The following is a 56,475-nucleotide window of genomic DNA, read 5'->3' as shown; positions in this document are numbered from 1 at the left end:
GGACACCACACGGATTGAAATCCGTTCCCTGGAGGATCAGGAACTGGTGCTGATGGAGCAGGCGGACGCCGCGTCCCGTGACCTCGAAGCCGCGAGGAAGGCGGCCGCAACGGAGACGGCCGCCCTGGAGCGTCAACTGGCCGACCTCCTGGCCCGGTCCGGGGTGCTCGCGCGGGATCTCGAAACGGTCGGGGGTGAGCGGGGACGGCTCGCGGCCGCGGTGGAGCCCGCCGTCCTGTCCCGCTACGAGCGGCTGCTTCAAACCCGGGGCGACAGCTGCGTGGTCGGCGTCACGGGTGCCATCTGCGGTGGATGCCACATGAAGCTGCCCCAACACGCATTCCTGCTGGCCAAGGCCCAGCGGGAGCTCGCGAGCTGCCCGTTGTGCAACCGGATCCTCTACTACACGCGGGACATGGAGCCGGAGCCATGATCCGTCCGCCCCGAAGGCACCGGAACTCCTTCCCTTGGCGCCACCCGGAGCCGTACCGTCCCGCCCCGTGAAGCATCAGGGCAGGGCACTCGGCGCCGCGGCGTCCATGGTCGCGCGCATCGTTCTGGTCGCGATTTTCCTCTCGGGTTTTCTTTCGCTGGCGTGGCCACGGAGCTTCCTTGCAGGCGCTCTCGCCGCGTTCCTCGGGCTTCTGGCCGCCCTGTTCACCCTGTGGTTTTTCCGGGACCCCAATCCACGGGTTCCCGACGGCGCCGGACTCGTGGTCGCCCCGGCCCACGGTCTCGTGGACGTCGTGGACGAACTGGACGAACCGGAGGTCATGCAGGGGCGGTGCCGACGGATCTCCATCTTTCTCTCGGTGTTCGACGTGCACGTGCAGCAGGCCCCGGTCGCAGGTCAGGTGTTTCACGTCCGCCATCATCCCGGGCGGTTTCTCAACGCCCTCAAGACGGAATCCGCCGCCCACAACGAAAACGTCCTGATCGGACTGCGGACCGCCGACCCCACGGACACCCGGGTGGGCGTGCGGTTGATCGCCGGGCTGATCGCACGGCGCATCGTGCCCTGGGTCGCCGCCGGCGGGTCCGTCGCCCGGGGAGAGCGGGTTTCGCTCATCCAGTTCGGGTCCCGGGTGGACTTGTATCTGCCGCCCTCCGCGGAACTCCGGGTGCAAACCGGCCAGCGGGTCGTCGGAGGCGAAACCATCGTCGCCCGCCTTGCGTGATTGTTCCATGACCTCCGAGAACCCCACGCCGACCGGCGGCCTGAGGCCCGCAGACGGGGAGGACGGCCGCCTCAAGATCTACCTGCTGCCCAACCTGTTCACGGCTGCAAACCTGTTTTGCGGCTTCCTGGCGCTGACCCGGATCGTTGAGGCCGATTTGGCGAATCCCGGGTATGCGGCGGCCATCAAGGCGTCGCTGTTCTACATCCTGCTGGCCTGCATCTTTGATCTGCTCGACGGTCGCGTGGCGCGCATGGGTGGCTCGGAATCGCCGTTCGGTCGGGAGTTCGACTCCCTGGCGGACATCGTCAGCTTCGGGGTCGCCCCCGCATTTCTGGTGCACCGCATCGTGCTGCGGGATGTGTTCCGGCTCCATCCGGAGGTGGGCTGGTTCATCGCCTCGCTCTATGTGATCTGCGGCGCCTTCCGCCTGGCCCGGTTCAACTGCCTCGCCGCAGCGGCGGGGACCGGCGGGGGCAAATACTTCATCGGATTCCCAATCCCCGCGGCAGCCGGCGTGGTGGCTTCCCTGACCCTCCTCATGTTGTGGTGGGACGAGAAGGACTTCCGGTTTGGCATGTGGCGGTTTGCGCTGCCAATGCTCCTCGTTTTCCTGTCGGCCATGATGGTCAGCCGGGTCAAGTACCCCACCTTCAAGACCATCAACTGGCGGACCCAGCATCCGTTCACCAAGTCCCTGATCATCGCGATGTTCATCGGGATGCTGGTCATCCTCTGGAAGAAAATTCTGCCGGTCACCGCCCCCATCCTGTTCGTGGGGTACCTCCTCTACGGATTCATCCGGCCCTTCATCTCCCGCCGCCTCCAACGGGAGATCGAAGTGGACGACGATCCCGACGACGAAGAGGCTGCGGACGAGGCTGGCGGCCAGTGATCCCACCGGCGGATCGGACCCAAGTCCTCATGACGGCCTGGCAGGATTGGATCATCTCCGGTGCGGTGGGCCTGGGCGCCGGCCTGATCACCGCCGCCCTCGGCGGCCCGATCAACATCACCGTCGTCAACGAAAGCGCCCAGCGTGGCTTCCTGCGCGGCCTGCTGATCGCCCTGGGGGCGACCAGCATGGAGGTCCTGTACTGCGGCCTGGCCTTCGCCGGGTTCGCCGAACTGTTCCAACGCCCGGTCGTCCGGGCCTCCATGGAACTGGTCAGCTTCCTGCTCGTGCTCTGGCTCGGGGTGAAGTACCTGCGCGCCGGCCGCCTGGAGGTCGCGCCGGAGCTGGAACGACTGGAGCACCTGGTGGAGGAGAAATTGCACCCGCACACGGCATTCTGGACCGGGTTCGTGCGGGTCCTCGCAAATCCGGGCGTGCTGCTGCTGTGGATCGGCATCACCGGCTCCCTGGTCGCCCACGAGGTGCTTCGCCCCTCCCTGCCCTGCAAACTGCTGTTCTGCGCCGGGGTGGCGGTGGCGGGCTGCACCTGGTTCGCCGGGCTCAGCGCCGCCGTCTCCCGGGGGCACGGACGCTTCTCATCCGCAACGTTGTGCCGGATTTCCCAGGGGAGCGGACTGCTGCTGCTGATTACCGCGCTGTTGATCGCCAGCCGCCTCGTTCTGGCCCTCGCGAAGACCCGGCACTGACCCTGGGCGTCGTCAGGCCTCGAAATCTGCGGCGCAATCCCCCACCACCCCGAAGCGCCGTCACGGTTCGGACGCCATCTGGTCCGCGACCCACGCGCGCATCCTGGGCTCCAGTATTTCCAGGGGCAGGGCCCCGCGACCCAGGAGGGCGTCATGAAAAGCCCGGACATCAAACCGGTCGCCCAAAGCGCGCTCCGCATGGTCGCGAAGTTCACGGATCTTCAACTCCCCGATCTTGTAGGCGAGCGCCTGGCCCGGCCAGACGAGGTAGCGGTCCACTTCCACCACGATGTCATGCCCCGTCTTGCCGGAGTGCGACCTGAAGAACTCGATCGCCTCTTCGCGGGTCCAGCCGAGGGCATGCATGCCCGTGTCCACGACGAGCCGGATCGCGCGCCACATTTCGTAGGTGAGCTGGCCAAACCTGGAGTAGGGATCGGTGTACATCCCCAGTGCCGGTCCGAGACGCTCCGAATACAGCGCCCAGCCCTCCACAAAGGCGGTCACGCCGGCGTGCTTCTGGAACTCGGGCACGTCCTCCAATTCCTGCGCGAGGGCGATCTGCAGGTGATGTCCGGGAACCGCCTCGTGAATGGTCAGCGCCTCCATCTCCCATTTGGGACGCATGTTCAACGCGTAGGTGTTGGCATAAAACACGCCGGGCCGTCCGAAACCGGCCGCGCCCGGCTGATAGTAGGCCGTGGTCTGCGACTGCTCGGCATGACTGGGAATCGGGAGGACGCCGTACGGCAGCCGGGGCAGGCGCCCAAACAATCCGGGCAGTGCAAGGTCCACGCGCTTGGCAATGTCGCGATATCCCGCCAGCAATTCCGAACCCCGCTCGAAATAGAACTGCGGATCGGTTCTCAGGAATTCGAGGAACTCCGCGTACGATCCCCGGAAGCCCGACTGCTCGATGATCCGATCCATCTCCGCCCGGATCCGGCGCACCTCGGACACCCCCAGTTCGTGGATCTCGGCCGGCGTCATCCGCGTGGTGGTGTACTGCCGCACCCGGAAACCGTACCAGTCCACCCCATCGGGCAGCAGGGTCGCCGCCGTGGTCTCCCGGGCTCGCGGCAGATAGTCCTCCACGAGAAACCGGTGCAGCGCGCGGAATCCGGGATCCACCGCGTTCGTGAACACCGAGCGCGCCGCAGCCAGGAGGGACTCCGCCTCCAGCCCGGGAATCGCCCCGGCGCCCGCCAGCAGCGGACGCAGGAGCGGACTGCGGTCCGGATCCTCGGGGACGTTGTTCAACACCTGTTGGGGCACATCACGCAGCGTGATTCGCGGCGGCGTGATGCCCCGCTCCAGCCCGCGCCGCAGCAGCGCCTCTGTGGCGACGAGCCGGGGCGCAATCCCGTGAAGTCGCGCCAGATAGTCGTCTGCGTCACGGCGGGTCCGCAGCGGCATTACCGAGAAAATCTGAGCGATCTCCTGCTGGGGGCCCCACATCTGATTGATCGCAAGCAGTTCCTCGGGAAACCGGTCCCCCTCCATCTGCTCCCGCACCTGGCGTTCAAACAGGTCGCGGTACAGGTGCTCGTCAGGCGACAGCGTCGCGGGATCCACGGTTGCCAGGATACGCAACGGACGCGACGCCTCGCGACGACGACGGGCAAAGGCCTCCTCCGACAGGTCCGACCACCGATGATTGAGCCCCGGGTGCCCCACCGCGGTGGCCATCTCCGGGTTTTCAAACAACCGATGGCGCCAGCTGAGGTCATAGAGCGCCCGGAGACGCTCCGCGGAATTGGTCGGACCCCGGGGCGGCATCAGCGCCTCAAATGCGGCGTCGAAAGCGCCGGAGGCCGCGGGAGTCGCCGTGAACCCAAAGACTCCTGCGGCCAGTCCCGCCGCGATTGCCACCGCCCGCAACATGAAGCAACAAGAAGCGGGGTGGCAGACGAGGTCAAGTCAGGGGGCGGCAGGGGGCGGAAGAAAACGACGGGACACTTGCCGTTGAATGGGATTCGCGGTCGCTTCAGGGTGCGTCGGCGGGCGCCCATGATTTCCGACCCCTCAGTGCTCCGTGAATCCCTGCTGGATCTGGAATTTGACCAGCTGCAGGAACGCCTCGTTGCCGCCGGCCTCCGCAAGGCCCATGCGCTGCCGGTTTGGCGGAGACTTCACAGGGACCTCCCCGCCGGGGCCTCCGGGCCGACACCCCTGCACGGCCCTGTGCAGCGCTGGCTCGAATCCTGTCTGGGCGCGCCGGGGACCCTTCCCGTCCCGTCGGTGCGCCAACGCATCACCAGCACCGACGGGCGCACGCGCAAATTGCTGGTCCGCCTTTCAGACGGACAGGAAGTCGAGACGGTCCTGATGGGCTATCCAGGCCGGACCACGGCCTGTATCAGCACGCAGGCGGGCTGTGCCATGGGGTGCGTTTTCTGCGCCACCGGCCAGATGGGGTTCGTCCGCAACCTGCGCGCCGGAGAACTCGTCGCCCAGGTGCACGAGGCCCGGCGGCTGTTGCAGGGAGAGGGCACACCCGGCCTGCGAAACCTGGTGCTGATGGGCATGGGCGAACCGCTCCAGAACTACGAGGCCGTGATCCAGGCCCTGCGCATCGCATGCGACCGGCGCGGGCTCAACCTCGGACCGTCCCGGATTTCGATCAGCACCGTCGGCGTCGTCCCGGGCATCCGAAGGCTGGCGGAGGAACCCCAACCCTATCGTCTTGCCGTGAGCCTGCACGGCGCCTCGGATGAAGAACGCGCTGCGTTGGTCCCGGCCAACCGCCGCTGGCCGCTGGCCGAACTGCTGGAGGCCTGCCGCCACTACGGCGCACGGACCGGGCGCCGCATTCTCTTCTCCTGGACCCTGATCGCCGGCCGCAATGACACCCCCGAACACGCCCGGCGGATCTGCGAACTGCTCCGGGGGCTGAACGCGCACCTGAACCTCATCCCGCTGAATCCGACCGACGGTTTCGCAGGCCGGACGGCTGCAGCATCGGCGGCCGAAGCCTTTCACAGCGTCATTCGCCATGCCGGCATTCCCTGCACGCTTCGCCAGTTTCGCGGCATTGACGTCGATGCCGGCTGCGGCCAGTTGAGGGGTACTCGAAGCCGGACCGGCCACCTGGAACCGGCGACGCAGCCGGACAGATCGGTCGCTGGACAGCCCGCCGCCATCAATCCGGACTGAAGCGCACCCCTCTCACCCGCCCTCCCTGCATGGTCAGGATGCCCCAGTCCGAATTGAACCGGGGGGAATTGGAGTGCCGGAAAACCAGGGATTCCTGAAGCGCGAGCTCGCCTTGGGGGCTGACGCCAACAGCCAGACTTCCTCCGCTGTCGAGCAGCGTGAGGGTCCCGGAATCCCCGGAAGGGGAGGACCACCCAGTCCCCTCTAGGTACCGGCCCATGATCCTGCGCACTTCCGCCTCGGTCATGCCCGGGCGGATGCGCCCGAGATCCTTCAAGAATGGCTTCCGGGACGTCCACGGGACCGCATGCAACAACGCCAATATTCCCGCGAAGGCCGCCATCGGAAGCACGCGCCTTCGAGGCGCGCTCCCGTCAAACAAGGCGATTGCAAACCCGATGGCCGTTCCCAGATAGAGCCACCCGGGGAGCGGCCAGGTCAGCACAACCTCCACGTACGCAAACAGCATCACGGTCAGCGAGGCAACACCCGCAACCACAGCCTTCACGAAACTTGAATGGCAACGACCGCAGTCCCAGTCAAGCCAGCCGGGGACGGTGCCGTTTTGCCGGGGGAACCCCGCTTTTTCATGGACTCGCCAGCATTTCCAATGCCTTTTGGGGACATACGCCATGCGCATCCTGTTTGTCGCCGATCTGCACTATTCGTTGAAGCAGTTCGACTGGCTCATGTCGCAGGCGGACACCCACGACATCGTGGTGATCGGCGGCGACCTGTTGGACGTCGCCTCCGTGCTCGAGCCGCAGGTCCAAAGCATCGTGGTCGAGAAGTATCTGGCGAAGATTGCCAGCCGGAGGCCCCTGATCGTCAGCTCGGGCAATCATGATGGCGACCGGCGGTCCGTGGCGGATGAATCGGTTGCCGGCTGGCTGCAGGAGATCCGACGAGACCAACTCCATGTGGATGGCGACAGCGTGGTGCTCGGGGACACCCTGTTCACCGTGTGCGCGTGGTGGGATGGGCCAGTCTCGCGGGCTGAAGTAGAAGCCCAACTGGAGCGCGACGCCGCGCGGCGTCTGCGCCGATGGGTCTGGGTCCACCATTCCCCTCCGGACCAAAGTCCGGTGAGCTGGGCCGGACGCCGGTTCGGGGGTGACGAATTCCTGGGACCCTGGATCGAGAAGTTCCGACCGGATTTTGTGCTCTCGGGGCACATTCACAATGCCCCGTTTCTGGACCGGGGTTCCTGGCTCGACCGCGTGGGCACCGCCTGGGTGTTCAACCCGGGGCGCCAGATCGGCGCCGTTCCCACTTTCATCTCGCTGGACCTCGATGCGATGTCCGCGGAATGGACCAGTTTCCAGGGGCCGGAGACCCGGAACCTTGCGACGCCGGTTCCGGACGCCGCTGCCGACGTTACCGTGGCCCCGATCGCGGGTGGCGGTGCATGAGGGAGTCCAGCACGTCATCCACCATGCCAAGGTGGTCATGCCCCTCGTATTGGGCCTTCACATCCACCAGGTAGCGGTTGAGTGAATCCAGCCGGCGCGCCAGGAGGCGGGCGACATGCAGGGCCACCTCCGGAGCCGCCTGGAGAAAGGCCTCGGGATCCTCGACCACGGCGAACGTCGCGGGCGATAGCGTGCGCACCGTGGCCGTGCAAGGGGTCCCCAGAAGCGCGGACATCTCCCCAAAGATCGCACCCACGTCCGATGTCCGGGCGACGCACACTTCGTCGCGGAGCACCTCCACATTGCCGCGCAGCAACACCAACAAGGGCGCCCCGGTCTGCCCCTGCTCGATGACGGCGGCGCCGGGCGCCACCTCGCGCCGGGGAGTCGCTTCCAGAAGTTTGTGCAACCAGTCCACTGCGGAGGTTCCCTTACCGACGATTGCGCGGTCGGGCAAACTGCAAATCAAACTGCCGTCATGGCACTTCGCGGATCCGCAGGTTTCGAAACTCCACCGGGGATCCCTCGGATTCCAGGCAGAGATAGCCCGTCGCGGGCTCGCATCCGGTTCCGCCGGAAACTTCCTCGCCATTCACCCAAAGGCGGACCTCCCCGTTGATGGCCCGGACGTAGTAATGATTCCACTCCCCCACACCCCGGCTGAGGTTGCGGCTGGGGAAACTGCGCTGGCCGTCCGGGGCCACCGGGGGAAAGGGCCTCATTTTGGCGCTTCCGGTGGGGAACACGTCGCCATGCGAGGTGAACCAGTCGGCCTTTTTTCCCGGATCGCGCTCGTATTGCTCCGTGTATCCGTGGTCCAACACCTGCACCTCGATGCCCTCGGGCAGCCGCCCATGCCCCTGCTCCAGCTGCCGGATTGAACGTTCGGTCGCCCAGAGAAATACCCCGGAATTGCCCCCGGACCGCAAGTGTCGCCACTCGGCCACCAGCTCGAGATTGGTGATCGAGTGGATCGAGCGAATGACGCCGACCGGCTGGCCCGTGCACTCAATAAGATCGCCCGTGAAGGTCCACGTGTTGCTCGCGCAATTCACGTTCACGAAATCCGATTCACCGAGCGCGCGCCAGCCGGGTCCGATGCCGTCCACCCAGGCTCGGGGGGAGGGAGGGGGTACTTCGGCTCCAGGGGTCGCGACTGCCGTGGCAAGTGCCACGAGCACACACGCCGGGATCACCCTTATGAACGGGAGGAACTGCATCCGGGGAGTGTCAGGTGCAACTCCGGACCAGGGCCAGTCGAATCCGAACGGGCCCCCGCGGTTTCGGGGTGCGTTTGACACCCGGGCACAGGGTCCATACGGTGCGGGCGTCAACTATGAATGCCCCTCAAAACTCCGTCGTGACCCCTCCGGTTCAGGATACCGTCGTGACGCTTACCCACGCCGCGGCCCGCCATATCGCGACCATGCAGGCCGAGGCGGCGGAGAATTCGGGGAAGCCCCTGCGGGTTTATGTGGAGGCTGGTGGGTGCTCCGGCATGCAGTACGGCATGCAGTTCGACGAATTGCGCGATGGCGATCTGAGCTCCGAACAGCAGGGAGTCCGGGTGGTGGTGGATCCCTTCAGCGCCAACTACGTCCGGGGTTCCGTCATTGATTTCAGCGACGCGCTCACCGGAGGCGGCTTCAAGATCAACAATCCCAACGCCCAGAGCTCCTGCGGCTGCGGGAAATCGTTCCACAGCTGAGAGCCCCGGCTTCACTCGGAACCGGGTCGGCCGCCTGGACCGGGAGGTGGTCTACGGAGCCACGGCGAGCACGCTGACTCGAAGTTTTCCGGCCAGAACCTCGAGATCGGGCTGATCCAAAAGCAGCGTTCGATGAGCCTCCACGGCGATGACATTGACGCCGGCCCTCGAGCAAACCTCGACGGTACGCGGGCCGATGCACGGAATGTCGAATCGGAGGTCATGGCCGTCCTTGGCCACCTTCACCGCGACGGCGCCGCCGTGTTTGCCGGCCAGCCCCCCTCCACGCTCCAGGCAGGCGTCGGTTCCCTCGAAGGCCTCGACGGCCAGGGTCGTGCCCTCCTTGACCACAACGCTTTGGCCGATTTCAAGCCTGGAAATCTCCTTGGCAATGCGCAGTCCGAAAGCCACGTCCGACTGTTGGGCCTCGCGGACGGACGGTCCCGCGCAGTACCCAGGCCCCGGGAGCCAGGGCCGAAGCCAGCGCAGCGGCTCGATGAGGGTGATCCCTTCGCGCTGCAGTTCCTCCGCAACCGCACCAAACAGGCTGTGGGCGTTCCGCTCCTTGATCCGGAGCAGCAGCGACATCGCGCGGAAGTCGGGCCGCACATCGAAGAGATTCCTCGGCGCGAGCTGCCCCAGCATCACGCACTCCCGCACACCGCGCTCCTTGAACGCATCAATCATCCGGCCCAACTGCCCGACCCGCAACCAGACCACCTCGTCCACCCATTGCGCCAGCGCCGGATCGGTCTCGCCCTCCGCAGCGGTCGCCACCACACGCAGCCCTTCCTCACGGGCCTGCCTGGCAAACAACAGCGGCAACGATTTCGATCCGGCAATCAGGCCGAGGGGTGGCGGTTCCACCCGCCGAGACTAGGGCCTGGATTCGCGCGGATGAATCCAGAAGATTCTCCGACCGGAATTTGATCCCCGCCGATTTCACCCCGGTGTTCGCCTGCAGATGATTCCTCGTTTCCTGATGCGATCCGTTGTTCTGTGGGCGGTTCTGACGCCCAATGCGGCCCGGGCCATCATTACCTACGGCGCCGGCAACGGGAACACCACGCGCCCGCCAGCGCCGCTCGAGGACAGTGGCTGGATCTCCCAGACCGACCTGCCGCCTTCCGCGACGGCCGTGGGACGGCATCATTTCCTGACAGCCACCCACGTGGGAACCCAGGTGGGAGGGACCATCCATTTCGATGGCCTGACCTACACGGTGGTTCGAACCGCGGACGCTCCCGGAACCGACCTCCGCCTGCTGGAGATCGCCGGTCGCCTGGCGACCGGACGCATCGCGGTCCCGTACACAGGCACAGACGAGGTGGGCCGGGGGGTAGTGCTGCACGGTCACGGATGGGGCCGGGGGACACCGGTGTTCCGGACGGTGCCCGGTGGCGAGGAGCTTCGGGGATGGCTCTGGGGGGGCCAGACGGGACGCTTGCGTTGGGGCACCAACGTCATCACAGGCGTGACCGCGTCTCCGGGGAATGCGAGCTTGCTGGTATCCATCTTTTCTTCAGACGGCGGAGACCATGAGGCCACGGTGGCGTCCGGAGATTCGGGGGGAGGTGTGTTTTTGCTCGACGCCAGTGGACGGTGGGTGCTGGCCGGGGTGATCTACGACGTCGAGGCCAGATTCAGGCAGACCGTCGAGTCCCCGAGCTTCAGCGCCGCCCTGTTCGACCGACGGGGCTTCTTCGCGCGCACGACCGACGGCATCTGGGCTCAGATTGCGGACGACGACAGCACCCCCGGGACGATCTGGCAGGCATCGCGCGTTTCCCCAGTCACCGGATGGCTGGCCACCGAAACCCAACGCAGTCCATCAACCTCCTGGCCGGTGCTGCGCTCCTCGATGACGGCCGCGGGCCCGTATCGGGAGCATGAAGCCTATGCCGTAAATCCCTCGTTGAGGGTTGTCCGCTTCAAGAATTCCGACCTCCAGCGTTTTTTTCAACTCGATGGGGAATCGCGGATCCAGTCCATCGAGGACCGGGGGGATTTTCTGGAAATTCAATATTGAAACCCAACCGGTGCGCGCCATCGAGTCGGCTTCCAGAGGAACCCATTGGGCGCGGCCCAAGGATGGCAAACCCCACACGGGGACCCGACGGGCAAACGGATCGCACCCACCGAGCCCCTCCCACCGGACCGCCCCGGTGCGCGCCGGAACGGATCAACTCAGCTTCCACTGCCCGGGCATCGCGATTTTGTAGAAGCCGTCGGCATCCGGGAGCGACTTGGGCTCGGCATCCCAGGCCAGACGATCCGGAAACAGGTTGAGATCGGAATTGAGCGCCTGCTCCCAGCCGATCTCCACCCCGGAGTAGGTGGCAAACCGTCCCATGATCGCCGTCAGGGTGGACTTGGCACCGTTGAATCCTTCATTGTACTCGGTGTTGTTTCGAATGGCAGCGAACAGGTCGTCATGTTCCTGCTGGTAGGGGTCCACCGGCTTCGCCGACCGGAACCGCCAGTCGTCGCCGGAAACGGGCTTGATCTGGTGCCCACCTACATTGCAGGTGCCCTTGGTTCCCACTGCGTGCTCATTGACTTCGCTCCAGCAGCCGCGGATATGACGGCACTGGCTGAACACGGTGGACCCGTCGGCATAGAAGTACTCCACGGCATGGTGGTCGTAGATCTCCCCGTATTCGCGGGCGGTGCGCACCTGCCGGCCGCCCATGCCACGGGCCTTCACCGGGTAGCCATCCTTCACCCAGTTGGCGACATCGAGATTGTGGATGTGCTGCTCGACGATGTGATCACCGCACAACCAATTGAAGTAGTACCAGTTGCGCATCTGGTACTCCATCTCGGTCTGGCCGGGCTTCCGCGGATTCACCCACACGCCGGCGTCGTTCCAGTAGACCCGCATGGTGTGGATGTCCCCGATGGCGCCGTCGTGCAGGCGCCGGACGGTCTCGATGTAGCCTGGCTGGTGATGCCGCTGCAGGCCGATGCCCACCTTGAGATTCTTGCGCTTCGCCTCCTCCGCCGCGGCCAGGAACCGCCGCACCCCCGGGCCATCCGTCGCCACGGGCTTCTCGGCGAACACGTGCTTTCCCTGACGAATCGCCTCCTCGAAATGCATCGGACGGAATCCCGGAGGTGTCGCCAGGATCACCACGTCGGCGAGCGCGATCGCGTCCTTGTAACCGTCAAACCCGACGAACTGCCGCTCGGCCGGGACATCCACCTTGGAGCCCTGTGACTGCTTGAGGTTGGCCAGTGCCCCCTCCAACCGGTCTTGAAAGGCGTCCGCAACCGCCACCAGTCGGGTTCCCGGAACGTTCAACGCCTGATTGGCGGCGCCCGATCCGCGGCCACCGCAGCCGACAAGGGCGATCTTCAGGGTGTCGCTCGACTGCGCGAACACAAGGCGGCCGGCGGCGAGGGCGCCGACGGCGGCCGTTCCCGAGGACGAGATGAAGCGCCGCCGGGAAACACCCGGGAGGCTGACGTGGGAATTCATGGGAAACAGTGGATTCGTTGCGTTTTTCGACTCCGGACCGCGCCCGCAGATTCATTGGAGATTCTTGCAAGGCCGGATGGATTCGAACTGTGTGGATCGGCCGGTCCGGGGGCAAGCGCCGAATCCCTGATCATCGAGATTCAAGATTCGCTCCCCTTCGGACGTCCCGATCCCCCGCCCGCGTGCGACGGAGAGTCACTTCTGTGCCGGCCAACTGGTCCACCAACGTGCCAGTTCGGCCGGAGTCTCCGGAACCTTCAACGGGCGAACCACCCGCCAGCCGAGAAACTGGGCGTCCGTAAGGTACCATCGCGACTTCGGCAACTGGGGGTCGCGCATCTTCCAACCGGAATCGCTGGCCTGTCGCGCCGCACAACGGAGCTTCTCAAGGTCATCATCCCATGAGCCGCCACGGGCCACATGAGGGTACTCCGCAAACCCGAACAGCACCGGATTGTCCGGCGGCAGCAGCGAGTAGGCATCGGCCTTGTACCCATCGGTGACCCACTCGGCCACATTCCCCAGCATGTCATGGAGCCCGAAGGGATTGGGCTTTTTCTGCCCCACCTTCTGGTACTTGCCGTCCGCATTGTCAAAAAACCACGCGTACTCTCCCGCCTGGTCTGGGTCATCCCCCCAGAAGTAGGTCGTCGAGGTGCCCGCCCTCGCCGCGTACTCCCACTCCGCCTCGGTGGCCAACCGGTAGAAATGTCCGGTCTTCGCCGACAGCCAGCGGCAGTACATGAGCGCCGCGTAATGGGTCATGCTGATCGCCGGAAACCCGTCCTTGCCCATCCCGAAGCTCATTTCCACGTACGGGGTGGTCGGACGGCTGACCGCATCCGCCTCGCGACCCGTGTACGGATTGCCGCCGTCCGGAGGCCTCGCGAACTCCATCATCAACAGCAATTCCCGATTAACCCGCTCGGTGCTGACGTTGGCCCCCTTTTCCAGGCTGGGGAACTGAAACAGTTCATACTCGTTCCAGGTGACCTCGTTCCTGCCCATCCAGAACGGATCCACCCGGACCCGACGCCGCGGCGATTCATCCGGTTGGTGGCCGGGGGTGTCGGAATCGCTCCCCATCTCAAATTCCCCCCCGGGAATCGCCACCATCTCGAAAGTCACCGAGTCGTGGACCGTTTCCGAGTAGTCCTTGTGCACCACGGGCGAGGTCTGCTCGTTCTTCAGCAACATCGCATGCAACGCAGCGATCACCGCATCCCAGTCCCGATCCCCGGAGGCATCGGGTTCCCGCTCCTGGAGAACCAACCCCTCGGGCCAATACGCGCCCTGATCAATCCAGTCGCGCAGGAGATCCGTCCTGGACACTGGCAATGGCCCCCCTTTCTTCGCCGGAGGCATCAAGTCGTCGTGATCGGCCGGCAGGATCGTGGTGGTGTAGACCGCCGACGCCAGGGCATCCCCCGGCACCAGGTGCGGTGACGTCAACGCCGCCTCACGATCATCCAGGCGCAGTTTTCCCTTGGCATTGCCCTCCTTGTGACACGACACACACGACATCTCGAGCAGCGGCTTGACCTGCCGGACAAAATCCACTTTTTCACGCTGTTGAAGCCGGATTTCCGCGGGCCAGACGGCACCCTCGGCGATCCAGAGCCGGAGCGTCTCCTGCTGGGCGGCGGACAACTTCTCCCCCTTGGGAGGCATCACGTCGTCGTGATCCTCCGGAAGCGTCGTCAAGGTGTACAACGACGACTTGGCCGGTTCGCCCGGAACCAGGGAAGTGCCGGCGTCCCCACCCCGAATGGCTGCCTCGCGCGTCGTGAGCGACAGGTCCCCCTTGGGCTTTTCGTCCCCGTGACACTTGAGGCAGTACACCTCCAGCACCGGCCGGACCTCGCGTTTGAAATCCACCGCGGCGCCCGCGGGACCGAAGGCCGCGAGGGCACCCGCAAGAAGTCCGGGGAACAACGTCTTCAGTTGCGTCACGCGCCAAGTTATCCCGGCGGTGCCTTCCGGTGTCAAACCCGGGCCGGACTTCGGCACCACCGCTCACTGCAGGGAGGTCCTGCCGGTGAGCTCGTCGTCGTCCCAGCCGCGCCGACTGTGGAACACCCACCAGTCCACCTCGTCCTTGCGCCGCTTCTCGGGTGCGGCGTGGTTGTCGGCAAAAATCAGATTCAACCGGTCGCCATGGGCCGAGCGGTCCCAGTTCCAGTACGGGATTTCCCACAGCAGCACGGCGCGCGACGGACTGACGACATCGGCATCGCGCCGGCCGCTCACCGGTTTGCGCTCCTCATAGGTCCCGTTCTTCCGGAGGTAGATGTGATTCCAGATGTACGTGACGTGATCGTTGTCGCGCAGCAGATCCCGAAGCATTCCGATCGAGGGGTCCTTGGCCCGGATGCCCGCCGGGCAGGTGAACAGGCCGGGAAGCGGCTGTCGGACGAGGCGACCGGTGTAGTTGGTTGGCTTGTTGCCGTTCTTCGCCAGGTAGGGTTCGAGCAGCTCCGGAAGCCAGACATTGTCGGGACGCAGCGCGTGGTCGGCCCCCCAGGCGCGCCCCCAGTTTCGGACCAGGGGAAACCGGGCGCCGAAGTCGGCCGCATACAACGCAGTGGCGATGCCAATCTGCTTCTGGTTGTTGAGGCAGTACGCGTGGTGCGCGCGGGCCTTGGCCTTGGCAAGCGCCGGGAGCAGCATGCCGGCCAGGATGGCAATGATGGCGATGACCACAAGCAACTCGATCAGGGTGAAGCCCCTGCAAAAAGCCGACCGCCCCGCCGAGGATTTCATGCTCCACCTCACGCACCTCCCTCACGAGAGTCAAGCCCGTTTCCGAGAGGTGCCCCCCCGATCCCGGCGGCCTCGAAATCCGGACGTCCGGAGCCGGCAGAGGCGCAAAAGCGCCGGAAGGCCCCACCCAGCAACTCGTCGGTGTCCCGAGCGATTTCGGCATCCGACACCAGCCACCCCGACACGGCCAGATCCCGGTACCTGGCCGCGAGAGCGTTCGTCAGAATGTCCCGGAAGTGCGCCCACTTGTAGACCAACTGGTCCAGAACCCGGGCGTCGCTGTGCTGGGCGGTAAAGCTGGTGCCCAGCAACTCCAGTCGCAGGGTCGTGATCTCGTCGGCGAGGCGGGGAATATTGGTGAACCACCAGCAGCCAAACGGATGGAGATTGCGGAACTTCCGGGCCAGCACGACGAGCTCATGCTGGTTTTCCCGGCTCAGGCAGGTGACGAGAAACCGATGCTCCGGGTGGGCGGCGCACAGGTTCTCGAGCGCCAGGAGATCGCTGCGCCCAAGCCCGTCCCCGGCGAGACGAAGCGCCGGATTCACCGCCCGCCGCACCCCCATCATCAGGGCAAACGGCTGTCCGTGTTCGCGGCAATGCGGCAGCACGGCGTTCTCGATCATCCACGCGGCCGTCGAGTCCCCGGGCCAAGCGAACGACGGCGGGAGGGACACCATGCAATAGCGCGCGTCGAGACGCCGGGTCCAGAGCTCCAGGAACCGCCGGATGGCGTCCGCCGTGGCCTGGTTCCGTTCCGGAGAAACAGGAAACCCGTCGGACTGGAGCGCACCGGACGACGCAGGCCAGTCGAGGAGGAGCGGGTCAATCCGCAGGGCTGCAAAAAATCGGGGATCCCTCACCAGTCCCCGCTGCCACACTGCGCGCTCCGCGGGATCCCATGGCGAATTGGTCATGCCAACGCCCGCGACGCGGGCGGCGGTCATCACGCGGTCCGCAAACGTCGCCGGAGTCTGTTCCGCGAACCAGCGGCGCAACGCCGGGAGGTCCTGCCGCCGCGGGTCAAGACCCAGGGCTTGCAGGGTGGTCAGCACACCGCGGCACGCTTCCGAAACCGGGGAATGCTTGACGAACAGGGCATCCCATATGTAGGCCGCCTGCTGTCCGCGGGGCGCCGCCCAAAACTGGTCGAACGGCACCTCCAGCTGGCGGAAGGCCTCACTGACCAGATAGTGGTACACCAATTGTTCATCCAGCCCCCACAGCACAAGGGATCCGAAGGACGGGTCGAAGAGATGCGTGTGGATGTCGAGCACCGGGGTGGCATCCAGCGCACGCCGGACCCGGTCCCGCCAGTCGGAGTCGGAAAGCACCGCAACAGGCTATCCGATGAGGCGCCAGGAACGAAGCCGGAAGCACCGCCCGCAGTCCCTGCCGGACACCGCGGCCGTGCCGCCGGGGGCAGACCTCTCCCGTGACCCCCCGCTTCCAACTGGTCCAACTCCGCAACGGTTCCTGGAGCATTCGGGACCTTGAGGTTGCCGAGACCTACCACCCGGTGGTCGGCCCCGCAGCGGAGGCGGATGCATTGTACGTCCGCCAATTGCGCATTGCCGATCGCCTGCGTGCCGTGCGGGAGGAGCCATTTGTCGTCTGGGACGTCGGGCTAGGCGCGGCCGCCAACCCGCTCGCCGTGGCCCACTCGGTCCGCGCGGAAACCGGCCGGTTGAGAGTTCTGAGCTTCGACCACACCCTGGAGCCGCTGCGATTTGCGCTCCGCCATGCCGGGTGCCTCCAATACCTTCACGGCTTTGAGGCCGGGGTCCGAAACTTGCTGGACCAGGGGCAGTCCACGTTCCGGTCCGGGGCGGTCACGGTGGATTGGACGCTGCACCTGGGCGATTTCCCGACCGTGCTCCATGGCCCGGAGGCACCGGCCTGGCCGGCCCCAAATGCCATTCTGTTCGACGCGTTTTCCCCGGCGCGGAATCCGTCCATGTGGACGCTGCCCCTGCTGACCCGGCTTCGATTGCTGGCCCACGAAGCATCGCCCTGCGCCCTCGCGACGTACTCCCGGGCCACCCTCGTCCGGGTCTCGCTCCTCCGGGCCGGATGGATCGTGGGGGTCGGATGTTCCACCGGGGAAAAGGACGAAACGACCGTGGCGGCCAATCAGGCATCGCTTGTGGAGCGTCCGCTGGACGACACCTGGCTGCTGCGCGCCATGCGCTCGTGCAGCGCCGAGCCGATGACGACGGTGCCGTACGTGCAGGCACCGATGTCCCCGGCAACCCGCGAGGCCCTGCGGGACCACCCGCAATTTGCCGGCAGCGCCATTCGGACGGGCTGAGCGGTCCAGGGGCGTGCGACCGGACCCGCTCCGGGCAGGGCGCATGCGCCCCCCGGCCGATGGAGACGAAAACCGGAGACAAAACCATTGCCTCATCCGGCATGGATATGGCTAAGTCACTCGCCTGTTCGTGATCAGAAACATCAACATTTCAAGGACCCCACCCGGGCGGGAAGGTCATTGATGAACCGCCGCCGCATGCAGGTGCTCTACACAGGCCACGTCCAGGGCGTGGGCTTTCGATACCAGGCCAAGCAGCTTTCCACCGGATTCGAGGTCACGGGGCGCGTGCGCAACCTTCCGGACGGCCGCGTGGAACTGGTTGCCGAGGGCGAGGAATCGGAGCTTGAAGCGTTCCGGAAGGCGGTTCGCTCAAGCGGACTTCACGGGCTGATTCGCGACGAGGACATCCGGTGGTCGGGCCCAAGCGGAGAATTCCGGGACTTCGCGATCACCTCGTGACGCCGATGAAGTACGCCATCATTGCCGACATCCACGCCAATCTGGAGGCCTTCCAGGTGGTCCTTGAGGACATCAAGCTGCAGCAATGCACCCATGTGGCCTGCCTTGGCGACATTGTCGGCTACGGGGCCAACCCGAAGGAATGTCTTGAAATCGTCCGGGGGATGAATATTCCGACCGTCAAGGGAAACCACGACGAGTACATCAGCGTGGATGATGACCCCGATGGCTTCAACGACGCCGCGGCGGAAGCGGTGAACTGGTCGCGCTCCCAATTGACCCCGGAGGACCGGAAGTGGCTGCGCGAACTGAAATACCAGAGGCTGGTCGCGAACTTCACCGTCGTGCATGCGACCCTCGACGTTCCCCAACGGTGGGGGTACGTCTTCGAGAAGCTCGAGGCCGCCGCCAGCTTCACCTACCAGCACACCCAGGTGTGCTTTTTCGGCCACACCCATGTGCCCGTCGCGTTCATTCGCGACACGGGCGTCCGGGGCGGCACCTACTCGAAATTCCGCGTGGAGCCGGGCAAGAAGTATTTCGTCAACGTCGGAAGCGTCGGCCAGCCCCGGGACGGTTCCCCCAAGGCCGCCTACGTGGTGTACGACATGGCTCAACAAACCATCGAACTCCGCCGGCTGGAATACCCGGTGGCCGAGGCCCAGCGCAAAATTCGCGCGGCAGGACTCCCCGACCGCCTTGCGGACCGGCTGGCGGTTGGCCGGTAGGCGGGCGGACAGGCCGTTTCGGCGCGGGTTTCGATGAAGATTCTCATCCTGAAACCCAGCTCCCTGGGCGACGTCGTGCAGGCCCTTCCCGTGGCCCGACTGATCCGCTCCCACTTCCCCGCCGCGACCGTGGACTGGTGGATCCATACGGATCTGGTGCCCCTGCTGGCCGACGATCCCGACATCCATCGCGTCATTCCCTTCGATCGAAAGGCCTGGGGGCGTCCGTCAGGATTCATCGCGGCGGGCCGGGAAATTTCGGGGTTGCGACGGGAGCGGTACGACTGGGTGCTCGACCTCCAGGCCCTCGCGCGCAGCGCCGCCGTGGCGTGGCTGACCCGCGGCGCCCTGACCGTGGGGCTCGATGACCGACGCGAAGGAGCCCCGGCGGCCTATGACCTCGCCGTCCCCCGCCCCGGGCCGAACCGCCACGCCGTGGAGTGGTACCTCGCCGTGCTCCGGACGCTGAAGGTTCCCATCCACTGGAATTTTGAATGGATTCCCCATCACCCGCGGGCGGCAGCGGCAATCCGCAGCCTGTCGTGCGGCGACGAAACGGTCTGGATCGCCCTGCAACCCGGGGCCCGGTGGATGAACAAACGCTGGCCGGTCACCCATTACGGTGAACTCGCACGCCGGCTGACTCTCAGGGATCCCAGATGGCGCGTGGCCGTCCTCGGGGGCCCGGGGGACCGCCCCCTGGGCGAAGAAGTCACCCGGGTCGCCGGAAACCGGACCGTGGATCTGACCGGACGCCTCTCTCTGCCCGAGATGATCGAGTTGATCCGCAACTGCGCTCTGATGGTGACCAACGACACCGGGCCGATGCATGTCGCCGCCGCCCTCCGCCGTCCGGTGCTCGCGCTCTTCGGCCCCACCGATCCCGCGCGCACCGGTCCCTACGGCCAGCAGAACTCCGTCCTGCAGGTCGGTCTCGACTGCGTGCCGTGCCTGAAGTCTTCGTGCAGTCATCCGATCCCCATGGCCTGTCTCGCGGGTCTGGAGGTGGAGCGCGTGGTGCGGGAGGCCTTGGACCGGCTGGAATCCGCCCGCCCGCCTCCTTGCCCGGATGCCCCAAAACCCTAGAGTTCGCCGCATGAACCGTTCCTCGGCGCTGCCGGCCCTGATGGTGGGCGTCTGTGGCGTCTCGCTGCTGCGCGCCCAGGTGGATGTGGATCTCGCGATGGAGCGCGATGCCTTTCTGCCTGCGGAGCCGGTGGAAGTGTCTGTGCGATTTGCCAACTTCACCGGCGCACCACTGACCCTCGGCGCCGATGCCGAATGGATCCAGTTCACCGTGGAGGGCGTGGACGGACGGGTGGTCACCAAGCGGTCGGACCCGCCGGAAACGGGTGAATTCACCCTCGAACAGGCCACCCGCGGAAAGCTTCGTTGGAACCTGACACCCCTGTTCTCCCTCGAGGATCCCGGGATGTATCGCGTGTACGCGACCGTCTCGCTTCCGGACGGAGATCTCCAGACCACGACGCCAAAGGTGTTTGAAATTGTGCCGGGCGTTGCGCTCCACGAGCCCCGGGAGGTGGGCGTCCGGTTGCCCGACGGCACCACCGACCGGCGCAAGTACATCCTCCAGCAGGTCAATTTCCTCAAGAAGCTCCAACTGTACCTCCGGATCACGGATCCCACCGAGTCGCGTACCCACGCGATCATCGCCCTGGGGCCCACCGTCAATTTCGATCGGCCGCAATGGGTGGTGGACCGGGAGACCCGATTTCACGTGCTGCACCGGGCAACGGGAGATCTGTATGCGTATCACATTTTTCAGGGTGACGGTTCCCTGCAGACGCGACAGCTCTGGCAGGGAGATCCGCGTCCCGATCTGGTCTTCGTGAATGACGCTGGCGAGGTCGGCGTCCGAAGGGGCCGACGACGTCCGGATCCCTCCGATATTCCCGCGGTCCTGCCAGCAAAATCCCCGGGGCCTGCGGCTGCAGCGGAAATCCCCCCGCCGGAGGTGCCGCCCACGAATTCAACGAGTGATGCCCCGCCTCCGCCCCCCTGATCCGCCGCGAATCCATGCCGGCAGGGTCTGGATGGTCTTGGCGGTCTGGTGGATGGTGTGCCTGGGCAATGCCGCTGCCGCCGCGGAACCGGTAATCCTCCTCCTGAAGAACGGGGACCGGATTTCCGGGGAGGTCGTTTCCACAAACGCAAATCGCATCGTCATCCGCTCGCCATTCACCGGCAGGATCCCGGTGCCGCGGGAGCACATCCGGCGGATCACTTCCGAGTCCGAACTGGCGCAGGAGGCGGCGGCGGCGGTTGCTGCGGCGGAGGCGCCGGCCAAGGAGGCCGCGACACCTGTGGCCACCACGGAGGCACCGGAATCCCCCGTGCCACCGCCACCGCCACCGCCACCGCCGGCAACCCCAATTCAACCGTCGTCGCCACCCGCGGTTGCTGCCGCAAGCCCCCTGGCACCGACCAATGCGGTACCCGCCACCCCGCTGATTCCCGGCTGGTTCACCGGCATCTGGACCAACTGGCACGGTAATCTGCAGGCCGGCCTGAACATGGGGATGGGCACCACGGACCGGCTGAATATCTACCTCAACTCGTCGGCCTCGAAAAAGTGGGGACGCACGGTCAGTTCGGTGACTTACAACGTTTCCTACGGGGAGGTGAATGGCGTACCAAACGCCAACATCATGGCGGGAACCGTCAAGGTGGACGTGGAGCTCTCCCCAAACCGACGGTTGTACACCTACACGCAGGGCGCTGCCGGATACGACGTCATCCGGAAAATTGAACTCGAATATCTGGTCGGCGGTGGTTTCGGCTACCGGATCATGGACAAACCCAAACGCGTGCTCGCCGTCGAACTGGGCGCCCAATACCAGGAATTCAACTACACCGTCGGCAATGATCTCACCACCGTTGCGCTGCGCCTTGGCCAGAACTTCAACACCTCGATTGAGAAGCTGTCGGTCAACCAGAGGTTCGGGTTCACCCCGTCCTTCGATGAGTTCTCCAACTACCAGTTCAACTTCGCCCTCACGCTCAGCTACCCGCTGTTTAAGCCGCTGACCATCAATCTCAATGTCATCAACCAGTACCTGTCCCGGCCGGCCACAGGGGTTCAGAACAATGACCTGCAGGTCCAGACCACGCTTGGGGTGACTTTCTAGCCCTCCGAACGCCCCCGACCGCCGGATGCGACGTCCGGGAGGAACTTGCCCGGGTTCAGGATGCCTGCCGGGTCCAGCGCGCGCTTGATCGCGAGATGCAAGTCCCGGGACTCCCTGGAAACCGCGTCCGACCACCAACGCCGCTTTGCCAGTCCGATGCCATGTTCCCCGGTGATCACGCCCCCAAGGGCAAGCACACCGCGGAACAGGTCATCCAGGCAGGCTTCACTCCGCTCCCGCTGGGCCGGATCGTCATCGTCCCGCATCACATTGACGTGGATGTTGCCGTCCCCGGCATGACCGAAACAGGCAAGCGGCAGGCGATGCCGCCGCTGCAGCCGCGCCGTCAGGCGAAAAAGATCCTCCAGACGGCTCCGGGGAACGACGATGTCCTCATTCAGCTTGGTCAGCCCGGTATCGCGCAGCGAATTACTGAACTGCCTCCGGAGACCCCAGAACTTCTCGCAACCGGCATCTCCAAGACCTCGTTGGAGCAGGACCGGACGGCAACCGCGAAGGACCTTGGCGAGGGCGTCCAGTTCCCGGCAGACGCTGGCCCGGTGACCATCCAGCTCGACGATCACATGTGCGCCGCAACGTCCCAGCAGCCGGGACCCCGTACGGCGCTCCGCCGCCCGCAGCGTGAAGGTGTCCGCCAGCTCCAGCGCCGAAGGCAGAAAGCCCGCCTTGAAGATCCGCCGGATCGCCTTTGCAGCGGAGGCCATGTCGGCAAACCCGACCCCCAGGCAGGCCCGATAGGGCGGCTTCGGGATGAGTTTCAGGGTCGCCTCGGTGACCACCCCCAGCATGCCTTCACTGCCCACGAACAAGCGGTGGAGGTCAAAACCAGTCTTGTTCTTGTGGGTGCGGGACCCGACACGAACCACCGATCCATCCGAAAGAACCACCTGCAAACCAAGCACATAGTCCCGAGTCACTCCATACTTGAGGCAGCGCGGTCCCCCGGCATTCGTGGCAATGTTCCCGCCAAGGCTGCATTCGGCACGGCTCGCCGGATCCGGCGGGTAGTACAGGCCCCGGCGCTCGACCGCATCCTGGAGGCGGCCCGTGATCACCCCGGGTTGAACGACCGCAACAAAATCCCCCGGTGAAATCGAGAGGATGCGATTCATTCGCGCCAGTGACAGGGCGATTCCCCCATGAGAAGGGACGCATCCGCCGACGTAGCCATAGCCCGATCCACGCGCGGTCACGGGAATCCGGTGGCGGGCGGCAAACGCCAGGATCCGGCTGACCGATGCCACGGACTCCGGCAGGCCCACCGCATCTGGTGTCTGCGCCGCGTACCAGCGATCGCCGGAATGCGCCTGACGGGTCTCCAGATCCAGCCGGAATTCCCCCTCGGGCAACTGCCGCGCCAGAGCTCTCAGCCGGGCGGCGGAGTTCATGGACCGTCCAGCCCGCCGGGAATCTCCTGCGACTGAAGAAACTCACGCACCTCGGCCTCCTCGGCGGACGGCACCTGGACGCAGATGCCCCCGGTGACCATGGAATATCCTTCTGTTGCAAGGGCAGCTCCCATGTTCTTCAGCGACACCGTAAATCCGGCCGCCTCCAACCGGGAACGTGTCATGTCCGCCTCGACCGGACTGAAATGGTTCGAGACCGTCACCCAATCCATGGTCGGTGGAGTACCACCCGGAATCCGCAGGAGCAACCCAAACCAAGCTGCCCGATGAACTTGACATCCATCGCACCGGGTGAGATTCATCCGGTCGCGATTTCGAAATCCGTCCGATTGCCCCGTTGCCACAGCGCCATTGGTCCCGTCCCGGGCCGACGTGTCCTGGGGGAACCGAGGGGGCGGCCGGTACCGCAGCCGCATCATCCAAAAACACCTATGAGCATCTCCCAAAAGCGCTCTTCCAGCCTTCGCCGCTGGATGGTAGCCACCGCCACTCTGTGTGGTCTGACGGCACTCGCCGGCTCCCAGACCGTCTCCACCGGCTCCCGGGCCTCAAGCCTCCTGTTCGCCCAGGCCCGGCCAACTGTCATCATTGGCGCCCCGGGAGCTGCCGCACCCGCTGCTCCGACCGTCGCCGCTGCCGGAAGCACGGCCAATTGCTCTTCGGTGAACAGCGGACTCATCCAGGCCAGCAAATCCATGCCGGCCGAAGTGTCCATCAATGACACGTTCACCTACACAATCACCGTCACCCCGGTGGCGTGCGTCGGTAATGTGGTGGTGACCGAGACCATCCCACCGGGAGCCTCCCTGGTGAGCACCGATCCCCAAGGCAGCGCGGCGGGCGGTACGGTGACCTGGAATCTTGGAGACCTCAATGCGGGCGAGACCAAGGTGCTGAAAGTGACGGTCAAGGCGGACAAGGAAGGCACGCTGGCCTCCTGTGCGACCATCAAGGCCGATCCTCGCGTGTGCGCTCAGACCGTGGTCGGCAAGCCGCAGCTGGCCATCGAAAAGACCGGTCCCGCCGAGGCGCAGCTCGGGCAGGACGTGGCGTATTCGATCGTCGTGAAGAACATCGGCAATGCCGTGGCCAAGGGCGTCGTGGTGACCGACAAGGTTCCGGCCGGGCTGGGCGGTGTGCGTGAGGTTCCCTTCACCGTGGGCGATCTCGCCCCGGGAGCCTCAAGGACCATTCCGATCACCCTCAAGGCGGCCGAGCGCGGCAAGTTCTGCAACGTGGCCGTCGCCTCCGCGGCCAACGCCCCAAGCGTTCAGGACGACGCCTGCACCGAAATCTTCAAACACCTGCTGAAGGTGACCAAGACGGGTCCTGCCGAGGAGTTCTTTGGCAAGCAGGCCACCTACACCGTCGAGGTGCATAACCAAGGTGACCGCCCGCAGACCCAGGTGGTCGTCACGGATACCGCCCCCTCGCAGACCAAGATCGTGAATGCCCCGGGTGCCTCCATCGCCGGCAACACCGCGACCTGGACCGTCCCGACCCTCAATGCGGGCGAGAAGAAGCAGTTCACCGTGGTGCTCACCACCTCCCAGCAGGGACGCTTCTGCAACACAGTGTCGGCCCGGAGCGCACAGGGGCTCACCGATACTGCCGAGGCTTGCACGGTCTGGAAGGGCGTTCCGGGAATCCTGATCGAATACGTGGATGACCCCGATCCGATCCAGGTCGGTGAAACCTCGAACTACACGATCCGGATCACCAACCAAGGGTATGCCGACCTGACCAACGTGACCTGCGTTGTCGAACCCGACACCGAGGTTGACCCGGTCAGTGCGTCGAGCGGCGGTACGATCGTCAACCGCAAGGTGGTCTACCCGACCGCTCCGAAGCTCGCCCCGAAGCAGTCCCTCACCTACACCTATGTGGGCAAGGGTGTCGAAGTGGGTCAGGCCTACACCCGGGTGCTGGTCAACTGCGACGAGGTGAAGGCGCCGATTGAAGAGGTCGAAGTGACCAACGTCTACTAAGGCCTGAAACCTCCCGCCCCCTGAGGGCGGTCTACGGGCGCCTCCGGAAATCGGAGGCGCCCTTTTCGTTGGATCACCCGGCGGACTCCCACACCACCGGGCGTTCGGCCTACATGTATTCGACGTTCGAGGGAGGGAACCACTCCTTCAACGGGATCTCGGTTGCCCGGAAGCGGTGTCGCGTCATCCCCGCCGAGGTCCAGTTGCCGCACATCATCTCCCGCCACGATGCGCACCACCGTCGCGATCGCGGACAGGACCTGCCGTGCTCAAACCCAGACGCTTCCCCCAGGCGTGGTCCATCGCCCTCGCGATGATCCACGCCCGTTGTGCGTCACCTCCGACGAATCAGCCTGCCACGATCCTTCCCGTTGCCATGGCGAACCCGACATCCGCTGCGGGAGCATGGGAAGCGAAGTCGTGGGCCTGAATTCCAAGACTGGGGTGAAAGATCCTCGGAACGAAGCGGATCAAGATTCCCCTCAAAAAATTCCGCCTTGGAAACCGGCTGGGGCTTCACAACACGTTCTTGGGAAGTCTGCCCCCCTGATTTCCAACCCATTGCCTCGCTGCAATGTCCGAAAAGACGCAACGCCAGATTCTGTCGTCCACGTTGCGGCAGCCGCCCTCCAGTTGAAGACGCCCGTTCAGGGAGATTCCGGACGAATCCGAAACAGCCCCCCATCGCCATCGGGAATCTCAAACTGCCATTCACGCGGCTCTGACGGATACGAGGGATCGTTGCCGGGCAGATCCACAAACTCCCAGGAATCGGATCCCAGGACACCCGCCTCCTCAAGGTTTAGCGAGCGGTTTGCGGGCTGAACCGCCCTCAGGATCACCCGTCCACCGTCCAGAAGGGCCTCCAACCCGGATGCGGTCTGCGCCGGCGGATCTCCCAGCTCGTCAATCCACTGCATAATCAATTGCACTCCTGCGGGATCCGGAATCGCGCTCGCCAGCGGCGGCATCTGGCGCGGACCTCGGACGGCAATCCGTTGAAGCAGTTGCGAGTGAAACGGATCCCCGGGAAGCAAGACCAGATTGGCCGGATCACCGCCATCATCGTTCAGACGTCCAAAGAGGATCCCCGTACTGGCGGTGCGAGTGGCCAGACGGAGATCGAGGGGTCCCCCCCCTGTACCGCCGCTGCGGTGGCACGGGGCACAGTTCACTGCCAGCCACGACCGGGCCCGGTACTCCAGACTGACCGACGCATCCTCCGGGGCCGCCAAACGGCGGAGCGGACGTGTGGATGCCGGCGGATTCGAGAAATAGCCTGCCGCCGACAATGCGGCCACCTGGTTGATCGTCCCGGAAAACCCATGGATCTCGCGATTCAACTGGGCGGTCTGGAAGCTCAGAGTGTGGCCTGCCTGAGGCGTGTGGCAGGCGAGGCATTCCGCCCGTCCCGGGTACCGCCAGACGACCGGTACCATCCGACCATCCACTTCACGATCAATGACTTCATCGTCTCCCTCTTCCGGAACCAGCAGAGCCTCTGAGGGGGAGCTCCACCGGTAGGCAAATCCGTGGACACCGAGGTCGTTTCGGACCAGAAACCGGGTTTCCACCCGTCGCCGGGTCGTGGAATCACCAGGCACCGTCTGCAGCTCAAAATGCTTGACCCACACGGTGCCTTCAGGGGCTGTCCATGGAGCTTCCGGCGAGAACCCGATCCTGGAGTCCTCCGAAGGCAGGGCGAACCAACGCTGCTTGGAAGCGCCATCCGACCAGAACGACAGATTGACGTCATAGGGCACCATGCCGTCGGCCGGCGTGAGTGTCGCCAGGTCCGTGAATGCCCCCGTCCCTGACAGCAGCGGAGGCAGGGGCTCACCGGAAAACTCGGCGTCGTACTCCAGCCGCCCGATGAGGCCGGTGCTCAACTGGCAGGCCAGCACCGCACCGTCACGAGGGTCGGTTCCAAACGCCGAAACCGCCGCAAAGCCCGTGAGGCGTGTCACCACCGGACGCCCCCCTGCCGCATCACGCTTCAACGACCAGACGTTGCCGCCGACGTAGTCGCCAAAGATGTAGGCGCCATGCAATGCCGAGAGGAGGCGCCCGCGATAGACGACCCCGCCGGTCACCGAACGCCCTCGCAGGGGACCAGTGCCGTGAGGGTAGGTGTAGAGCGGGGCGACATAGTTGAATTCCGGATTGGTCAGGAATCCGGCCGGGGCCCCGGCCTTCGGGCCCGACAAAGTTCCCTCGCGAAAGGCCCACCCGTGATTCGCCCCCTTTCGACTCACGAACACCATCTCCTGGGCGCTTTGACCCACGTCTCCGATCCACAGCTCGCCGGTGCTGCGATCAAAGGAAAACCGCCAAGGATTGCGCAAACCGACCGCCCAGAATTCGGTCCGGACCCGCTCCGGATCCACCTCCCGCCCCAGGAAGCTGGTGGCACCGACGAACGGATTGTCCGGAGGGATCGCATAGTTGGTGGTGTAGGCAAACGTCTCGGCCGGATTGTTGAGATCGCGATTGGGGGGCAGCGAGCCGGGTCGCCGGTCCACATCAATCCGAAGGATCCCCGCGAATAGGTCCCGATCAATCCGCTGACTGTTTCCATAGTTATCGTTACCCCCACCCTCATCTCCGACCGACACGTAAAGATACCCATCAGGACCGAAGTGAAGATCCCCGCCATTGTGGTTGGCTGCATCATCCGGCTCGCGGAACAGGGGAATCTCGGATTCGGAATCTGCCACGTTGGGATCATGAGCCGAAACGCGGAACTCGCTGAGCACATCGTGCAGGTAGCGGACCCCGGGGGGGCCGGTCATCTGGGTGCGAAAAACAAAAAACCTGCCGTTTTGCGCGTATCGGGGGTGGAAAGCCAGTCCGAGCAACCCCTGCTCGCCCCCGTAGACCGTTCGGTTCCGGATATCCAGGAAGACAGTACGCGTCGGTGCCGCCAGATTGGTGACCACGAGGATCCGCCCCCGCTGTTCCACGATGAACAGCCGGTTGGTTTCCCCCGGGGGCGAGACGACCGCCACGGGCGCTTCCGAACGGAACCCAAGCGCATCCACGAACCGATAGCCCGGTGCCCCGGGATTCAGCGGAACCGTCAGGTGCCCGGCAACCACCCGGTCGGGGATGCCGGAACCGATCGCGATCACGCCGCTCCACAGGGAGAGCAGAACTGTAAAAACCTGTCGAATCACCCCGGCAACCTGCCTCACGAGGCGAACGAGTAAAGTCCAGGATCCGCATTCGACGCGAAAGACCCGTGGGGGACAAACCACCGGGTTCCGGTGCGGCGGAATTCCATCACCGCCTTCCCCTCAACGCAGGCCCCGCTTAAGGTCCGCGGCCTGTGAAGCCGATCCTCTTCCAATGGGGCCACCTGTCCATCCACGCCTTTGGGGTGCTCGTGGCGCTGGGCTTCCTGGCCGGACTTTGGATCGCCGGCCGCAACGCCAGGGCCGCCGGCCTCTCCGCCGCGATGGTTCACGACTTGGCCCCCTGGTTGGTATTGGGCGGTCTCGCCGGCGCGCGACTGTGGTATGTCGTGAGCTATTGGAACCGCGACTTTGCCGGCCAGCCTTGGACGGAGATGTTCGCCATCTGGAGGGGAGGGCTGGTGTTCTATGGCGGGCTCGTCGCCGCCACGCTGCTCACCTTGTGGCGGCTGCACCAGCTGAAGCTCCCCATGTGGACGGTGGCGGACTGTCTCGCCCCGGGAATTGTGGTCGGGCATGCATTCGGGCGGCTGGGTTGCCTCATGAACGGCTGCTGCTTCGGACGACCAACGGGGGTCGCCTGGGCGATCCGGTTTCCGTCCGATCACGCCACCGAAGGGACGGGGGTGCATCCGGTCCAGATTTATGAGGCCGGGTTGAATCTGATTTTTTTCGCCCTGCTCCAGCTTCTGTTCAAGCGGCGCCGGTTCCCCGGACAGGTCTTTTGTGCCTACCTCGCCGGCTATGCCGTCCTGCGAAGCACGGTCGAAGTCTTCCGCGGCGATTACCCGCGGTCCGGGCTGCTTGCGGGCCTGACTCCGGGCCAGCAGACCAGCATCTTGATTCTTGCAGCCGGTATCCTTTTGTACCTTTGGCTGCAGCGGCGCCCCCGACCCGTCACGGCGCCGCGGCCCTGAATCATGCCCGAACTCGACGTTTTCACGGTGGACACCTCGCTGCCCGGGGTGCGGCTGGACCGCTTTCTCCACGAGCGGTATGCCGACAGTTCCCGGGGCGAAATCCAGCGATTGCTGGCTCAGGGCTGCGTCCGGGTGAATGGGCGGCCCCCAAAGCCCGCACAGCACCCGCGAGCCGGGGATGTGGTGCAGGTCGAATGGCCGGATCCCACGCCGGCGACGGTGCTCCCGGAGGCCATCCCGCTGGAGGTGCTTTACGAAGACGCCGATGTGCTGGTGATCAACAAGTCATCGGACCTGGTGATGCATCCGGCCGCCGGGCACAAGGACGGCACTCTCGTGAACGCGCTGTTGCACCATTGCCACGGGCAACTCAGCGGCATCGGGGGTGTCATCCGTCCGGGAATCGTGCATCGGCTGGATCGGGACACCACCGGATGCCTTGTGGTGGCGAAACATGATGTCACCCACCGGGACCTCCAGGACCAGTTCGCCACCCGCCGGGTTGAAAAGCTGTACCAGTGCCTGGTTTGCGGTGATCTGGATCCACCCTCGGGCCTGATCTCGGGCCGGATCGCGCGGCATTCGGTGGATCGGAAGCGTATGACGCTGACCGAGGGCGACGGCCGGGATTCCCGGACCACCTACCGGTTGCTGGAACGACTCCGGAGCGCGGCGTTTGTGGAAGCCCGGATCCACACCGGACGCACCCACCAGGTACGGGTCCATTTTCAACACCTCGGATTCCCCCTGGTGGGCGACCACGTGTATGGACACCGGGCAAATGTCCGGCTCCTCGAGGCGACCGGCTACCGGGCGCCGCGCCAGATGCTCCACGCCCGCACCCTCGGATTTGTCCACCCCGCCAGTCGGAAGTGGTGCGATTTCCACGCGCCGCTGCCCGCCGACTTTAAAGAGGCCCTTGAAACGCTGAGGCAGACCTCCGGCTCCGACCCGGAACCTACAGCCCCGCGGTAGCAGGCAGCGGCCGGGTGGCCCGCTCCTGAAGCCACCGGATGTCCCGATTGTAGGGTTGCTCCAGGGCATGATCGGCATCCACCCAGCTTGTGCCGCGCCGCAGGGGCGGCATCGTGCGCCCGTCCACCCAGCGGCGGATCTCCGAATGGCCGTCGGCAAACGAAAGCCCCCCGGCCTGCCCATGATAGGCCCCCGGCAGATCCACCTGCCAGCGCACCTGTTCCGGCGCATCCGGCCACCCAGTCATATCAATGAGGAAGTTGCCGTAATTGATGGTGTCCTCACGCTGGTCCCAAAAAAGCGCCGTCATGGAGGCTCCCGGATCCACCAGATCCCCAAGCCGGCGGTACAGGCGCCACGGCGGACTGACGGCGCCGGTTGACAGCGACAACGCGCCGCCAAATCCACCGAACCACAGGCTCATGGACATGCTGCGGACACGCGGCACGATGCGCCCCTGCCACGGCCCCGAAGACGGGGTCACCCGGCTCGCGTCGGACGGACATCGAAAGATGGCGGCAGCGCCACCGCAGTAGGGCCAGATCGGGCTGACATGAATGTCGCGCGTGACATCCCAGTTTGACGGATTGTCCGGATTCAAATCCAGCCAGCCATCCACCCAGGCCGGCATGGCCAGTTCCGTTTCACGCGTGGACGCACTGGCCGCAGGGATCCGGTCCGAATGGTCCAACGCGTAATTGAGCCAGGCCAGGGTGAGCTGCCGGTGGTGGTTCATGCACTGGATGCCCTGCGCCCGCTGACGGGATCTCCCCAGCACCGGGAGCAGCAACCCGGCCAGAACCGCGACGACGGCAACGACGACCAGGAGTTCAACGAGGGAGAATCCCGTCCGACTCCCCCGAACACTTGACCTCCTGCTTGAATGGCCGACGCCCCCCGCCATGGAGAACCATGCCGGGGACGATCCGAACCGGCAAGGGGCTCCGGTTCACCCCCCCCGTAGATTCGCAGCACACGATCCGGGGGCGCCCCGAGGGCCATCGCGGATGCCAGCGCCCGGTCGGAGCCGTCAACAGCCGGGATTCGATCAAAGGGAGAAATGCTTCCGCACGTAGGCCTCCAGCTTTCTCGCGTCGGCGTTGAACCGGCGGATGCCCTCCGCAAGCTTGTCGGTGGCCATGGCGTCCTCGTTGTGCATCCAGCGGAACGTCTTTTCGTCGAGCGCCAGTTTTTCACCCGGGCTCTTCTGCGCCGCCTCCGGGGTCAACGCCGGGGTGAGCTCCCCCTCGCTGGCCGCCAGCCGGTCAATCAGGTCCGGACTGATCGTCAGCAGGTCGCAGCCCGCCAGCCGCGTGATCTGCTCAATCCGCCGGAAGCTCGCACCCATCACCTGGGTCCGGTATCCGAACTTCTTGAAATAATTGTAGATGGCAGTGACGGACGCGACACCGGGATCGGCATCGGGGGAGATCTCGGCACCGCTCTCCTTGCGGTAGTAGTCGTAGATGCGGCCGACGAACGGCGAAATCAGGGTCACGCGCGCCTCCGCACAGGCGACGGCCTGCGCGAAGCTGAACAGCAGCGTCAGATTGCAATGGATCCCCTCGGTCTCCAACGCCTCCGCGGCACGAATGCCCTCCCAGGTGCTGCCGAGCTTGATCAGCACGCGCTCCCGGGAGATGCCCGCCTCCTCATACATCGCAATCAATGACCGGGCCTTGGCGAGGCTGGCCTCTCGGTCAAAGCTGAACCGGGCATCCACCTCCGTGGAGACCCGGCCGGGCACATGCTTCAGGATCTCAATCCCGAACAGCACGAACAACCGGTCCATCATCGCCACCAGCCGGGACTCCGCGTCCCCGGACACCCCTTGCGCGAACGCGACCGCCTGGTCCACCAGATCGCGGTATTGCGGCATCTGCGCCGCACCGAGGATCAGCGAGGGATTGGTGGTCGCATCCTGCGGATGCGTCCGCGCGATGGCGTCAATGTCGCCGGTATCGGCAACCACCACCGTGTACTTCTTCAGTGAGTCGAGCAGGGACATGGAATGCAGGGAGGATCGGGGACCGCCGGACGTGGTGCAGGCCGGTGCGACCGGCAGCCTAATCCAGCTTTTTCACGCGGATGTTCTTGTAGTAGACGAAACTGCCGGGATCGTGCGCCTGGAGGGCGATGGTGCCGGCATTGAGCTTGCGTTCAAAGTCCTTGCCGATCTCGCGACCCGCTTCCTCCTGGAACTCATTGACCAGTTTGCCGTCCACGAACACCTGAATCGTGTCGCCCTGGACCCGGATGCGGTAGTCCCACCACTCGTTGTCACGCGCCGGTGTTTCGCGAACGTCCTTCACTGCGTAGACACTCCCGGTCCGGCGCCAGTCGCTTTGGGAATTGTTGACCTGAATCTCATAGCCGCCCCAGGGCCATCCGGCATCCTGGAATTTGGTGTGGACGTATACGCCCCCGTTGGCGCCCGGCGCGGTCATCACGTCGAGGCGCACCTCAAAGTCCTTGAACGGCTGCAACGGGCCCACGTAGTAGTTGTGACTGCGGTCGCCGTTGGCGAGGAAGGCTCCATTGACGATCTTCCAGGCTTTGGGGTTTTCACTCACCCGCCAGCCGTCCCAAGTGCCGTCAAAAATGAAGGTGTAGCCCTCCGCATCGGTGGTTCCGAGGCGGGTCCCGGGGGCGGTCAGGGGCGGACCCGACGCCTTGGACGTCGTTGAGGTCTCGGAGGGTTTTGCCGTGTGATGGACACAGCCGGAAACCACGACGGCGGTGCCAATCGCGAAGAGGGACAGCGAAAATTTCATGACCGGGCGCCTTGATACGCAGACCTCCCGGGGCCCGCAAAGCAAATCCCGACGGGTGGAAGCCTCGACGAAGCGTCGCGAGGTCATTGCCCGAGGCCAGTGCTTGCCCGCGCCGACAGCGGCGGCAACGATCCTCCGGGCCCGCCTTGAAGGCGCCAAGACCCGTGAACCCTCCCCCTGCACCTCCTTCCGAATTCCCGCGCTCCCCGGTGGAATCGCTCCGCAGTTCGGTCCATCGCCGGATCACAGACGCGGGCCTGGTCGCGGTGATCCGGGCGCCGGATTCCTCCGTGGTTCCCGACCTCGCAGCCGCCCTCGCCGCCGGAGGGATTTCCATCGTGGAAATCACCACCTCCACCCCGGGATTCGCCGGTGCCATCCGTCGGACCCGTGACCACCTCGGGGACCAGGTGCTCGTCGGGGCCGGCACCCTGCTGTCCAGGGAGGATTGCATGACGGCCCTGGGAGCTGGCGCCTCGTTTCTGATTTGCCCTGTCCTGCGTCCGACGCTGGTGCCGCTTGCGCATGCCGCCGGCTGCCCCATCGCGCTCGGGGCGGGAACTGCCACCGAGGCCCAATTGGGACACGAGGCAGGCGCCGACTTCGTGAAATTGTTCCCTGCGGAATCCCTCGGCCCGGGATTCATCCGCTCCCTCCTCGCTCCCTTGCCACACCTTCAACTCATGCCCACCGGCGGGATCGGCGTCGCCAACGTGGCCGCCTATCGCGCGGCCGGCTGTGTCGCTGTGGGGGTGGGGGGCTCCCTTCTGGCGGCCGACAAGATCCGCGCCCGCGATTGGAAAGGCATCTCCCGGGCTGCCGCAAGCCTCGTCGTGGCATGGCAGAGCGCCGGGAACCCCGCTTGCACCGGGGAACGGGCTCCCTAACGTCGCTGAAATGTCAGAGAGCCCGCGCCCTCCCCAATATCCCGTCCCCCCGTTGCTGGATCTGCCACGACGCCGTCCAAGGGGACGGGTCCGCTGGTGGGTCTGGGCCGCGGTGACGGGCGGCGGACTGGTCCTCCTTGGCATCCTGATGCTCAGCCTCGCCCTGGACCCAGGGGGCTCGCGGCGTGCGACTCCCGACGGACGGGCCGGTGCTTCCGCTCTCATCGAGGAGATCGTGGAGCACGGCGGAGCCGGGGAGAAGATCGCCCTCATCGAAATCCAAGGAATCATCGGCGGCCCGCTGCGCGGCAGTGCCGGAATGGTTGACCTGGTCCGGGACCAGTTCGACCGCATCGCCAGCGATCCCGCAGTGAAGGCGGTGGTGCTCCGGGTGGATTCCCCGGGGGGCGAGGTGCTCGCGAGTGACGAGATCCATGATTCCATCCGCCAGTTCCAGGACCGCCATCAACGTCCCGTGGTCGCCAGCATGGGATCCCTGGCGGCCTCCGGGGGCTACTACGTCAGCGCGCCCTGCCGCTGGATCGTGGCCCATCCCCTCACGCTCACTGGGAGCATCGGGGTCATCTTCCACGGCTACAACTACCGGGGATTGCTCGACAAGGTCGGGATCCGTCCCGAGGTCGTGAAAAGCGGCAGACTCAAGGACATGCTGCGCGGAGACCGCCTTGCGGAGGAGGAGCTTCCGGAGGAACGGGCCATCCTGCGCGACCTGATCCACCAGAACTTCGACCGCTTCAAGCAGGTCGTTCAGGAGGGCCGCGGTGGAGACGGTGCGAACGCGGGCGGACGCCGCCGCCTCGCCGGGAATTGGGAGGAATTTGCTGATGGCAGGATTCTTTCCGGGGTCCAAGCCTACGACTTGGGGCTGGTGGATGAACTCGGATCGCTCGATGCGGCGGTCGCCCGGGCCCGGACACTCGCCGGCATCGGGAAAGCCCGTCTGGTCACCTACCGATCGCCCTCACGACTTTCCGACCTGGTGCCCTTCCTGGGCATTGGGGCATCCGGGGAGGTTCGTATCCGCTGGGACGGATGGGCCCCTGCGGCCGGAATTCCGGAAGGCAGGCTTTACTTCCTGTCGCCGCTGCACGTCCACTGATCCCGGGCCTCCGGGGCAATCCGGAAGGCATTCCGGACACCACCCGCAGGATTCGCAACTGGTATTGCGGTTCCACGTTTGACCGGCGCTGGATTCCGCCTCCAAATCGCCGGGCCACATTCCACGCCTGATGAAGCCCTCCACCCTGCTTCACATTGCCGAAAGCGAGCGCGATCCCGACATGCGCTATGCCATCGGCGTGGCAGTCTCGAAACCTTCGATTTTCCTGCGCAACAACGGCTGCTCGATGGCGGTGCTGCACGATCTGGAGGTGGAACGGGCCCGGCCACACGCGCAGGTGGACCGGGTGCTGCCGCTGTCGCGCTTTCTGCGGGCCGCCCGCGGCCACGGCTGCAAAGTGCCGGGACTTGCCCAGGCCGCGGCAGCGCTCTGCCGCGAGGCAAGGGTCCGGAAGGTCACCGTGCCCTTCGCCTTCCCGGTCGGGGTGGCCCGCCAGCTGCGCAAGCTCGGATTGCGCGTCAAGGTTCGCGAGGGCTGGTTCCTTCCCGAGCGCGAGTTCAAGACGGCGGCGGAAGTGAAAATGATCCTTGCGGCACTGATGATGGCCGAGGTGGGCATGGCCGAGGGGATCCATGCCCTGAAGCGGGCCAAGATCGGCAAGGACCGCCGTCTGCTGCTTCAGGGCGTGCCGCTCACCTGCGAAAAACTCCGCGCCATCATTGAAACGGCCGTGCTCCAGGCCGGGGGGGTCGCGTCGAACACCGTTGTGGCCCAGGGCCCTCAGGCCTGTGACCCCCACGAACGCGGCCATGGACCGCTCGCCGCCCACGTTCCGATTGTGGTCAACATCGTCCCCCGGTCCGCCCGGACCGGATATCACGGGGATATTTGCCGGACCGTGGTGCGCGGCCGCGCCACCGAGGCGGTGCGGCGGCAATATGCCTCCGTCCTGCAAAGCCAGGCGGTGGCCTTCTCGCTGCTGCGCGAGGGCATGCCCGGGGCGCATGTACACACGGCGGTGGAACGGTTTTTCCGGTCCCAAGGGTACCGGTCAGGACGCCGACGCGGTCAGCCGGTGGGCTTTTTCCATGCCACCGGTCACGGCCTCGGGCTGGAGGATCACGAGCCGCCAACCGCCTGCCGCAGTTCCGAATGCATCCTGAAAGCGGGCCATGTCATGACGGTGGAACCCGGGCTCTACTACCCGGAGATCGGTGGCGTCCGCCTGGAAGATGTCGCCCTGATCACGCCCGGGGATCCGCAGAACCTGACCCAGTTCGAAAAGATTCTGGAGGTCTAGACCGCGCCCCCACTCATTTCCAATCGGCGAATGGCTTCTCATTGCCAGCAGTCCGATTCCCCACCAATATCCTCGACGGAAAGGAAACTGCCATGCCCATAGGAATGCCCATTTTCTCCCCCATCGAACTGATCCTGCTCGCCTTCGGGATCATCATCGCCCTCTGGGCGCAACTGCGGTTGCGGTCCGCCTACGGCCGATACTCGCGCATCGGCACCCAGCGCAACGTCACCGGCGCGGCCGCGGCCCGACACATCCTGGACCAAAACGGGCTCCACGAGGTGGGGATTCAAGAGGTACCGGGAGAGTTGTCCGACCATTACGACCCGACCCGGCGCGCCGTGTTCCTGTCGCACGACATTTTCCACGGGACGAGCATCGCGTCCGTTTCGGTCGCGGCCCACGAGGTTGGCCACGCCCTGCAGCATCAACAGGCGTATGGCCCGCTTGGATTGCGCATGGCCCTCGTGCCCATCACGGGATTCGCGACCAATGCGTCCATGTTTCTGATCCTGGGCGGCATCTTCCTCGGAAACATCCTCGGTCCGATGGCGTCCACACTCCTGTGGATTGGGGTCGGCTGTTACGCCCTGCTGGCCTTCTTCCAACTGATCACCTTGCCCGTCGAGTATGATGCGTCGGCCCGCGCCAAGGTGCAGCTGACCAACCTCGGGATCATCACCCCGGCGGAGAGCGGGGGCGTGGACCGGATGCTCGGCGCCGCGGCCCTGACCTACGTCGCCGCCATGATCAACGCGGTGCTGCAGTTGATCCGTCTGATCCTGATTGCCCGGTCCCGGGATTGACCCGCGGTGGCCGCCGCCCCGGCGAGCCGTCCTCCCGCGGCGCATCCCCGTCACCCCGTCGGGGGCCGCGGTCTCCGGGCGGTCCCATCCGGAATCGCTTCGAACGTTCACTGAGCACGGCGTCAAAACGCTCGCGCTGCGCCGGATCCAGCTCCTGCCGAATCCGCAAGGTCAGCGCTTCCATTTCGCTCCGGGCGCGTGGGGCCAGCGGTTCCCAAAGAGACCGCAGCGATTCCTGGCTCTCGCGAAGGAGGTCCTCGATGCGCTCGCGCTGGGCCTCGCTGAGGTCCAGGTCGCGCTGAACGCGCCGAAGGAGCTCCGACCGGGCCCACAACGGCGGCGGCAACTCCCCGCGTTGACGCTGCGCCTGGCGATCGGCCGCCTTTGACTGGAGACGTGCCCCCATGACCCCGGCGACCACACCCGCCGAGAAAAGCAGCGTGGCGGCAAGGATCAACTGGAGCGACTTCATCAATGGAGGGCTCAGCGGGTTCCCCACAGTTCGTCATCAGGCACCGCCGAGGCCAGAAGGGTCTCCTCGAAGGCCGCAGCCGACCACCCCGCCGAGCCGCCAGGACCCGGGATCAACCGGTCCGCACCCACCAGCACCAGCGCCACGGCCATGGCCGGGATGGACGCCTTCCAAAGCCCCAGCACCAGCGACGACCCGGGATCCGGTCGCACAGCCCCCCCGGGGCGCAAACAGGCCATCACCCGCTGCTCAAAGGCATACGGCACCGCGCCGGAAGGAGGATTCCTGCGGGCCGCGGAGAGGAGAGATTGCCGCAAACGCTCAACATTCATGACGGGTCAGGAGCTCGGACGCAGGGAGGCATCGCGCGGTTACACAAACTTGTCCCGGGTCATCCGCGACAGGATCCGTCGCATTTCGGCGCGAGCACGAAAGGCCCGGACCTTGACCAGGGGCACCGACCATCCGGTGAGTGCTGCGATCTCCTTCACGGGGCGATCCTCCAGCTCCAGCAGCGTGATGACCAGCCGGTTCGCCGGCGACATTTGCTCAAGGATCCGGTTCACAAGCGTCCGCGCCGCCGCACTGTCCGTCCCGGCAGCCTCCGCGGCGACCGCGTGGCGTTCCAGCCAGTCGGTTTCCTCGGGCGCCAGACTGCTGACCGTGTGCTCGCGATTGCGCTGATGGCTGCGCAATGCGTCGTAGCAGGTCCGGACCGCCAGCCGCATCAGCCAATGCTCAAACGGCGCGTTGCCACGCCATGTGGACAGTTTGGAAAAGGCCTTGAGGAAGATCTCCTGCACGAGGTCTGCCACTTCATCCTCCCGCCGGGCATGGCGCCGCGCGGTGGCAAAGAGTCGCGACTGGTACCTGCGGACGATCCCCTCAAACGCGGCGCTGTCCCCCGCGATCACCGCGGCCACCAGTTCAGCATCGGGGCGTTCGTCAGCCACGGTGGGTTGGGGCGGCTCCGCAGGGGATTTCCAGAGCATCCGTGGCGTTGCAGGTCACTGGCTCCCCCCCCGCTGGACCGCGCGCTGGTACGCCTTGACGCCGTCCACAATGGCGTCGGCGAGCCGTCCGCGGACCTGGTCGCTGAAGATCTTGGTGCCATCCGCCCGATGGTCCATGAACCCGCCCTCAATCAATACTGCGGGCATGCGGGCGCTGCGGAGCTCGACGAAGTTCGCGTGGCGAACCCCACGATCCGCCAGGCCCATCGTGCCAACGATCTTCTTGTGAATGTGGTATGCCAGCAGGAGGTTTTCCCGGTCCTGCCGGTTGCCTTCCTGGGATCCGGAACTGCGTCCGCCGTTGGTGGAACGGCCGTCGCGGGGGGTCAGCGCATAGGTTTCCGTCCCGTTGGCTGTTCCCGAGGTGGCTGCGGCCCCGTTAAAGTGCAGGGACAGGTAGAGATCGGCTTTCGCGCGGTTGGCCCGGGCCGGACGCTCCTCCAGCGGGACGTACACGTCCCGATCCCGGACCTGAACGACCTCAAAGCCGGCGGCCCGCAATCGCTGCTCGACCTCACGGGCCAGCTTGAGCGTGTACACCTTTTCCTGGCGCACTCCCTGAGTATTGCCGGGATCCTTGCCGCCATGGCCGGCGCTGATGGCGATCTTCCGGATCTTCTTCCCGGCCGGAAGACGGGTGGGCTTGAGCAGCGGTTGGACGATCGCATCGAGATCTTGGGCGGACAGAAACGGACGGTTGCCGCTGCGAATCACGGGCCGTTGCAGCCACACCATCACCCCGTCGAGCTCCAGTCGGGCGGTGTCCACCTTGAACGCCATCCGGGTGGAACGATTCGTCAGGATCAAGGACCCGGTGCCGGGATTCCAGCGGCTTTTGAAGCCCTCCCGCTCCCCCCAGGCCATCAGGTCCACCCGCAACAGGCCGTTGATTTCTTGAAACGGGACCGATGACGCCGCTCCGCGGACCGCAGCAAGGCCGCCAAGGCTGGCCCATGCCCAAACCATCCACCCCAACAGGCCCACCCAAGACCCTGCGGACGGCATCCGGCAACCCGGAGCCTTGGGCATGCGCAACAGCGCGGTCACTTGGATCCGAAACAATGCAGGTGCTGCGCCGTCCGGACCAGCACCGCGCCAGGAGTCGGGACCACCGAAGACCGGGTGGGCCCGTCGTCCAGATCCAGCCGGCTTAGAACGCGAAATTCATCCCCGGCGGACACCACGAAGACCTCGCCCTTCTCGCTGACAAGGTAGATCTTGCCGTCCGCTCCGGTGGGCGAACTCCAGATGGGCTCACTGCCTTCCAGCTTGCCGGACCAGACCGCGGCACCGGTCTTGGGATCCACGCGGGTCAGGATCCGCCGCCCCCCATCGAGGATGAACATTTTGCCATCCAGCAGCAATGGCGTGGCCCAGTCGGTGGGGGCGTCCCGAAATTCCCAGACCCGGTGGGTCGCCGTCACATCGCCCTCGCCGCCCTCCCGAAACGCCACCACGGGCTGCCCTTTGGGCCCGCAGGCGTAGATCAATCCATCGGCGGCGACCGGGGAGGTGACGATGCGATACCAGTCATCCCGCTTGTCGTAGAGCCGCGCGCGCCAGATCTCCGAGCCATCCTTGGGGCGGTGTCCGCTGACGTGATCTCCCCCGACGATCAGGATCTCCGTGCCTCGCGAGCCGTTGTAAGGAAATGGGGTGGCATAGCTCTCGAGGCTTTCCTTGGTGGAGTCCGTTTTCCGGGGTGCCTTCCACAAGGTTTTGCCGGTGGCGGGGTCGAGACCCAGCAGGAACGAATCCCGCTCCGGCCTGCCATCAAACAGCGGGTAGTCGGCCGGCATTTCATCCCGCTGGAGCACCGGGATGATGAGCTGGCCGTCGTGGAGCAACGGACTGGCCCCGTAAATCCACATGATGGCAAACCGTCCGTAATCCCGGTACAGGGGGCGCTTCCAAAGCTCACGCCCATCGAGGTCAAATGCCGCGAGGTCGCCCGTGCCAAACAACGCAATGACCCGGTGCCCGTCGGTCACCGGTGATGGCGCCGCCATGTTGTTGCGGCCCTTTTCCTTGTCTCCCTCCGCGACGGTGCGGGTCCAGAGCAGCTTCCCGGTGGCCGCATCCAGGCAGAGCAGATTCAGATTCCGCGCCTCGTCGGGGCTCGTCAGAACGATCCGGTTGCCGGAGACGACCGGAGTGGATCCGGCCGGTCCGGGCAGGGGGACCGACCAGCGGAGGGTTTCGGGCGCGATTTGCCCAGGCAGCGAAGCGGCGGGTGAGGAACCATTGAAACGCGGGCCCCGCCATTGAGACCAATCGTCAGAGGCCCCCGCCGCAAGACACAGAACCCACCAAAATCCAAGCAGCTTGAGTGGTTTCATCGGTTCCAGATTCGTAGCCCGACGTTGGACCCTTCGGCCAGCCTCGAATTCAAGTCCGCTGGGATTCCGCGGCATCAAATCACAAAATCGAGGGGCCGGTCGGGAGCCTGTCGGAGCTGACGCGCCCGCTGCACCAGGTCCGCGATGGTGGTCGTCTCCAGAATGGTGGCGATGGCGTCCCGAACCTCCTTCATGACCGAGCGCAGGGGGCAGAGCGCCTCGTCGGGGCACGTGCACTTCGCATAGAACCGCTCCGAAACACAGCTCACGGGTGCCAGGGCCCCCTCCAAATGGCGGATCACCCGGGCCAGCCGGATTTGCTCCGGGGGCATGGCCAGCCGATAACCGCCCGCAACCCCCCTGCGGCTCTCCACGAAGCCCGCCGCCTTCAGGTCGTTCAGGATCTGCTCAAGAAACCTTTTGGGAATGTTCTGCTGCTCGGAGATCGCCTGGATGCGCACCACCGCATCCCCGTAGTGCGCACCGAGAACTCCCAAGGCCCGAATCGCATACTCACCGCGAACAGAAAGCTTCACGGATTCGGATCCTAGAAATCCCGATTCTTCTGATCAAGTTTATGCGCTCCGACTGCAGAATTCCGTAGAAACACTTCAAAAATTGAAAATTATCAAGATTTCAAAACAATCCCGATTGACATGATAGAGTTTATTTGGAAACTGCTCGTGCCGTCTGCGTGGGGACCACACCGAATCCACTGGCGAGGCCCTCGATCTCGCAGACGCGACAAAGACATTTCGCCATGAAAATCAACGGCTACTCCCGCCATGGAAGCGCCACACGTCCGGGCTTTACGCTCATTGAATTCTTGGTGGTCATCGCCATCATCGCCATCCTCGCCGGCATGCTTCTGCCGGCACTTGCCCGCGCAAAGGGCACGGCCAGGCGTGTCCATTGCCTCAGCAACGTGCGACAGGTCGGATTGGGATACACCATGTACGTCGAGGATCATGCCGGACGTTTCCCCGCGCATGTCACGGAGCGGACTGCGCCGCCGGGGACTCCCGACACCTGGGAGGCCCGCTCATCGTACTCGTACCGGCAGGTGCTCCTGCCCTACATTGGCCGGGCCACCAACATTTTTCGTTGCCCCAACGGCCCAAAGTGGGAGGCCCCGCGGGCGGGTGCATGGTTCACCACCGACTACGGCAACAATCACAATGAAGCCAACCTCGACAATGCCGTCCAGCAGGCGTGGTACCGGGCAAACCCGGATTTCGGGTTCAATGAAGCCACCCCGGTGACTTCGATCGTCCGTCCCTCGCAATTCATTGTGCTGGGCGACGCCGGACGCGCCAACGGCTCCCCATCCAGAGGCGGCATGTACCCGCAACCCTGGGCGTTTGATGATGCGGCCCTGCCCAACCAGCAGGCGCGGCTGTTGGGACGCCATGCCGGCGTCGCCAACATCACCTATGCCGATGGCCACGCCGAGCAGTCGCAGACGAACCGCACGTGGCGGACCTACGACGACAATGACTGGCGCCGCGGCCAGATCGGAGCCTCCATTCAGTGAGCATTTCCCTGCCCATCGCACAACGGACCCGCCGGGCCATCGGGTGCCTGTTGCTGGCAGGCTTCGCTGCGGCGTGCGCCCACGCCAGGGAGTTTCGCCTCCTGAACGTGTCCTACGACCCCACGCGCGAACTCTACGCCGAGGTGAACGCCGCCTTCAGCAAGTCCTGGAAGGAACAGCACGGCGACACGGTGACGATTCAGCAATCCCATGGAGGCTCGGGACGGCAGGCACGCGCGGTAATGGACGGTCTCGGCGCCGACGTCGTCACGCTGGCCCTGTCGCACGACATTGACGTGATCGCTTCGCGGTCCCGTGCGATCGCCACCGACTGGCAGCGTCGCCTCCCCGACAACAGCTCCCCGTACACCTCGGTCATCGTTTTCCTCGTGCGCAAGGGGAACCCGAAGCAGATCCGGGATTGGGACGATCTGGCCCGCCCGGGAATCGCCGTCATCACGCCGAATCCCAAGACCGGCGGTGGCGCCCGGTGGAACTATCTGGCCGCCTGGGGATATGCCCTCCGCCGCCACGGCGGCGACGAGGCGAAGGCCCGGGAGTTCATGGAGGCCGTCTTCCGCAATGTGCCGGTCCTCGACACCGGGGCACGAGGGGCCACGACGACGTTCGCCCAACGGGGCATCGGGGACGTGTTGATCACGTGGGAGAACGAAGCCTTCCTGAGCCTCAAGGAATTCGGCGAGGACCAGTTCGAGATCGTAACCCCGTCCCTCAGCATTCTCGCCGAGCCCCCGGTCGCCGTCGTGGACCGCGTGACCCGTCGCAAGGGCACCGAGGCCGTGGCGAAGGCATACCTGGAGTTCCTGTACACGGAGGCAGGCCAGGAAATCATCGCCAAACACTTCTTCCGCCCCCGCATGGAGTCCGTGGCCGCAAAGTATTCGCGGCGCCATCCCCAAATCGAACTGCTGACCATTGATCGCGATTTCGCCGGATGGGCGGCAGCCCAGCAAAAGCATTTCGCCGACGGCGGCCTCTTTGACGTCATTCTCACCGCCGCACGCCCCCGTTGACGCCCTCCACGTCCCATCCCAAGCCCCCGTGAGCCCGCACATCACGCCGATCCAATCCGCACGGACCCTCCCGCAACCCGCGGAGGGAGGACGCCGCTCATTCCGTCGGGTCCTCGAGCCAATGGACCGTGTCGTGAGGCGCTGCGATCGGATCCTGTGCACGGCCCATGGGAGCTTTTCCCATGGCGGCCATGCCTATTCCATTCCGAGGTACATGTACGTCGGGAGGCCCGGGGGCGGGGACATGCTCCACATTGGCATCTTCGCCACGATTCACGGGGACGAACCGGAGGGGGTTCTCGCGCTGGCACGCTTCCTCGAACAGCTTGCCGACGACCCGGCAATTGGCGAAGGCTACGCGGTGTTCCTGTATCCGGTCTGCAATCCGAGCGGCTTCGAGGACAACACCCGCCACTCGCGGTCCGGCAGGGACCTGAACCGCGAATTTTGGACGGGCACCGACGAGCCGGAGGTTCGCATCCTGGAATCGGAGCTCGAGGAAAACGCGTTTCATGGAATCATCACGCTCCACAGCGACGACACGAGCGACGGACTGTACGGATTCGTCCGCGGGGCGGTGCTCTCCGAACACTTGTTGCGTCCGGCCCTGCTCGAGGCGGGGCGTCACTTGCCCCGCAATCACCGGGAGTCCATTGACGGATTCGAGGCACGCCACGGGATCATCCATTCCGGCTATCCCGGCATGCTGGAATCGCGTCCCGGGACACTCAATCCCCCCTTTGAGATCACCCTTGAGACCCCGCAACGGGCGCCGCTGCACCGTCAGGTGGACGCCCTGGTGTCGGCGCTCGGGACCATTCTCAAGGAGTTCCGGCTGCTCCAGGCGATCGCGCAAAATATCTGACGCCGGGGCCGGTTCCACCTGGAGGTCCGAGGATGTCCGCTAAACGGCACACTCCCCTGCCCGGCTTCGGGCTGACGCTGGGGTTCACCCTGTTTTACCTCGGGGTGATCGTGCTCATTCCGCTGGGGGCGCTGGTGCTGCGGGCGTCCGCGCTGTCGCTGGAGGAATTCTGGAGGCTGACGACCAACGATCGCGCGCTGGCGGCCTTCCGCCTGACCTTCGGCGCCTCGGCGGTGGCCGCCACCCTGAACGCGGTGTTTGGAACGCTTTTGGCGTGGGTGCTGACCCGATACGAATTCACCGGCCGCCGGTTGCTGGACGCCCTCGTGGATTTTCCGTTTGCCCTGCCCACGGCGGTCGCCGGCCTCACCCTGGCCAGCCTGTTCGCCCCCAACGGGTGGCTGGGGCGCTTCCTGGTGCCTCTCGGAATCGAGGGCGCCTATTCGCGTTTGGGCGTGGTGATCGCCCTGACCTTCACCGGCCTTCCGTTCATGGTCCGCACCCTGCAACCGGTCATCGGCAACCTGGATCCCGAGATCGAGGAGGCCGCCGCGATGCTCGGTGCCGGTCGCGGCGCCACGTTCCGCCGCGTGATTGCACCGATGCTGCTCCCATCCATGCTGACCGGCTTTGCCCTCTCCTTTGGCCGGGCGATCGGCGAATACGGCTCCGTGGTGTTCATCTCGGGCAATCTCCTCGGCCGGACTGAAATCGCGCCCTACCTGATCGTGATGCGCCTCGAGGACTACGACTACCCCGGGGCGATGGCGCTGGCGGTGGTACTGCTGGTCGTCTCTTTTTCCCTGCTGGCGGTCATCAACCTGCTGGAACGGTGGGCCAGCCGCTTCGAACGCTGATCCATGGCCGGAATCGTCCAGCGCCCTGCAGGCCGTGCCCTCCGCAAATCCGCCCGCGGGATGGAGGAATCCCCCTGGGTCCGCCGCCTGCTGATCTCGGTCGCCCTGTTGTTTTGCGGGGTCTTTCTTGTGCTGCCGCTGGTCAACGTGTTTGCGCAGGCGTTTGCCGACGGTGTCGGGGCGGTCGTGGGGGCGATCGCCGATCCCGACACGGTGTCCGCCATCCGCCTGACCCTCCTCGTCGCCGCGGTGAGTGTGCCGCTCAACCTGGTGTTCGGCATCGCCGCCGCCTGGGCCGTCGCCCGGTTTGAGTTCCCCGGCAAACCGCTCCTGCTCACACTGATTGACCTGCCGTTTTCCGTCTCGCCGGTCGTCGCCGGCTTGATCTATGTGATCCTGTTTGGCCTCCAGGGCTATCTCGGACCCTGGCTGGATGCCCGGGACATTCAGATCATCTTCGCAACGCCGGGCATCGTCCTGGCCACGATCTTCGTCACCCTGCCCTTCGTCGCCCGCGAGCTCATTCCGCTGATGCAGGCGCAGGGCTCCGAACCGGAGCAGGCCGCGCTCACCCTGGGCGCCAGCGGCTGGCAGACCTTCTGGCACGTCACCCTCCCCGGCGTGAAATGGGCGCTGCTGTATGGGGTGATCCTCTGCAATTCCCGGGCGATGGGCGAATTCGGCGCGGTCTCCGTGGTGAGCGGCAACATCACCGGACGCACCGACACCCTGCCGCTGCGGGTCGAGAAACTCTACAACGGCTTCCAGGGGGCCGCGGCGTTCTCGGTCGCCGGCCTGCTCACCCTCCTGGCGCTCCTCACCCTGCTCCTCAAGACCTGGCTCGAATGGCGCCAGGAGCGGGATCTCCACGACGCACAGGTCGCCCCCGCGGCGCCGGGCCCCGATTTCCCCGACACCCCATGAGCATCGAACTGCGCGCGGTCTCCAAACAATTCGGATCCGTCGTCGCCGTGGACGCCGTCTCGTTCACCGTCGCCGAGGGCGAGCTCATCGGGCTCCTCGGCCCCAGCGGCGGCGGCAAGACCACGGTATTGCGCATGATCGCGGGGCTCGAACTCCCGACGTCCGGCGACGTGATGATCGGCGGACGCCGCATGAACGATGTCGCCGTGCAGCGCCGGAACATCGGGTTCGTGTTCCAGGGCTATGCGCTCTTCAAGACGATGTCCGTCGCCGACAACATCGCCTTTGGGCTCAAAATCCGGAAGTGGCCCCCGGACAAGAGAGCCACGCGGGTGGACGAACTGCTGTCGCTCTTCGGGCTCGAAGGGCTCGGACGGCGCTATCCGCATCAGCTGTCCGGCGGGCAGCGACAGCGGGTTGCAATCGCACGGGCGCTGGCGCCGCAACCCGAGGTGCTGCTGCTGGACGAGCCGTTCGGGGCTGTGGATGCCAAGGTCCGCCAGGAACTCCGCGAGTGGCTCGTCAAACTGCACCACGAGTTGAACGTCACCACCGTCTTCGTGACCCACGACCAGGAGGAGGCGCTGGAGGTCAGCAACCGCATTGTGATCTTCAGCCGCGGGCGGCTGGAGCAGATCGGGACGCCGCGGGAAGTGTACGAACAGCCCGCCAACGAGTTTGTGGCGCGCTTCATCGGCGTGATGAACGTGCTGGAATTGAAGGTTCAGGACGGCGAGGCCCGCCTGAGCGAACTGCGCTTTCCGTCGCATGGCGCGGGCGAGGGACAGACCCTGCGCATCGGGTTTCGTCCCTACGCCGTGCAGTTGTCCCCACAGCCCGCCGAACTGCGCTACCGGGCGCGGGTCCGGCGGATCTACTTCCTCGGCGTCATGCTGCGCATTGAGCTCGAGACCCCCTCGGGACTGGTCATCCGCGCCCGCGTCAGCAAGGAGGAGTTTGCCCGGCACGGCCTGGTGGACGGGGACGAGGTCAGCTTCCAGATCCGCACCTACCGGGTGCTGGCGCGCAACGGGGACTCCCTTGCCCCGGAGGTGTCGACCGAGCACTCGCTCCCGGTCTACGACCCGGGGATTTGAAACGTGCAACGCATCAAATCCTCAGTCCACACTGACGGGGTCTCCGCGCATCGCAGGTTGGCCGGAGGACATTCGAAATGTCTGAAACCGTCGCGCAGCAGAAGTTCTCCTGTCCGTCATGCGGTGCGGAGGCCACCTGGAACCCGGGCCAGCAGGCCCTGATCTGCGGCTACTGCGGCACGAAGTCGCCGGCGACGCTCGACACCACGCCTGGTGGCGGCGCAACGATCCGGGAACTGGATCTGGCCACCGCGCTCCGCGGAATTCCCGATGATCAACGGGGCTGGCGGACGGAACGGGTGGAGGTGATGTGTCAAAGCTGCCGCGCGATCTCCATCTTCGACCCGGCGCGCATCGCACAGCGCTGCGACTTCTGCGGGGCCGCCAAGCTGGTGCCCCATGCGGAGGTCAAGGAACCGTTCAGCCCCGAAAGCCTCCTGCCGTTCAAGCTCGGCGCGACGCAGGTCCGGGATGCCGTCCGACTCTGGTACGGTCGCCGATGGTTCGCGCCGAATGCGCTGGGGACCCGGGCACTCACGGACGAACTCCACGGACTGTACATCCCCTACTGGACCTTCGATGCCCGGGTTTCGGCGGTATGGACCGCGGAGAGCGGCCGCTACTATTTCGACACCGAATTCTTCACTGATGCCCAGGGAAACCGCCGCTCCCGCCAGGTGCGGAAGGTGCGATGGACCCCGAGTTCGGGTCGCCTCGAGCATTTTTTTGACGACGAACTGGTCTGCGCCTCCAAGGGATTGGACCGGCGGCTCCTGCGTGGCATCGAGCCGTTTCCCACGCGCGAACTGGTGCCCTACCAGGCGGGGTTCCTCGCCGGCTGGGTCGTGGAGCGATACCAGATTGACCTCATCGGCGCTGCGCAGCACAGCCGGGAGCAAATGGAGCAGCGGTTGCGGGAACTCTGCGCACGGCAGGTGCCGGGGGACACCCACCGGAATCTCCAGGTCCGCGCTGAATGGTCCGGGCGGACGTTCAAGCACATCCTCGTCCCCGTCTGGCTGCTGACCTACCACTACCATGGACGGCGGTTCGACGTCCTCGTCAATGGCTACACCGGAGCCATCGCCGGCACCCACCCGAAGAGCTGGATCAAGATCACCCTGGCCGCCCTCGGCGTCCTGTTGTTCGTCCTGATGGTGGTCCTGCTCGGACGTTACCTCTGAATTCAACCGCTCCAGACCCTTCTACGCCGGGACGCGGGTGCCAGGCTCACAGCACACAACGACCGGTCCGCTTGAGCCACTGTTCCGACTCGCGGTAGTTCGGACACATCCGCTCGACGAGTTCCCAAAACCGGGCGCTGTGGTTGAGGTGCACGAGATGCGCCAGTTCGTGAAGAATGACGTAGTCGCAGACCGCCGGCGGCACCTGGATCAGCCGCCAGTTCAACGACACAACACCCCGCGCCGAACAACTCCCCCAGCGGGTGCGCTGGTTCCGGATGGACACCCGGGCCAGGCGGCTGGTGAGCCCCTGCGCCGCCGCAAGTTCGCGAACACGCCCGGGCAGCGTCCCGGCAGCCTCACGACGCAGTGCCGTCTCAACCGCCGGACGCAGGCCCTCCGTCCCGGGGGGGACCTCAATATCCATCGAGCCGAGGCGGATTCCCCCGGAAACGCCGGACGCCGTCAGCGGCGTTTCCACGCCGCGCAGGGCAACGGAGTCCCCGGGGCGCAAGGGGTGGTCGGGCCGTGGCGTTTCGAGAAAGCCCTGCAATCGAGCGGCGAGCCAGCGTTCGTTGGAGGCCACGAACCGGCGGGCCTCGCGCAACGTCCCACGCAACGGCACGGTGCAGCGGGCGGAGCCGTCGCGCCGGAAGAGCAACCGGTACCGGCGGGCGCGCGGATGCCGGACATAGCGGACCACGAGGCGCCCCGACACCAGGGGCAGCTCATCCTCGGCCACCAGATCCCCCGCGTGACGGACCGGGGCCAGCAAGCGAGCCACCGGAGCCCACAGGGTCCCCAGAAAATCCGTCTGGCCGTCATCCCTCACGGCTTCCGTCGAGCGGGTTCCGGGCAAAAACATGCGAGGCGACGATGCGGCCATGGATCAAATGCTTCTCCACGATCTGCCCGAGCACTTCGGGGGTGCAGGAGTGGTACCAGACCCCCTCGGGATACACCACCGCGATGGGGCCTTGGGCGCAGACCTGAAGGCAGTTGGCCTTGGTGCGGCAGACCCGCGCCCCGGGGCCGACCAGGTCGAGCTCCTTGAGCCGCCGCTTGAGGAATTCCCAGGAAGCCCGGCTCACGTCGGCCGGACAGCACTTTGGCTTCGAGGGCTCGGCGCACAAAAGGAGGTGGCGGCGGGCGGTCAACAGACCCGTCTCGGCGGCGCGTTGATGCAGTTCCCCGGTGGCGGACACCCCGTCAGCAAACGGGGGAACCCGACGACGGGCAAGCGTTCTGCCGATCACGCGGTGACTCGATCATCGCCGGACTTGCCGCCGGAATCCACAACCCGATACTGGCTCCCCCATGCCGGACACTCCCGCCAAGGCCATCGCCCGGGATCGCGAACGCGAGCCGGTCATCCAGTTCAGCGTCTTCATCCCCAACCGCATCGGGCGCCTTCACGAGGTCACCTGCCGGCTCGCCGAACGTGAGGTGCACATCCTGGCGCTCACCGTGCTGGATACCACCGACAGCACCATCCTGCGCATGGTGGTGGACGACCCCGATCGCGCCCGGTCCCTGCTCGATGAACATGATTTTCCATTCACCGAGGTGAAAGTTCTCGCGGTGGAGGTCGCCGGCGAGGGGCGGCTCCGGGATGTGCTGTCGGCATTGCTGGAGGCCGAGTTGAACATCCACTACACCTACCCGTTCCTCACCCGGCCCGGCGGCCGATCGGCCCTGGTGGTCAGCATCGAGGATCAGGAAGTCGCGGAGGACATCCTGCGACGCCACGAATTCGACGTGCTCTACCAACCCGACCTGTCCCGCTGAGCCGTGCGTGGACTCCCCACAGCCACGGCTTTCAACCGCCCGAACCGCTCGGCCGCGCCTCACCCCACCAGATCACTCATACCGCAGCGATTCGATGGGATCGAGGTTGGCGGCCTTCCAGGCCGGATAGGTGCCGAACAGCACGCCCACGGCGCTGCAGACCGCAAGGCCGATCCCCACCCAGTCCCAGGGCATCACCGCACGGACCTGGAGCAGCATGCCGGCCAGATTCCCCACTCCGACTCCGAGCACGACGCCGATCAAGCCGCCAAGCTGACACAGCACCACGGCTTCCATGAGAAATTGCATCAGGATTCCCGATTTCCGCGCCCCCACCGCACGACGGATGCCGATCTCGCGGGTCCGCTCCGTGACGCTCACCAGCATGATGTTCATGATCCCGATGCCCGCCGCCAGCAGCGCGATGCTGCTGATCACCGCCGCGCCGGCCCGGACCGCGAGGGTGAAGGTGCGAAACTGCCGGATCAGGGATTCATTCGAGATGATCTCGAAGTCATCGGGAGCCCCGGGGGGCACCCGGCGCAGGAGCCTCAGGATCCCGCGGGCCTGCTCCTGCACCGCTTCGTACGATTCGCGGTCCGGGGCCTGGACCTGCAGCGACAGCGACGTCTCGCGGCCGTATTGCTGAATCACGGTGCGAATCGGCACTGCGATGAAATTGTCCTGGCTGCGGCCAAACAGGCTGCCCTTGGGCTCCAGCACCCCAACGACCGTGTAACTGCGCCCCTTGAAGCGCACCCACTCTCCCAGCGCCGAACCGTAGGGAAACAGCGTATCCCGCACGTCCGCCCCGATCACGGCCACGTGGCGGGTGGCCTCCATGTCGGCCTCCACCAGCGGACGCCCCTCGGCAACCTCCAGGTTGCGTGTGGCAAATGCGCCCGCCGACAGCCCGATGAATCCGGTTGTGGGGGCGGTGCGCGCAAATCGCGACGACATCTCCCCGCGGTCCACATCGGCACTCACGCCCACATTCGCGGCCAGGGTCGCGCGCTCCTCCAGGGCGCGGGCCGTATCCAGATAAAACCGCTTCCGCCGCCAGTAGCGGTCCCCGGCTTCCTCATCGTCCTCCACCGGCAGCATGGGAAACCGCTGCACCTGGAAGGTATGGCTGCCCAACTGCGCCATCTCACGCTCCACCGTGCTCTGAAGGGCGCGAACGGTGGTGGCCACCAGGATGATGCTGAAAACGCCGATCAGGATGCCCAGCAGGGTGAGCGACGACCGCAGGGGATGCGCCCGCACGCTGTCGAGCGCCAGCCGCAGGGATTCACGAACTCCGGCCAGGCTCCGGGCGAGCCGGCCGCCCCGCCGCGAGGGCGGGACTCCCGGGGAGCCGGCGATGGGGGGTGGCGTGCTCACGGAATCATTCCGAGCGCAGGGCCTCAACCGGATCCAGCCGCGCGGCCCGCCACGCGGGCACAAGCCCGCTGATCACCCCCGTGACCAGCGACACCAGCAGGGCCACGCCCGCCAGCCACCACGGCATGGTCGCGATCAGGAAACGGTCCACCACCCGGGTCAGAGGCCACGCGATCGCCAGGCCCAGGAATCCCGCCGCCAGCGCAATGCCGGCGGCCTCGACCAGAAACTGAACCAGGATCGTCCGCCGCCGCGCACCGATCGCCTTGCGCACCCCGATCTCCCGGGTCCGCTCCGCGACACTCACGAACATGATGTTCATCACGCCGATGCCCCCGACAAACAGCGACAGGCCGGTGATGAAGAGGCCCGCCGACGCCATCGTCCCGCCCACGCGGTTGAAGAAGCTCACCAGGGCTTCCTGCCGATTGATCGCAAAGTCGTCGGGACGCTCCGGAGGGATGCGCCGCAGCTTGCGGAGGATGCCCCGCAGTTCCTCCTCGGCCTCGTCCATCAGTTCAGGGTCCCGGACCTTCACCAGGATCGTATAGTCGGGCCACCGCGACAGCTCCTGGGTGAAGCGGGTCACCGGGATGAACGCGAGGTCGTCCCGGCTGAAACCGCCAAGGAAGGTGTCCTGGCTCTCGACCACCCCGATCACCTCGTAGCGCGCGTCGCCAATCCGGATGCGTCCGCCGAGCACCCCGCCCAGCGGAAAAAACCGGTCGGCCAGGCGCGCCCCAAGCACGCACACCGGTCGCCCGGACTGCACGTCGCCCGGGCTGAGCCAGCGCCCCGACTGGAGTCCAAATCCGTGCACCTCGATGTTGCGGTCGTCGGTCCCGACGATCTCCACCGAACGGGCCTTGCGACGCCCTTGCGAAACGGCGCTTTGACCCATGACTTCCAGCGAGACCTTGGACGCCTGGCCGGACAGCCGTTCCACGTCGCGCGCCTGGTCGCGGGTGAGCGGACGCCGGTTCCGGCTGGACCGCCATTCCGCCTCATCGGCAAACCAGGACATCCGTTGGAGGAACAGCACGTCGCCACCGATCGTGGCAACACTCTGGCGGAAGGCGCGATTGATACCGGCAATCGCGGTGCCCATCAGCGTGACGGTCACCACGCCGATGACGATGCCGAGGGTGGTCAGCACCGACCGAAGCCGGTTGGCCAGCAGCGCGGCCGCGGCGATCCGGACCGCCTCGCGAAACTCGGCCCCAAGCGTCATGGCGATCCCGGGGCCAGCACCGGCGGGGGCACGCTGCGCGGAGCGGCGTTGACCTCATCCGCGGCGATCCTTCCGTCGCGGATCCGCAGGATGCGCCGGGCATGTTGGGCGACCTCCTCCTCATGGGTGACCACGATGATGGTATTGCCCCGGCGCGACAGCACCTCGAACAGTCCCAGGATCTCCTCGCCGGTCCGGGAATCGAGGTTCCCGGTCGGCTCATCGGCCAGCACGATGCTCGGGTCATTGACCAGGGCGCGCGCCACGGCAACCCGCTGGCGCTGTCCGCCGGAGAGTTCGTTCGGACGATGGTGCATGCGGTCCGAGAGCCCCACGCTGGCCAGAGCGCGTCGCGCTCGTTCCCGGCGCTCCTCCCGCGGCAATCCCGCGTAGATCAGTGGCAGCTCGACATTGTGCAGTGCATCGGAGCGGGGCAGCAGGTTGAAGCTCTGGAAGACGAAGCCGATCTCACGATTGCGCACGTCGGCCAGCGCATCGTCATCCATCGCCGCCACATTGACTCCATTGAGGTCGTACCGCCCGCTGCTGGGGGTGTCGAGGCACCCCAGCAGGTTCATGAGCGTGGTCTTACCGGACCCCGAGGGTCCCATGATCGCGAGATACTCCCCGCGCTCAATCGCCAGCGACACGCCGCGCAGGGCATGGACGATCTCCGAGCCCATCACGTAGCGGCGGGTCAGATCCTCGATCTGGATGAGGGCCATGGCGGCGGGTGGGTTTGGTCCGTCTCAGGAGCCCCCCGGACGGCGCACCTTTCCGGTCCCCTCCGGGCGCGTGTTGTCCACCCGCACCAACTTGTCGGCCTCCAACTCCCGGGCGATGGCGCGAAAGCTGCCGGTCACCACCTCGATGCCCTCCGACAATCCCTCGATGATTTCGTAATACTGGTCGTCGCTGATTCCCCGGCGAACCGGGAGCGAACGCGCCCGCCCGTCCACGACCGTGAACACCACCTCCTGCGGCTCTTCCGCCGTACGCTTCCGGCGGCGGGTTTCGGTCAATTCCCGACGCTCCTGCCGTTCCTCGAGGGTCTCCTTGGAGGGCTTCATCGCGGGCGGGTTCGTCCCGCCGGGCATGCGGGTGGTCACCGACTGGATCGGGACGGTGAGCACGTTGGTCCGGTAACGCGTCTCGATGTCCGCCGTCACCGACATCCCGGGGAGGAACCGCTCCTTGTCCTGGACGCGAATGCGGATCTCAAACTTGGTGGCCTCCTGGGTGGCCCCCGTCACCGCCTTGGCCGAGTTGGCGATCTGGGTCACCACCCCGGAGAACTTGCGATCCCGGAAGGAATCCACCTCAAGCACGGCCCGCTGCCCGGTGGCGACCAGGGGCACATCCACCTCGCCAACCTCCACCCGGGCCTCCATCTCGTCGAGGTCGGCGACCGTCATGATCTCGGTGCCGGCCATCATTCCCGTACCGACCACCCGTTCGCCCGCCTCGGAATTCAGCCGGGAGATGGTGCCGTCAATTGGGCTGTAAATGGTGCACTTCATCAGGTCCTCCTCGGCGCGTCGCAATGCCGCGCGGGCGTTCTCTATCCGGTGCCCGGCCGCCGCGGACTGCGCGGCGCGCACGTCGCGGGCCGTGCGGGCGGCATCGAACTCCGCCGCGCCGACGATCTTTCGTTCAAACAACTCCTGGGCGCGCTTCAATTCGATCTCGGCCTGTGCCAGTTCCGCCTGCGTGGTGGCCAGGTCGGATTCCGACGACCGGAAGCCGGCCTCGGCCGACTTGCGGGCCGCCTCGTAGAATTCCGGCCGGATGCGCACCAGGAGGTCGCCCTTCTTCACCGCCTGCCCCTCCTTGACCGGCAGCTCAATGATCTCGCCAGCCACCTCGGGACTGATCTTCACCTGGAGCACCGGCTGGATCCTGCCGGTCGCCGTGACGATTTCGGTCAGGTCGCGCCGCTTCACCGGCTCGGTCTGGACGGTCAATACGGCGCTTCGTTTCTTGAGATACCACCCCCCAGCGGCCCCGGCGCCAGCCAGAAGCAACACGACTCCGAGGAGGATCCCGACGCCCAACCGTCTCTTTGCTGTGGCCATGCCCGTGAACGAGGACCCTGACGGTCGGAGAAAGTTGCAGCAAGTTGCGGTGACATCTTCCGTGCCGCGGCGGCGGCCGGCGCGTCAGTGCACCGCCACGAGCCGCCCGGCCGCCGACCGCACGGAAGCCACCAGCTCCGGAGGGGCGATCACCCGCGCCGCACCACCCCACCCCAGCACCCATCGCTGCACTTCCTGCAGGCTCCCGAGCTTCAAACGCATCTCCACGCCGCCGCCGGGCAGCTCGGTCAGTCGCTGGGAATTGTGCCACTTCTTTTCGCGGATGTAGTCCGACACCGCCTCGTCAAACTGCAATACCACCGCGTAGGCCCCATCCCGCGAATGGACCCCGAAGCTGTCCCGCAGATACTTCTCCAGCGCGAATCGCGCGGGCCGATCAAAGGTGCCACCCTCGGGCTCCAGAGCGACAATCCGCGCTGGAACGAAGGTGCGGATCGCCTGCCGCAGGTGGTCAAAGGCGAACAGGTACCAGTCACCATCCACGTTGGCCACCTGGTACGGATCCACCACCCGGACCTCGGGTGTCCGCGCGCCGGGCTTGCGATAGCGGATGCGCAACCGTTCGCGCCGCTGCGCCGCACGGGTCAGCCCCTCAAGGATCGGAGGCACCGAGAGGAGCGGCTCGGCCGTGGTGCGAAAGGTGATGGCCTCGCCCCATTGCGAGATGTTGAAGGACACCGCATCGGGCAGGGCCTCTTCCAGTTTGCGCAGGGCCGCCACCAGACGCGCCTCGAACGGCGTCCCGCGATATTGCTGCAGGGCCTTCTCGGCAACCAGCAACGCGAACAATTCCCCCTCGGTGATCTGCAGCGTGGGAAAGGACTTCACCTCCTCCGTGTACCGATATCCATTCCGCACCGGATCGAATTCCAGGGGCAGATTCAGCCGATCCCGCATGAACTCCAGGTCCCGCTGAATCGTCTTGGTGCTGACCTCGAGCTTCCGCGCCATCGTCGAGCAGTTGGGATACCGGCCTTCCCGGAGCACGGCGTGAATGCGCATCATCCGGTCCAGAGGTGGACGGGTCGTGGGCAAGCCGGGAGCAGTTCGTTTCATGGGCAATGCGAATCGAGTCTGGCGCCACGGCCGCCCGCGACGCCACGAGAAACCGCGGGCGGGAGTCCTCGCCTTGGGCTTTCCCGGTCCGTGACTTCCATTCGTACGCAGGGAATGCGCGGAGGTCTCGGGCGGGCGGAGGCACGGTCACGGTCGTCTTAACCGTCGCCCGTCGCCATCCTCGACAAAATATTGGACAAAATATAGTGACAGGTTCATTATTTGACAAGTGCGTTCCGTGTGGATACAGGTCTTCCCATGCGCATGGCACGACTGAAGGTGAAGGCGGAGGAGGGG

Annotated in this window: 57 protein-coding genes (1 of these 57 only partly in view); 29 read left to right on the top strand and 28 right to left on the bottom strand. The window is 65.7% G+C overall.

Annotated elements, in window-relative coordinates:
* From KF791_12370 to KF791_12355, 4 genes are all read left to right on the top strand, one after another.
* Window positions 1–433, top strand: partial view of a hypothetical protein gene (locus KF791_12370; GenBank protein ID MBX3733377.1) — the 3' portion only. 290 nt of this gene lie to the left of the window's left edge; only the last 433 of its 723 coding nucleotides appear in the window; the start codon falls outside the window, past its left edge; the stop codon is at window positions 431–433.
* A gap of 67 nt (window positions 434–500) precedes the next feature.
* Entirely contained in the window at window positions 501–1,178 is a 678-nt protein-coding gene (locus KF791_12365; protein ID MBX3733376.1) for a phosphatidylserine decarboxylase family protein, read from the top strand.
* A gap of 7 nt (window positions 1,179–1,185) precedes the next feature.
* Window positions 1,186–2,073 (top strand): CDP-diacylglycerol--serine O-phosphatidyltransferase, encoded by an 888-nt coding sequence (pssA, locus tag KF791_12360; protein MBX3733375.1) that lies wholly within the window; start codon window positions 1,186–1,188, stop codon window positions 2,071–2,073.
* Between the two features lie 29 nt (window positions 2,074–2,102).
* The gene (locus KF791_12355; protein ID MBX3733374.1) at window positions 2,103–2,780 is read left to right on the top strand and encodes a LysE family transporter; all 678 of its coding nucleotides are present in this window, start codon (window positions 2,103–2,105) and stop codon (window positions 2,778–2,780) included.
* Between the two features lie 60 nt (window positions 2,781–2,840).
* Here KF791_12355 and KF791_12350 read toward each other — a convergent pair whose 3' ends face one another.
* Window positions 2,841–4,664: a DUF885 domain-containing protein gene (locus KF791_12350; GenBank protein MBX3733373.1), complete on the bottom strand. Its 1,824-nt coding sequence runs from the start codon at window positions 4,662–4,664 to the stop codon at window positions 2,841–2,843.
* Window positions 4,665–4,790: 126 nt separating this feature from the next.
* Here KF791_12350 and KF791_12345 point away from each other — a divergent pair, with 126 nt between their 5' ends.
* Window positions 4,791–5,936 (top strand): 23S rRNA (adenine(2503)-C(2))-methyltransferase RlmN, encoded by a 1,146-nt coding sequence (locus KF791_12345; GenBank protein ID MBX3733372.1) that lies wholly within the window; start codon window positions 4,791–4,793, stop codon window positions 5,934–5,936.
* Here KF791_12345 and KF791_12340 read toward each other — a convergent pair.
* A complete protein-coding gene (locus tag KF791_12340) occupies window positions 5,923–6,444 on the bottom strand; it encodes a hypothetical protein (protein MBX3733371.1) in 522 nt (173 codons plus the stop codon). The genes KF791_12345 and KF791_12340 overlap by 14 nt on opposite strands.
* Window positions 6,445–6,568: 124 nt before the next feature.
* Here KF791_12340 and KF791_12335 point away from each other — a divergent pair, with 124 nt between their 5' ends.
* Window positions 6,569–7,348: a metallophosphoesterase gene (locus KF791_12335; protein MBX3733370.1), complete on the top strand. Its 780-nt coding sequence runs from the start codon at window positions 6,569–6,571 to the stop codon at window positions 7,346–7,348.
* Here the strand turns inward: KF791_12335 and KF791_12330 are convergent.
* On the bottom strand, window positions 7,314–7,766 hold the full coding sequence (locus KF791_12330) for a cyclic nucleotide-binding domain-containing protein (GenBank protein MBX3733369.1): 453 nt from the start codon (window positions 7,764–7,766) through the stop codon (window positions 7,314–7,316). The genes KF791_12335 and KF791_12330 overlap by 35 nt on opposite strands.
* A 58-nt stretch (window positions 7,767–7,824) precedes the next feature.
* Entirely contained in the window at window positions 7,825–8,568 is a 744-nt protein-coding gene (locus KF791_12325) for a DUF1080 domain-containing protein (GenBank protein MBX3733368.1), read from the bottom strand.
* Between the two features lie 116 nt (window positions 8,569–8,684).
* Here KF791_12325 and KF791_12320 point away from each other — a divergent pair, with 116 nt between their 5' ends.
* The gene (locus tag KF791_12320) at window positions 8,685–9,056 is read left to right on the top strand and encodes an iron-sulfur cluster assembly accessory protein (GenBank protein ID MBX3733367.1); all 372 of its coding nucleotides are present in this window, start codon (window positions 8,685–8,687) and stop codon (window positions 9,054–9,056) included.
* A 51-nt stretch (window positions 9,057–9,107) separates the two neighbouring features.
* On the opposite strand, the gene lpxI is transcribed toward KF791_12320, so the two are convergent.
* Window positions 9,108–9,923, bottom strand: a complete 816-nt coding sequence (gene lpxI / locus KF791_12315; GenBank protein ID MBX3733366.1) for a UDP-2,3-diacylglucosamine diphosphatase LpxI — start codon at window positions 9,921–9,923, stop codon at window positions 9,108–9,110.
* A gap of 115 nt (window positions 9,924–10,038) precedes the next feature.
* Between lpxI and KF791_12310 the strand changes: the two genes are divergently transcribed.
* Entirely contained in the window at window positions 10,039–11,085 is a 1,047-nt protein-coding gene (locus KF791_12310; protein ID MBX3733365.1) for a hypothetical protein, read from the top strand.
* A 153-nt stretch (window positions 11,086–11,238) separates the two neighbouring features.
* Here the strand turns inward: KF791_12310 and KF791_12305 are convergent, their stop codons facing one another.
* From KF791_12305 to KF791_12290, 4 genes are all read right to left on the bottom strand, one after another.
* Entirely contained in the window at window positions 11,239–12,537 is a 1,299-nt protein-coding gene (locus KF791_12305) for a Gfo/Idh/MocA family oxidoreductase (GenBank protein MBX3733364.1), read from the bottom strand.
* Between the two features lie 195 nt (window positions 12,538–12,732).
* Complete coding sequence (locus KF791_12300) at window positions 12,733–14,415, bottom strand: SUMF1/EgtB/PvdO family nonheme iron enzyme (protein MBX3733363.1); 1,683 nt, start codon at window positions 14,413–14,415, stop codon at window positions 12,733–12,735.
* Window positions 14,416–14,553: 138 nt separating this feature from the next.
* Entirely contained in the window at window positions 14,554–15,300 is a 747-nt protein-coding gene (locus tag KF791_12295) for a type II secretion system protein (GenBank protein MBX3733362.1), read from the bottom strand.
* Between the two features lie 8 nt (window positions 15,301–15,308).
* Entirely contained in the window at window positions 15,309–16,634 is a 1,326-nt protein-coding gene (locus KF791_12290) for a glucuronate isomerase (protein MBX3733361.1), read from the bottom strand.
* A 101-nt stretch (window positions 16,635–16,735) separates the two neighbouring features.
* On the opposite strand from KF791_12290, the gene KF791_12285 reads away from it, so the two are divergent.
* The 6 genes from KF791_12285 to KF791_12260 all read left to right on the top strand — a co-directional run bounded on the left by KF791_12285 (window position 16,736) and on the right by KF791_12260 (window position 21,950).
* Window positions 16,736–17,611: a methyltransferase gene (locus KF791_12285; GenBank protein ID MBX3733360.1), complete on the top strand. Its 876-nt coding sequence runs from the start codon at window positions 16,736–16,738 to the stop codon at window positions 17,609–17,611.
* Window positions 17,612–17,794: 183 nt separating this feature from the next.
* Window positions 17,795–18,073, top strand: coding sequence for an acylphosphatase (locus tag KF791_12280; GenBank protein MBX3733359.1), 279 nt, complete (start codon window positions 17,795–17,797; stop codon window positions 18,071–18,073).
* Window positions 18,074–18,078: 5 nt separating this feature from the next.
* A complete protein-coding gene (locus tag KF791_12275; GenBank protein ID MBX3733358.1) occupies window positions 18,079–18,801 on the top strand; it encodes a metallophosphoesterase family protein in 723 nt (240 codons plus the stop codon).
* 33 nt (window positions 18,802–18,834) lie between these two features.
* Entirely contained in the window at window positions 18,835–19,887 is a 1,053-nt protein-coding gene (gene waaF / locus KF791_12270) for a lipopolysaccharide heptosyltransferase II (GenBank protein ID MBX3733357.1), read from the top strand.
* A 10-nt stretch (window positions 19,888–19,897) separates the two neighbouring features.
* Window positions 19,898–20,824: a hypothetical protein gene (locus KF791_12265; protein MBX3733356.1), complete on the top strand. Its 927-nt coding sequence runs from the start codon at window positions 19,898–19,900 to the stop codon at window positions 20,822–20,824.
* Window positions 20,802–21,950, top strand: coding sequence for a DUF481 domain-containing protein (locus KF791_12260; protein MBX3733355.1), 1,149 nt, complete (start codon window positions 20,802–20,804; stop codon window positions 21,948–21,950). The genes KF791_12265 and KF791_12260 overlap by 23 nt, the downstream gene beginning before the upstream one ends.
* On the opposite strand, the gene KF791_12255 is transcribed toward KF791_12260, so the two are convergent.
* Window positions 21,947–23,359: an FAD-binding protein gene (locus KF791_12255; protein MBX3733354.1), complete on the bottom strand. Its 1,413-nt coding sequence runs from the start codon at window positions 23,357–23,359 to the stop codon at window positions 21,947–21,949. The two genes, KF791_12260 and KF791_12255, sit on opposite strands and share 4 nt — an antisense overlap.
* Window positions 23,356–23,592 (bottom strand): hypothetical protein, encoded by a 237-nt coding sequence (locus KF791_12250; protein ID MBX3733353.1) that lies wholly within the window; start codon window positions 23,590–23,592, stop codon window positions 23,356–23,358. Before KF791_12250 ends, KF791_12255 begins: the two co-directional genes overlap by 4 nt.
* Before the next feature lie 219 nt (window positions 23,593–23,811).
* Between KF791_12250 and KF791_12245 the strand changes: the two genes are divergently transcribed.
* On the top strand, window positions 23,812–25,368 hold the full coding sequence (locus tag KF791_12245) for a DUF11 domain-containing protein (GenBank protein MBX3733352.1): 1,557 nt from the start codon (window positions 23,812–23,814) through the stop codon (window positions 25,366–25,368).
* Between the two features lie 647 nt (window positions 25,369–26,015).
* Here KF791_12245 and KF791_12240 read toward each other — a convergent pair.
* Window positions 26,016–28,562: a PQQ-dependent sugar dehydrogenase gene (locus KF791_12240; GenBank protein MBX3733351.1), complete on the bottom strand. Its 2,547-nt coding sequence runs from the start codon at window positions 28,560–28,562 to the stop codon at window positions 26,016–26,018.
* A gap of 134 nt (window positions 28,563–28,696) precedes the next feature.
* Between KF791_12240 and lgt the strand changes: the two genes are divergently transcribed.
* Window positions 28,697–29,479: a prolipoprotein diacylglyceryl transferase gene (lgt, locus tag KF791_12235; protein ID MBX3733350.1), complete on the top strand. Its 783-nt coding sequence runs from the start codon at window positions 28,697–28,699 to the stop codon at window positions 29,477–29,479.
* A 3-nt stretch (window positions 29,480–29,482) separates the two neighbouring features.
* Window positions 29,483–30,457 (top strand): RluA family pseudouridine synthase, encoded by a 975-nt coding sequence (locus KF791_12230; protein ID MBX3733349.1) that lies wholly within the window; start codon window positions 29,483–29,485, stop codon window positions 30,455–30,457.
* Here the strand turns inward: KF791_12230 and KF791_12225 are convergent.
* The 3 genes from KF791_12225 to KF791_12215 form a co-directional block, all read right to left on the bottom strand.
* On the bottom strand, window positions 30,441–31,361 hold the full coding sequence (locus KF791_12225; protein ID MBX3733348.1) for a prepilin-type N-terminal cleavage/methylation domain-containing protein: 921 nt from the start codon (window positions 31,359–31,361) through the stop codon (window positions 30,441–30,443). The genes KF791_12230 and KF791_12225 overlap by 17 nt on opposite strands.
* A gap of 144 nt (window positions 31,362–31,505) precedes the next feature.
* The gene (gene tal / locus KF791_12220) at window positions 31,506–32,465 is read right to left on the bottom strand and encodes a transaldolase (protein ID MBX3733347.1); all 960 of its coding nucleotides are present in this window, start codon (window positions 32,463–32,465) and stop codon (window positions 31,506–31,508) included.
* 58 nt (window positions 32,466–32,523) lie between these two features.
* Window positions 32,524–33,231, bottom strand: coding sequence for a DUF1080 domain-containing protein (locus KF791_12215; protein MBX3733346.1), 708 nt, complete (start codon window positions 33,229–33,231; stop codon window positions 32,524–32,526).
* A 209-nt stretch (window positions 33,232–33,440) separates the two neighbouring features.
* Here KF791_12215 and KF791_12210 point away from each other — a divergent pair, with 209 nt between their 5' ends.
* From KF791_12210 to KF791_12195, 4 genes are all read left to right on the top strand, one after another.
* On the top strand, window positions 33,441–34,118 hold the full coding sequence (locus KF791_12210; protein ID MBX3733345.1) for a bifunctional 4-hydroxy-2-oxoglutarate aldolase/2-dehydro-3-deoxy-phosphogluconate aldolase: 678 nt from the start codon (window positions 33,441–33,443) through the stop codon (window positions 34,116–34,118).
* A gap of 10 nt (window positions 34,119–34,128) precedes the next feature.
* Window positions 34,129–35,238: a signal peptide peptidase SppA gene (gene sppA / locus KF791_12205; protein ID MBX3733344.1), complete on the top strand. Its 1,110-nt coding sequence runs from the start codon at window positions 34,129–34,131 to the stop codon at window positions 35,236–35,238.
* A 130-nt stretch (window positions 35,239–35,368) separates the two neighbouring features.
* Window positions 35,369–36,499: an aminopeptidase P family protein gene (locus KF791_12200; GenBank protein MBX3733343.1), complete on the top strand. Its 1,131-nt coding sequence runs from the start codon at window positions 35,369–35,371 to the stop codon at window positions 36,497–36,499.
* A gap of 104 nt (window positions 36,500–36,603) precedes the next feature.
* Complete coding sequence (locus KF791_12195; protein ID MBX3733342.1) at window positions 36,604–37,305, top strand: zinc metallopeptidase; 702 nt, start codon at window positions 36,604–36,606, stop codon at window positions 37,303–37,305.
* Here the strand turns inward: KF791_12195 and KF791_12190 are convergent.
* The 6 genes from KF791_12190 to KF791_12165 form a co-directional block, all read right to left on the bottom strand.
* Window positions 37,250–37,777, bottom strand: a complete 528-nt coding sequence (locus KF791_12190; GenBank protein MBX3733341.1) for a hypothetical protein — start codon at window positions 37,775–37,777, stop codon at window positions 37,250–37,252. The genes KF791_12195 and KF791_12190 overlap by 56 nt on opposite strands.
* 11 nt (window positions 37,778–37,788) lie before the next feature.
* Window positions 37,789–38,109: a hypothetical protein gene (locus KF791_12185; protein MBX3733340.1), complete on the bottom strand. Its 321-nt coding sequence runs from the start codon at window positions 38,107–38,109 to the stop codon at window positions 37,789–37,791.
* A 39-nt stretch (window positions 38,110–38,148) separates the two neighbouring features.
* The gene (locus KF791_12180; protein ID MBX3733339.1) at window positions 38,149–38,769 is read right to left on the bottom strand and encodes an RNA polymerase sigma factor; all 621 of its coding nucleotides are present in this window, start codon (window positions 38,767–38,769) and stop codon (window positions 38,149–38,151) included.
* 15 nt (window positions 38,770–38,784) lie between these two features.
* Window positions 38,785–39,837, bottom strand: coding sequence for an N-acetylmuramoyl-L-alanine amidase (locus KF791_12175; protein ID MBX3733338.1), 1,053 nt, complete (start codon window positions 39,835–39,837; stop codon window positions 38,785–38,787).
* Window positions 39,834–41,129 carry a PQQ-binding-like beta-propeller repeat protein gene (locus KF791_12170; GenBank protein MBX3733337.1) on the bottom strand — a complete coding sequence of 432 codons (1,296 nt, stop codon included), beginning with the start codon at window positions 41,127–41,129 and terminating at the stop codon, window positions 39,834–39,836. Before KF791_12170 ends, KF791_12175 begins: the two co-directional genes overlap by 4 nt.
* 74 nt (window positions 41,130–41,203) lie before the next feature.
* Window positions 41,204–41,665 carry an Rrf2 family transcriptional regulator gene (locus KF791_12165; protein ID MBX3733336.1) on the bottom strand — a complete coding sequence of 154 codons (462 nt, stop codon included), beginning with the start codon at window positions 41,663–41,665 and terminating at the stop codon, window positions 41,204–41,206.
* Between the two features lie 224 nt (window positions 41,666–41,889).
* Between KF791_12165 and KF791_12160 the strand changes: the two genes are divergently transcribed.
* The 7 genes from KF791_12160 to KF791_12130 all read left to right on the top strand — a co-directional run bounded on the left by KF791_12160 (window position 41,890) and on the right by KF791_12130 (window position 48,624).
* Complete coding sequence (locus KF791_12160; protein ID MBX3733335.1) at window positions 41,890–42,663, top strand: DUF1559 domain-containing protein; 774 nt, start codon at window positions 41,890–41,892, stop codon at window positions 42,661–42,663.
* 38 nt (window positions 42,664–42,701) lie between these two features.
* A complete protein-coding gene (locus KF791_12155) occupies window positions 42,702–43,697 on the top strand; it encodes a sulfate ABC transporter substrate-binding protein (protein MBX3733334.1) in 996 nt (331 codons plus the stop codon).
* 121 nt (window positions 43,698–43,818) lie between these two features.
* Window positions 43,819–44,562 carry a succinylglutamate desuccinylase/aspartoacylase family protein gene (locus KF791_12150; protein ID MBX3733333.1) on the top strand — a complete coding sequence of 248 codons (744 nt, stop codon included), beginning with the start codon at window positions 43,819–43,821 and terminating at the stop codon, window positions 44,560–44,562.
* A 32-nt stretch (window positions 44,563–44,594) separates the two neighbouring features.
* The gene (gene cysT / locus KF791_12145) at window positions 44,595–45,419 is read left to right on the top strand and encodes a sulfate ABC transporter permease subunit CysT (protein MBX3733332.1); all 825 of its coding nucleotides are present in this window, start codon (window positions 44,595–44,597) and stop codon (window positions 45,417–45,419) included.
* A 3-nt stretch (window positions 45,420–45,422) separates the two neighbouring features.
* Window positions 45,423–46,343, top strand: coding sequence for a sulfate ABC transporter permease subunit CysW (gene cysW, locus KF791_12140; GenBank protein MBX3733331.1), 921 nt, complete (start codon window positions 45,423–45,425; stop codon window positions 46,341–46,343).
* Entirely contained in the window at window positions 46,340–47,440 is a 1,101-nt protein-coding gene (locus tag KF791_12135; GenBank protein MBX3733330.1) for an ABC transporter ATP-binding protein, read from the top strand. The genes cysW and KF791_12135 overlap by 4 nt, the downstream gene beginning before the upstream one ends.
* Window positions 47,441–47,517: 77 nt before the next feature.
* Entirely contained in the window at window positions 47,518–48,624 is a 1,107-nt protein-coding gene (locus tag KF791_12130; GenBank protein MBX3733329.1) for a zinc ribbon domain-containing protein, read from the top strand.
* 46 nt (window positions 48,625–48,670) lie between these two features.
* Here KF791_12130 and KF791_12125 read toward each other — a convergent pair whose 3' ends face one another.
* Together KF791_12125 and KF791_12120 are read right to left on the bottom strand one after the other, a co-directional pair.
* Window positions 48,671–49,489 carry a M48 family metallopeptidase gene (locus KF791_12125; protein ID MBX3733328.1) on the bottom strand — a complete coding sequence of 273 codons (819 nt, stop codon included), beginning with the start codon at window positions 49,487–49,489 and terminating at the stop codon, window positions 48,671–48,673.
* Window positions 49,446–49,811, bottom strand: a complete 366-nt coding sequence (locus tag KF791_12120) for a (2Fe-2S) ferredoxin domain-containing protein (GenBank protein ID MBX3733327.1) — start codon at window positions 49,809–49,811, stop codon at window positions 49,446–49,448. The genes KF791_12125 and KF791_12120 overlap by 44 nt, the downstream gene beginning before the upstream one ends.
* Before the next feature lie 130 nt (window positions 49,812–49,941).
* On the opposite strand from KF791_12120, the gene KF791_12115 reads away from it, so the two are divergent.
* The gene (locus KF791_12115; GenBank protein ID MBX3733326.1) at window positions 49,942–50,412 is read left to right on the top strand and encodes an acetolactate synthase; all 471 of its coding nucleotides are present in this window, start codon (window positions 49,942–49,944) and stop codon (window positions 50,410–50,412) included.
* 72 nt (window positions 50,413–50,484) lie between these two features.
* Here KF791_12115 and KF791_12110 read toward each other — a convergent pair whose 3' ends face one another.
* The 5 genes from KF791_12110 to KF791_12090 form a co-directional block, all read right to left on the bottom strand.
* The gene (locus tag KF791_12110; protein ID MBX3733325.1) at window positions 50,485–51,720 is read right to left on the bottom strand and encodes an ABC transporter permease; all 1,236 of its coding nucleotides are present in this window, start codon (window positions 51,718–51,720) and stop codon (window positions 50,485–50,487) included.
* Window positions 51,721–51,799: 79 nt separating this feature from the next.
* Window positions 51,800–53,026, bottom strand: a complete 1,227-nt coding sequence (locus KF791_12105) for an ABC transporter permease (protein ID MBX3733324.1) — start codon at window positions 53,024–53,026, stop codon at window positions 51,800–51,802.
* Window positions 53,023–53,751, bottom strand: coding sequence for an ABC transporter ATP-binding protein (locus KF791_12100; protein MBX3733323.1), 729 nt, complete (start codon window positions 53,749–53,751; stop codon window positions 53,023–53,025). The genes KF791_12105 and KF791_12100 overlap by 4 nt, the downstream gene beginning before the upstream one ends.
* A gap of 24 nt (window positions 53,752–53,775) precedes the next feature.
* Entirely contained in the window at window positions 53,776–55,101 is a 1,326-nt protein-coding gene (locus KF791_12095) for an efflux RND transporter periplasmic adaptor subunit (GenBank protein ID MBX3733322.1), read from the bottom strand.
* Window positions 55,102–55,185: 84 nt separating this feature from the next.
* Complete coding sequence (locus KF791_12090; GenBank protein MBX3733321.1) at window positions 55,186–56,178, bottom strand: WYL domain-containing protein; 993 nt, start codon at window positions 56,176–56,178, stop codon at window positions 55,186–55,188.
* Window positions 56,179–56,475: the final 297 nt, after the last annotated feature.

The organism is Verrucomicrobiia bacterium, assembly GCA_019634635.1.
Lineage (GTDB): Bacteria > Verrucomicrobiota > Verrucomicrobiia > Limisphaerales > UBA9464 > UBA9464.
This window is presented reverse-complemented; position numbering and strand designations above follow the sequence as displayed.

What these genes read in the sequence shown, in the direction of transcription:
- KF791_12185 (MBX3733340.1), bottom strand. Translation starts at nt 38,109, where the DNA reads ATGAATGTTGAGCGTTTGCGGCAATCTCTCCTCTCCGCGGCCCGCAGG.
- KF791_12250 (MBX3733353.1), bottom strand. Translation starts at nt 23,592, where the DNA reads ATGGATTGGGTGACGGTCTCGAACCATTTCAGTCCGGTCGAGGCGGAC.
- KF791_12335 (MBX3733370.1), top strand. Translation starts at nt 6,569, where the DNA reads ATGCGCATCCTGTTTGTCGCCGATCTGCACTATTCGTTGAAGCAGTTC.
- KF791_12255 (MBX3733354.1), bottom strand. Translation starts at nt 23,359, where the DNA reads ATGAACTCCGCCGCCCGGCTGAGAGCTCTGGCGCGGCAGTTGCCCGAG.
- KF791_12225 (MBX3733348.1), bottom strand. Translation starts at nt 31,361, where the DNA reads ATGGCGGGGGGCGTCGGCCATTCAAGCAGGAGGTCAAGTGTTCGGGGG.
- sppA (MBX3733344.1), top strand. Translation starts at nt 34,129, where the DNA reads ATGTCAGAGAGCCCGCGCCCTCCCCAATATCCCGTCCCCCCGTTGCTG.
- KF791_12260 (MBX3733355.1), top strand. Translation starts at nt 20,802, where the DNA reads ATGCCCCGCCTCCGCCCCCCTGATCCGCCGCGAATCCATGCCGGCAGG.
- KF791_12295 (MBX3733362.1), bottom strand. Translation starts at nt 15,300, where the DNA reads ATGAAATCCTCGGCGGGGCGGTCGGCTTTTTGCAGGGGCTTCACCCTG.
- KF791_12115 (MBX3733326.1), top strand. Translation starts at nt 49,942, where the DNA reads ATGCCGGACACTCCCGCCAAGGCCATCGCCCGGGATCGCGAACGCGAG.
- KF791_12230 (MBX3733349.1), top strand. Translation starts at nt 29,483, where the DNA reads ATGCCCGAACTCGACGTTTTCACGGTGGACACCTCGCTGCCCGGGGTG.
- KF791_12320 (MBX3733367.1), top strand. Translation starts at nt 8,685, where the DNA reads ATGAATGCCCCTCAAAACTCCGTCGTGACCCCTCCGGTTCAGGATACC.
- KF791_12305 (MBX3733364.1), bottom strand. Translation starts at nt 12,537, where the DNA reads ATGAATTCCCACGTCAGCCTCCCGGGTGTTTCCCGGCGGCGCTTCATC.
- KF791_12190 (MBX3733341.1), bottom strand. Translation starts at nt 37,777, where the DNA reads ATGAAGTCGCTCCAGTTGATCCTTGCCGCCACGCTGCTTTTCTCGGCG.
- KF791_12195 (MBX3733342.1), top strand. Translation starts at nt 36,604, where the DNA reads ATGCCCATTTTCTCCCCCATCGAACTGATCCTGCTCGCCTTCGGGATC.
- cysW (MBX3733331.1), top strand. Translation starts at nt 45,423, where the DNA reads ATGGCCGGAATCGTCCAGCGCCCTGCAGGCCGTGCCCTCCGCAAATCC.
- tal (MBX3733347.1), bottom strand. Translation starts at nt 32,465, where the DNA reads ATGTCCCTGCTCGACTCACTGAAGAAGTACACGGTGGTGGTTGCCGAT.
- KF791_12160 (MBX3733335.1), top strand. Translation starts at nt 41,890, where the DNA reads ATGAAAATCAACGGCTACTCCCGCCATGGAAGCGCCACACGTCCGGGC.
- KF791_12125 (MBX3733328.1), bottom strand. Translation starts at nt 49,489, where the DNA reads ATGTTTTTGCCCGGAACCCGCTCGACGGAAGCCGTGAGGGATGACGGC.
- pssA (MBX3733375.1), top strand. Translation starts at nt 1,186, where the DNA reads ATGACCTCCGAGAACCCCACGCCGACCGGCGGCCTGAGGCCCGCAGAC.
- cysT (MBX3733332.1), top strand. Translation starts at nt 44,595, where the DNA reads ATGTCCGCTAAACGGCACACTCCCCTGCCCGGCTTCGGGCTGACGCTG.
- KF791_12355 (MBX3733374.1), top strand. Translation starts at nt 2,103, where the DNA reads ATGACGGCCTGGCAGGATTGGATCATCTCCGGTGCGGTGGGCCTGGGC.
- KF791_12265 (MBX3733356.1), top strand. Translation starts at nt 19,898, where the DNA reads ATGAACCGTTCCTCGGCGCTGCCGGCCCTGATGGTGGGCGTCTGTGGC.
- KF791_12100 (MBX3733323.1), bottom strand. Translation starts at nt 53,751, where the DNA reads ATGGCCCTCATCCAGATCGAGGATCTGACCCGCCGCTACGTGATGGGC.
- KF791_12180 (MBX3733339.1), bottom strand. Translation starts at nt 38,769, where the DNA reads ATGCTCTGGAAATCCCCTGCGGAGCCGCCCCAACCCACCGTGGCTGAC.
- waaF (MBX3733357.1), top strand. Translation starts at nt 18,835, where the DNA reads ATGAAGATTCTCATCCTGAAACCCAGCTCCCTGGGCGACGTCGTGCAG.
- KF791_12325 (MBX3733368.1), bottom strand. Translation starts at nt 8,568, where the DNA reads ATGCAGTTCCTCCCGTTCATAAGGGTGATCCCGGCGTGTGTGCTCGTG.
- KF791_12350 (MBX3733373.1), bottom strand. Translation starts at nt 4,664, where the DNA reads ATGTTGCGGGCGGTGGCAATCGCGGCGGGACTGGCCGCAGGAGTCTTT.
- KF791_12095 (MBX3733322.1), bottom strand. Translation starts at nt 55,101, where the DNA reads ATGGCCACAGCAAAGAGACGGTTGGGCGTCGGGATCCTCCTCGGAGTC.
- KF791_12130 (MBX3733329.1), top strand. Translation starts at nt 47,518, where the DNA reads ATGTCTGAAACCGTCGCGCAGCAGAAGTTCTCCTGTCCGTCATGCGGT.
- KF791_12310 (MBX3733365.1), top strand. Translation starts at nt 10,039, where the DNA reads ATGCGATCCGTTGTTCTGTGGGCGGTTCTGACGCCCAATGCGGCCCGG.
- KF791_12215 (MBX3733346.1), bottom strand. Translation starts at nt 33,231, where the DNA reads ATGAAATTTTCGCTGTCCCTCTTCGCGATTGGCACCGCCGTCGTGGTT.
- KF791_12135 (MBX3733330.1), top strand. Translation starts at nt 46,340, where the DNA reads ATGAGCATCGAACTGCGCGCGGTCTCCAAACAATTCGGATCCGTCGTC.
- KF791_12150 (MBX3733333.1), top strand. Translation starts at nt 43,819, where the DNA reads ATGGACCGTGTCGTGAGGCGCTGCGATCGGATCCTGTGCACGGCCCAT.
- KF791_12345 (MBX3733372.1), top strand. Translation starts at nt 4,791, where the DNA reads ATGATTTCCGACCCCTCAGTGCTCCGTGAATCCCTGCTGGATCTGGAA.
- KF791_12200 (MBX3733343.1), top strand. Translation starts at nt 35,369, where the DNA reads ATGAAGCCCTCCACCCTGCTTCACATTGCCGAAAGCGAGCGCGATCCC.
- KF791_12170 (MBX3733337.1), bottom strand. Translation starts at nt 41,129, where the DNA reads ATGAAACCACTCAAGCTGCTTGGATTTTGGTGGGTTCTGTGTCTTGCG.
- KF791_12090 (MBX3733321.1), bottom strand. Translation starts at nt 56,178, where the DNA reads ATGAAACGAACTGCTCCCGGCTTGCCCACGACCCGTCCACCTCTGGAC.
- KF791_12280 (MBX3733359.1), top strand. Translation starts at nt 17,795, where the DNA reads ATGAACCGCCGCCGCATGCAGGTGCTCTACACAGGCCACGTCCAGGGC.
- KF791_12275 (MBX3733358.1), top strand. Translation starts at nt 18,079, where the DNA reads ATGAAGTACGCCATCATTGCCGACATCCACGCCAATCTGGAGGCCTTC.
- KF791_12105 (MBX3733324.1), bottom strand. Translation starts at nt 53,026, where the DNA reads ATGACGCTTGGGGCCGAGTTTCGCGAGGCGGTCCGGATCGCCGCGGCC.
- KF791_12245 (MBX3733352.1), top strand. Translation starts at nt 23,812, where the DNA reads ATGAGCATCTCCCAAAAGCGCTCTTCCAGCCTTCGCCGCTGGATGGTA.